The organism is Devosia ginsengisoli, from assembly GCF_024707105.1.
GTDB lineage: Bacteria > Pseudomonadota > Alphaproteobacteria > Rhizobiales > Devosiaceae > Devosia > Devosia ginsengisoli_A.
In genome coordinates this window covers 853,438-907,583 of record NZ_JANQAJ010000011.1, presented here as the reverse complement: position 1 = coordinate 907,583, position 54,146 = coordinate 853,438, and the positions used below count along the sequence as shown (strand labels likewise).

The window sequence follows — 54,146 nt, the reverse complement described above, 5'->3', positions numbered from 1 at the left end:
AAGGCGTGGGAAAGCGGAGAAATCGCCAAACTGGCCGGCCTCGAAATGGCCACGCCGGCCGAGCCCTCGGCGGCCGATCCTGCGCCCGCGCCAACCCCGCCGGCCATCCTCCTCACGCCGCCGAAGATCAGCCGCGAGCAGGCGCGGGGCGCCGGCTATACCGGCGATGTCTGCACGAATTGCCAGTCCTTGCAGGTCAAGCGCAACGGCTCGTGCCTCGTCTGCGAGAGCTGCGGCCAGACGACGGGGTGCTCGTGATGGCCGCTGTCAAGGATCGCGTCGATATTGACGCGCTGATCGGTGCCGATCCGATCAAGGGCGCCTGGCTGTCCGATAGCGGTGTCTATCGCTACGCCCTTTGGCGGATATGGGATCGGCATTTGCCGCGCCTTCCGGTCTGCATGCTCAATCCATCGACAGCAGACGGACATAGGGATGACGCCACCATTCGCCGGCTCATCGCCTTCGCCAAGCGGGAGGGCTATGGCGGGATCATCGTTGTCAATCTGTTCGCCTTTCGGGCGACGGAGCCCACGAGCCTGCGAGGTCGCCACTATGATCTCATTGTCGGGCCGCGGAACAATGCGGCCATTGAGGCGGCGATCCCCGAAGGATCGGTCGTCCTTTGCGGATGGGGCGCCTTTGATGGGATGCAGCGCAATGGCCGTGGGCAAACCCGGAGCGCTGATTTCATGGGCTATCTCGCCCATGTTGAGGCCCGTCCTCTCTGCTTGGGGCGGACGGCAGGTGGCTCGCCGCGGCATCCGCTCTATGTGCGCGCCGATCAGCCGATGGTGGCGTTCGAATGACGCTTCCCCCTGAAAGGATCGGTGACAAAGGGCAGCGGTTCGCCCTCTACGCGACAGGCTGGCCCAAGGATGGCGCCAATGAGATCGCGTATGGCGATGACAAGTGGAAGCTCGCCGATATGGGCTATGCCCTTCTCGCTCGTCCTGGCGTTGGGGAGGCTTGGCTCCTCGATCGCCGGACGAATGAGAAGATTGAGATCGAGCGATGAGCTCTATCCGCCTCTCCTGCGCTGTCCCCGGTTGTCGTCGCACGCGAGGCGACCGCAAGGGCGATCCGCTGGGGCCTGGCATGGAATGGGTGTGCGGCGACCATTGGCGCCTCGTCCCGCGCCCGATGCGGGCCATCTATGCGCGCATTAAGCGCAAGGCCAAGCGCTGGCCGGATCGCCCGATAGCCGTGCATCGCATCTGGCAGCGCTGCAAGCGCGAGGCGATCGAGCGCGGGATCGGATTGAAATGAGCGGGCCGATGGTTTGCCTCAAGCCCGGATGCGCCCGCGAATGGCCGCGCGATCCTGCCCTTGAGGTCGCATGCCCTGATTGCGGTGCCGACATTGGGGTAAAGTGCCGCCGTCCGTCTGGTCATAGCAATTGGCAGAACCATGTTCATGCCGCTCGCGATATCGCCGCTGATCGGGCTGGGCATTATGGTGTCTGCCCTTTTGGCATCTGCGGCCTTGATCGGCTGCATCGCGATGATGCGCGGCAAGGGGAACTGTTCGGGTGACGAGGATATCGGATCGATGAGCGCTTATGGTCGCGTGATGTGCCGTGTCTGCGGCAAGATCGTCAACGGGAGAGTGCCGGCAGGCGGAGACGGATCGGCGCTGTTTCCTTGGCGCCATAGAGCCAGCGGAAAGTTCGGGCCGGTCTGCGACGGGAGCTATACCGAGGCGGTCGGCGAGGGCATTTTCGATGAGCCAAGGCTTAAGTTCGGCTATGCCCACGCCGTCGAGATGCGAGCGATCGAGGCGACCCTCGACCCCGGCCTCGATCCCACCGCCAAGCGCTTCGCGGCCATCCACGCTTACGAGGAGCGCCACAAGGACGATCTCACGCTCAGGCAGGCCCAGGCCAAGCGGGCCGCCGAGCGCAAGGCGAGCCCACCATCGCGCTCTTGGCTTAATGCCGAGGAGATTGCCTACCTGATCGAGCGCCTGGCCGGCGTGAATGATCCGATGGGTCTGAGCGCGAGAAGCACGCTTAGGGCCATGCAAAAGTCGCTTCCGCCGTTATAGGCAATCCGGCGGGCATTAGGCATGCTCGGCGCCAGGCTATTGCTACCAGCGCGCGAGCGGGATTTAGTGGCGCCCGATATAGCCGACGATCCCCGGAGCGATCCCCATGCGCCTGCTGCCCGCCCTTGCCCTTGCCGCCATCATGGCCGCGCCCAGCGCCGCCCAGGAAGCCGCAAACATCCCCGCCAATGCCGCGGCCGGAGATATCATCGCCGCCCTGGCCGGCCTGATAGCCGGCGAGGAGCCCTGCGATCTGGCCTATGATCAGGATGCCGTCGCCGCCTATATCAAATTCGCCATCGCCCCCAACAGCTCGCTCTTTCCCAGCCGCTTCAATGGCGAGGTCAAGCGCGCCCGCGCGGACAGCGACGGCATGACGGAGAGCCAGCGAACGGCCTATTGCACGCAAATCGACCGCATGGCGCGCGAGCTGCAGTTCATTGAGTGAGCCGAAGTATTGGATTGCTGGGATAAACGTTGCTACTAAATCCAATACAGTCTAGTCGTGCGAATGACCACAAGGGCGGGGCTAGTCCCGCGAAATCGAGGGAAAGCAGACGCGCCCCACCAGCGGACGAACAGAGTAGCGACAAATGGGCCGAACATAGGGTAGGCCGATCTAGGATGATCTAGCGAAATCATTAGTTGGGATTGGTGGGAATTAAACGGCGGGCGCCGTAAAGGCCGGCAGAGAGGGCGGACGCGCAAGCGAGCCGAACACCGACGAAACCGGTAGCGCCGACGAGCTGCAAACAAATCGGCTGGCGATCGACGCCGCTCTTGTGGTCGCCCATGTGGAGACAGCTTTATGACCGAGGAAACCGTCACCGAAATGCTGCAAGAGCTTCCCATCGGCCTGACGCGCGCCGGCTTCTACGACCTCTGCCAGGATAAGGATCGCCCCAGCGTAGATGAGGCATGGCGCCGATATAGCAGCCAAGGGCTGGCCGCCCGCCGGCCATCCCCGGCCAGGCTGGTGCGGACGGTCAGGCCATGAAGAAATCGCGCAAGGACATCAATCTGCTGATCGCCGGGGCGGTCCAGCCCCGTCTTGATGACGGCGAGCTTATCGGCATGGACGATAACCATGTGTTCTTGATGGCCCGCGGCCAGGTCTTTCGCATCCGCGTCGAGGAGATCGAGAAGATCACCAACCACCCCGATGCGGTCGAGCAGGCGCTCAATTTCATGCGCACGCTGCCCTATGGGCCGGATTGAATAAGCAGCCGCCCAGGCTCGCGATCAGTATGCCTTCCGGCGCCGCCGGCCGCGCTCTCGACGATAGCCAGCTCTGACGGCCGCCGCCCGCAATCGGCGCAGGATAGCCGCTCGATCACCGCGCCCAGCGTTGTATCCCATCCCCGCTGCCCTGCCAGCAGACGGAACGGCAGCAGCGTCATGCGGCCATCATTGCCGACCAGATCGATCAGGCGGGCGTCCAGCGCCACGGCCGAGGGGAATTCCTGCCATGGCTCGGGCATGGGCGGGATGGGAAAAGGCGTCTTCGGCATGCGCTGCACGGCTTCTATCGCCCTCCGAATTCTGTGACATGCCGTTGTGACATTTCCCGGCCATTCCGTGACATCGCGTGACATTTGCCCCTTTTTGTGACTGTCACAGCGCCAAAGCCCCGGCCTTCCTTGTCAAGATCAGCGCCCCGTCAGACCGCCCATTCTGACCCCTAAAATGCACCCCCTGACCAACTTTTTTACAAGCCATTGATCCGCAATCGAAAAACATGTCGCTCCCCAATGCGCGCCCATAAGGACGGACAGTTTTTCTTGATTGACGCATGTGACAAATCACCCCTAACACTCAGGCGAAGACGGTCACAAATGCGCCTCGCGGTAACTCAGCACCGGATCAGCGCAAGCGGCAAGCGACGGGGCCGACAGGCCCCAGGGAGCGCAGACCGGTTGAGCGGGCGGTTCTATCCTCCCTATCATCAAGATCATCAGAATATCTCGATATAGGCGCGCGCAACACATGGCCCCATCCATCAGGATCACGGCCAATGATGCCAATCTCAAAATCTTCGGCAATCAGATCGCCGCTCTCGGCAGCGGGCAAGCGCATAAAGCGCTAGCCCGCGCGATCAACCGCACGACGACGACTGTCCATGGCCGGGTGATCCGAGCTATCCGCAAGCAATCGGATATCCCCACCGCCATCATTCGCCGCCAGATCAAGAAGCGCCTGGCCTCGACCAACATCGCTCATGGTGGTGTGCTCGAAGGCGTCATTTCCGCAACTGGCTCGCCCATCAGCCTCAAGCACTTCAGGGCAAGGCAATTCTCATTTGGCGTGAAAGCCAAATGGGGTGGCAGATGGCACGAGTATCAATCCGCCTTCATGGGGCCGAGGCCTGGCGTCATCGCGCCCAAGCTGGCAGGCAACGTCTTCGTCCGCGTCAGTTCATCCCGCTTCCCAATCGAAATGCTTTTCGGTCCATCCGTGCCCGAGGAGCTGGTCAAGGGCGAGAGCGAGCGCATCTTCCATGAGACCGTGGCAACCATGCTGCCCCAGCGCGTCCGTCATGAGCTTGGGCTGCTGTTGCCTGGATAGGCGACGACCATCAGGGAGCGCGCCCTGCGTGCGATTGCGCAGAGGGGAGGGGGGCCTCATAGGTACCCTTTCTGGCCCTTCGGCCATGCGGGGCGGAACCCCCCGATCTTTGCCTGTTTTTTTCGTTTCCGTTTTTGCAGTTCCATTCCGCCGAAATGGCCCACCAAAGGGGTGCGATTGGTGTCCGAAAAGCAGACAATCGCCGTCGAGGTCCGGCCCGTTGCCGATCTCGTGCCCTATGAGCGCAATGCCCGGAAGCATCCGGCCGACAAGGTGCGGAAGCTGGCCGATCTGATCGGCGAGTTCGGATGGACTGCGCCGATCCTCGCCGATGATGCTGGGATTGTGGCCGGCCATCGCCGCCGGCTCGCGGCCATGCTGATCTATGCCGAGGGCGGCGTCATTCGCCTGCCCGGCGGGCAGGAGCTTCCGGCGGGGATGGTCCCGGTCGTCGATTGCACTGGATGGTCGGACGAGCAGCGCCGGGCCTACATACTGGCCGACAACCAGACGACCCTTGAGGGCGAATGGGACGAGGACTTGCTCCGCTTGGAGCTGACCTTCCTCGACGGCGCCGGCTATGACCTGACGCTGACCGGCTTCGACGGCGCGGCCCTTGAGGCAGCGTTGGCCGGCCCCGAGCATGGTGGCAGCGACGAGCCCGATCCGCTCAAGGTCACGCTATCCGACCGCTTCGGCGTCGCGCCCTTCTCGGTCCTCAATGCCCGCGAGGGCTGGTGGCAGGATCGAAAGCGCGCCTGGCTGGCGCTGGGCATTCAGTCCGAGGTCGGGCGGGGAGAGAACCTGCTGAAATTCTCGGACACGATCAACGAGCCCGACCCGGCCAAGCGGGCGAGGAAGAAGGCCCAGGCCCATGGCTAAGAATTTCGCGCGCACCTTCGGGCAAGACCTGATGCGCGGTGAGCATGTTGTTGGGGGGGGGCATGGGTAAGCAAACCGCAAGCCTGAAAGGCTCCCTGACGCTTGGCACCACGGCGCACCCATACGATGGCCAGGATGGCGGCACCGCAAGCCAGACGGGCACATCGATCTTCGATCCCGTCCTTTGCGAGCTGGCCTATCGCTGGTTCAGCCCGCCGGGCGGCGTGATCCTCGATCCGTTTGCCGGCGGATCGGTGCGCGGCATCGTCGCCAGCAAGCTCGGCCGCTCATATGTCGGCATCGATCTTCGGTCCGAGCAGATCGAGGCCAACCGGGAGCAAGGGCTCGCGATCTGCGATGATCCGCACCCCGAATGGATCGAGGGCGATAGCCGGGACATCGCGACGCTGGCGGCCGATACCGAGGCGGATTTCCTGTTCTCGTGCCCGCCCTATGCCGACCTTGAGGTCTATTCCGACGATCCGGCCGACCTTTCGACGCTGGAATATTCCGAATTCCGCCAGGCGTATTTCGATATCGTCGCCGCCTCCGCCACGCTGCTCAAGCCCGATCGCTTCGCCTGCTTTGTCGTCGGCGAGGTTCGCGACAAGCGCGGGAATTACTATGGCTTCGTTCCTGACACGATCGAGGCCTTCCGCCGCGCCGGCCTCGGCTACTACAACGAAACCATCCTCGTGACGGCGGCCGGCTCCCTGCCGATCCGCGCCGGCAAGCAATTCGAGGCGTCGCGCAAGGTGGGCAAGACCCATCAGAACGTGCTCGTTTTCGTCAAAGGCGATGCGAAGAAGGCGACCGCCGCCATAGGCAAAGTCGAGTTCGCCGAGATCGAGGCCGATGAGCCCCGGATCGACAGCGGCGATGATCCTGATGCTGAATTCGGAGAGCGGCTTTGATGGAATTGCCGGCCCCGGTCATTCATGAGCATGACGGCATTTTCGTCGTGCGCGACGATCTGGCGCCAGGCGGCACCAAGGCCCGCTATCTGAGCGTGCTTTTCGAGCAATGCGACGAGCTGGTTTATGCCAGCCCGGCCGAGGGCGGCGCGCAAACGGCGCTCGCCTACTGCGCCCAGGCGATGGGGAAGCGGGCGACGATCTTCGTTGCGAAGCGCGCGCAGCCGCATCCTCGCGCCCTGATGGCAAAGGCGCTCGGCGCCAAGGTGCTGCAGGTCAGTCCCGGCTATCTTGCTGTCGTCCAGAAGCGGGCGGCCGACTATTGCGCGGCCAGGGGCGCCATGCTGGCGCCGTTCGGCGTTGATCTGCCCGAGGCCATCGACGCAATCGCGCAGGCGGCCGGCACGGCCCAGCTTGCCGACCATCCCGATCAGGCTTGGTCGATCGACGAGGTGTGGTGCGCCAGCGGCTCGGGCGTTCTGGCCCGCGGGCTGGCAAAAGCGTTCCCGAATGCCCGCCGGCATGTCGTGCAGGTCGGCCGCGAGCTGAGCCCGGATGATGTCGCGGGCGCGACCATCCACATCCATCCGCGAAAATATGCGCAGCACGCGCAGAGCAAGCCGCCATTCCCAAGCGATCCGCACTACGACGCGAAGGCATGGGAGATTTGCAAGGCCGAGCGCGGCCCCGGCCGCGTCCTGTTCTGGAATGTCACCGGCCCGGCCGACCATTGAGAGATACCCTGTGCGCGCTTGCCGATCTGCGCGTCATGGAAAAGACCGGAATGCTGCAGCGGCAAGGCGGCTCCCCCGGCATCAACGAAAGGACTTTGATGATGATGCGCCTCAGTCGCTACCTGCTGTTCGCCTTCTCTGCTGCCTTCGCCTTCCTGCTCGCGCCGATCTCCTTTGTGGCTGACGCGATCCGCGACGCCTGGCCGGTCTATCAGCCCAGCGCCTCGGAAAGCCTCGCTCTCGATCGCCTGGTCGAGCCCGTCGCCATCATCCCTGCGATGCGAAGTCGCTTCCGCGCTTTCGTTGAACGGCTTCTCGATCATGATCTGTTTCGCGCCGGTCACTTCGATCCTGGGCGCTGCGCGGCGTAGGACTAGACGGAAACGGAAAGCGCCACCCTGCGAGGGTGGCGCTGATCCGCCTTTTCCGGCTTGCTGATGGCAGGCTCGATAAGGCGAATACCTCCCGAGCGAGTAGCTTAGTGGGGCTGGCGCGCGTATTCGGCCAGCCCCGCAACGCTATGCCAACTCGGTAAAGCTATTGTCGGGGTTCCAGCGAAATCGGGTCTCGTGCTCCGGCCCCTTGCCATGAACGCAAACCCGAAAGGTGTCTCCTCTGCTGGTTAAGACGAACGCCCCCCCGTTGGGGTGGCCTGGGCGACCAAATCCGAGCCTCGCCAGATGCCTCCCGAGGTGCCAGGCCATAGCGGCCGGGCTCGTGTGTATATATGGGCAAAACAGGGCGGGGTTCATACCGGAGCTGGTAGGGTCGCGGGTATAGTCAAAGCCCTCGGCGGCCTCGAAGGTTACATCGACTGCCATCACGCCGCCTCCTTCCCACGCGCCTCAAGGGCAATCACCGCCAGATCGCGATACTTGGCGATGGCCTTCGGGCTGCTGCTGATCGGATTGATTTCGATGGCCTTGAGGCCAGCCAGATCGCCGGCTTCGGCCATGGCGACGACAGCGGCCAGCTTCGGGCGGAAGCGCTTGTGCGTCTCGGCCGTGAAATCCGGGGCGGCCGGCAGCTCGCCGCGCTGGGCAGCTTCGAGGGTCGCGGCGCGCTTGCCGGTCTTGATCGCCTTCTGCCCGGCATCATTCAGCCGGAAGCGGTTCGGCTCACCGCCGGGGACGGCTTCTGCCTTGATCTCGTCAGTCAGCGGCGGCGTGGCATTCGCCTGATCGATACCGGCCTTGATGGCCTCGACGATCCGGGTCGCTGCCTCGAAGCTCATCGCCAGCGTCTCGATCGCCGCGTCGTGGCCGAAAGCGCCGCTCTCCGCGGCGACATTTAGGAACCGCTTCGTCGCGGCTTCCTTGGAATTGGCACGCTTCATGCCGCCGCCGGTCAGAATGGCGCTGAGCTGGGCGATCTGCGTGCTGGACAGGGTGGTTTCGGTAGTCATGGCGGGCTCTCCTTTCGAGCTGGGCTGGTAGTGATCGGGGACGAGGGCGGAGCGGCCTTCGGCGGTGACGGCATAGACCATGCCGCGGCGGCCATTGTTGACCTCGGCCTTGAAGCGGATGGCGGCCTCGCGGGCAGCTTCAAGCGTTGGAAAATCCTCGGTCCTGAATTGGCCGCTTCCAACGAAGATCGAAGCGCTGAAATAGGCGGCGCGCTCGATCATGGCGGTGTCGATGTCGTTGTGCTTGGGCATTTCCGTCTCCCTTTGGACGAGACCACACCTAGGGGTGTGTCTTGGAAAGTCCACTCCTTTTTTGAAGTAAATCCAATATGGCCGAAAAAAGACACCGCCGGCCGATGACGCCGGCCTGATCTCGATCGACCAGGCGGCGCGGCTGCTGATGATCACGAGCCGCTGGATCAGGAAGTTGCAGGCGGACGGCTACATTCCGCGCCCGGCGCCCGGCAAGGTCGCGCTGGTGGCGGCCGTGCAGGGCTACATCAAGAGCCTCAAGGACGAGGACCGCCGATCGACGAAAACGGCCTCTGATAGCCGGGTGCGCGACGCCCGCGCGGCCGAGATCGAAATGCGCATCGCCGAGCGCAAGCGCGAGCTGATCCCGATCGAGGATGCCGCCGCTGCGATGGACCTCCTCGCCGGCAAAACTAAAGAAGAAATGACCGGCCTGGCCGCGCGGATCACGCGCGACATGGAGTTGCGTCGCAAGATCGAGGCCGAAGTGAATGGCGCGCAAAGCCGTATCGCGGACGCTCTCCGAGCATCTGCCGAATTTGCTCGAAAGGGCGGCGACCTTCCTTACTCCAGCAGCGCAGACGACGCCTGACGTTTGGGCGGCCGAGAACCGCCGCTATCCCGCATCGGCCGGCATTCCCGGCCCGCGCGACCCAAATCTGACGCGCTACATGGTGCCGTTCGCTCGCCGCGTCCATGCTGCGCGGCATCGTCGTGTGGTTGGCGTTACCGCCGCCCAATCTGGCAAGACCGACAATCTGCTCGATTGCATCGGCGCCAGGCTCGACCAGCGGCCCGCTCCGATCCTCTATGTCGGGCCGTCAAAGGAATTTGTGTCCGACCAGTTCGAGCCGCGCCTGATGTCGCTGCTCGATGAGGCCGCCACGCTCGCCGCCAAGGTCGTTCGCGGCCGGCGGATGAAAAAGACACTGAAATACGTCGCGGGCGTCCGCGTCCGCCTTGGCTCCGCCGGTTCATCGACCTCGCTGAAATCCGACCCCTTCGCCTTGGGTGTCGTGGATGAGTACGACGAAATGGTCGCCAACATCAAAGGGCAAGGCGACCCGCTCGGCCTCGTCGAGGCGCGCGGCGAAACCTACGCCGATTTCGTTACCGCCATCACGTCGACGCCCTCTCAGGGGCTTGTCGAGACGGAAATCGATCCGGTCAGCGGGCTTGAATTCTGGAAGCCGGGCGACGTTGCGCAGGTGGTAAGCCCCATCTGGCGCCTGTGGCAGGCCGGCACGCGCCATCACTTCGCCTGGAAGTGCCCGCATTGCAGAGAATACTTCGTCCCGCGCTTCAAGAACCTGCGCTGGGATAAGGGATCGACGCCGGCACAGGCCCGGAAAAACGCCTATCTGGTTTGCTCGAATTCCGAGTGCGGGGGCGTGATCGAGGATCACCACAAGGCGGAAATGATCGCCGGGGGCATCCAGATTGCGCCGGGGCAGACGATCGAGGACGCCATTGCCGAGCGCAATGAGCCGGAAAACAGCACATGGTCGTGCTGGACGAGCGGGCTTTGCTCTCCCTTCGTGACCTTCGGGGAGCGCGCCGAGCGCTATCTGACCGCCCTGCTGACGGGCGAGGAAGATAAAATCCAGACGGTCATGAACGCTGGCTTCGGCGAGCTGTATACGGCCGGCGCATCGGGCGAGCTGCCCGAATGGAAAGGCGTGCTGCTGCATCGCATCGGCTATCCGAAGCGCGTCGCGCCGGCTGGCGTTCTGCGTGTGGTGGCGGGCGTGGACGTGCAAAAGCGCTCGCTGGTCTATGTGATCCGCGGCTTCGGCGCTCGCGGCTCGTCCTGGCTTCTCGACCATGGCTATCTCTATGGCAATACGGCCGAGCCCGGGTTTGGGCTGATCTGACCACGCTGCTGACCAATCCGGTCGGCGGCCTGGTGATCGAGCGGGCGTTTGTCGATAGTGGGTTTCGGCCGGAAAAGGCCGACATGGGCGATGAGCACATGGTCTATCAGTGGTGCCATCGCCACGACTATTTCGCCTATCCGACCAAGGGCCGGGACACGCTGGGCGGACGGCCGTTTCAGGTCAGCAAGATCGAGGTGGATCGGGATGGGGCGGCGTCGAAATATTCGATCGACCTCGTTCACATCAACACCGACTTCTTCAAGGGCCTGATCCACTCGCGGCTCCGGACGCCTCTCGATGAGGCCGGGGCATTCTTCCTGCATAATGATGCAGACGAGGATTATGCCCGGCAGATCATTTCGGAAGTCCGGGTGATCGGCGAAAAGCTCAAGCCCGAGTGGATGAAGCGGCAGCGCGACAACCACTTCCTCGATTGCGAGGCCCTGGCCGCTGCGGCGGCCTACATGCTCAACGTCCAGCAAATCCCCGAAGGGGTGGAGCGGACATTTGCGCTACCGGACCTGCCCGGCAGCGCGAAGCCTGCAACGTCGGCCGCGGCCCAGCCCGAGGCGACGGTATTCGATCGCTTCCGCAAAATGGCCCAGCGCCACCAGAAAACAGGGCGTTAGCCAATGCGCGTTCCCAGCATCAACGCACGGCGCGGCCGGGCGGTGAATGTCGCTGCGCCTGTCCCGGCGCCTGCCGGCTCCGATATCGTGGCGCCCACGCCGCGCAGCGCGTATATGCGCGATGGGCGGGGTGTCACGTTCGGCGGCTGGCGGCCGTCGCTCCGGACGGCGCAGGACGACGTTGCGGCGGCATTCGAGGCCGCGACGGCCCGCACGATCGACCTGTCGCAGAATAATGGCTGGGTTTCCGGCATGATCGAGCAGGCCGCGGCGAATACCGTGGGCCTGGGCCTGCGCCTGCGCGCGCAGCCCGAGAACGATCTGATCGGCATGAGCGAGGCCGACGCCCAGGTCTGGCGGAAGCTGGTCGAGGCGCGCTGGCAGCTTTGGTCGAATACCCCGCTGGAATGCGATCTCGAAGGAACGCGCACCATCGGGCAGATGCAGGACGCGGCGTTCAAGCATTGGGTCGCGACAGGCGAAATCCTGGCCGAGCTGGTGTGGCGCCGCCGCCCGATAAGCGCTTCCCGCACCAAGGTGCGGCTGCTGTCGTCCACGCGCATTGTGAACCGCACGGACCAATTCTCGCGGCTTCATTCCGGCATCAGGGTCAACGCGGATGGCCTGCCCATCAGCATCGTATCCAAGCGGACGAGCCCGCATTTGGGCGAGCAGGAATTTGAGGTCCCGATGAGGGACCGCTTCGGCCGCCCCCTGGTGATCCACGTTTTCACCGGAGCGCCCGGCCAGCGTCGCGGCATTTCGCCGATAACGCCGGCCCTCAAGGTCGCCCGGCAATTCGACCAGCTCGCCGATGCGACGCTTGTCGCTTCGCTGATCCAGACGATCTTTGCGGCGTCGATCACGGCGGATATGCCGACCGAAGACACGCTTCGTGGGCTGCTTAGCCAGAGCGAGCAGGCCCGACTTTTGGCCGGTGGCGGTTCGCCGTTCGACGCCTGGTTTGAGGCGCAGGCCGGATGGTATGACGCCCATCCGATCGACGTGGGTTACAACGGGCGCATCGCGCATCTGTTCAACGATCAGAAGCTCGAATTCCATTCGCCCGAGCAGCCGACCAGCGCCTATAAGGACTTCTCGCTGCATCTGCTGCGCGAAATGGCCCGCTGCCTCGGCCTGACTTATGGCAGCGCGACGGGGGATCATAGCGGCGAGACCTATACGGGCGCTCGCATGGGCGTCGCGGATATCTACCCGATCACGCGGCAGCGCCGGAAAAACATTATCTCCCCCTTTGTCCAGCCGATCTATGAGGCCTGGCTTGAGGAGGAGATCGCAACGGGCATGATCCCGTTCCCCGGCGGCTATAGCAATTTCTTGCTCAATCGGGCGGCGGCCACCCGGGCCGCATGGACTGGCGAGCCGAAGCCGATCGCTGACGATCTCAAATCGGCCAAGGCCGCCGAGGTCTACCGGAACATGGGCGTGCTCTCGGATCAGGATATCGCCGACGATCTCGGACGCGACATCGAGGACGTATATGCGCAGCGCGCCCGCGAGGCCGCCTTGCGCGAAAAATACGGCTTGCCGGAAAACTGCTATCCGGCCGCGTTGAGCGCGACCGAGCAGATCGAGGAAGCGCCCGAGCCGGCGCCCGCAGGAGGTTGATTGATGGCGTCCATTCCCACGCTTGACGCCGATCCGTGCGGCCGGGCGGCGGCTCTGCGCGCTGTCATCGACAAGATCGCGACGGGCGGCTCTGCCACCGAAGTGGAATTCGAGGCGGGCAATGGGACGCGGCGCCGCGTCCGCTATACCCAGGCCAATCTTACGGTGCTCAATCGCCTGCTGATGCAGGCCGAGGCGGCATGCAGCGGGAACAGCGGCCGGGGCAAGCAATTCGCAATTGGGGGGCGCTTCTGATGAGCGGGAATTTTCTGCCGCTGATTGCGCAGCGCATCCTCAATCGGCCGCTGCTGATCCACCCTCAGATGGCCGACGCCATCTATGCGATCCTTGAGGGCCGCATCAATGCCGACGCCTTCATGGCGGCTGGGAAGGCGCCCGAAGCAAGCCGCTTCATCGGCTCGGGTGATCGTCCGGACGGCACGCGGCGGCGCTATACCCGCGCTTCTGGCCGGACGGCGATCATCACCATCGACGGCTCCCTCGTGAACCGCGGCGCATGGGTTGGGGCGGATTTCTGCACCGGCATGGTCAGCTATGAGGGCATCGGCGCGCAGATCGATGAGGTCGCCGCCGACGCCCGCGCCGGGCATCTGGATAATCTCGTCCTCGACGTAAATAGCTATGGCGGCGAGGCCACCGGTATGTCGGCGCTGGCCTCCAAGATAGGCGCGCTGCGCCGGATCATGCACGTCGTTGCTGTCGTCAATGATGTCGCCGCCTCGGCCGGCTTCGGCCTTGCCAGCAACGCGGATCGCATAGTCGTTTCCCCGACCTCGATCGTTGGCTCGATCGGCGTCGTGATGCTGCACCTCGATCGCTCGGGCGAGCTCAGCCAGAAGGGCATTCGCCCGACGCTGATCCATGCCGGCGCCAAAAAGGTGGACGGCAATCCTTTCGGGCCTCTGCCCGAGAATGTGCGCGCCGACATGACGCGCGACGTAATGGCCTTCTATGAGCAGTTCCTTGGGACTGTCGAGGCCGGGCGGGGCAAAGGGCGCTTGAGCGTCAAAAAGGCCCGCGAAACCGAAGCTGACACGTACATCGGCGCCGAAGCCGTTGCGCGCGGCCTGGCTGACGCGGTCGGCTCGCTCGACGAAGTGCTTGCCGACCTATCCCGCCCTGCTAGGGCGAATTCTAACCAGACACGAAAGGGCGCCACCATGGAGCGCACGGACCTGCCCAATGCGGGCGCAACTGATACTGCAATGCAGGCCGCTCGCCTTGAAGGCGAAGCCGCCGGCAAGATCGTCGGCAAAGCCGAAGGCATCGCCGAGGGCACCAAGGCTGGCGCCGATGGTGAGCGCACGCGCATCGCCGCGATCATGGCCCTGCCCGAAGCGGAAAAGCGCAACGGGACGGCCCTTAAGCTGGCCCTCGACCCGGCTGGCTTCTCGGCTGAAACGGTGAAGGGCGTTCTTGCCGGTCTGCCCGAGGATGGTGCGGCCCCGGCCAAGGCCGAAGCCCCCACTGCCCCTTCGCTTGAGGAGCGGATGCAGGGGCAGGCGGAAATCGGCGCTGACGATGGCGCGAGGCCCGATGCTGCTGGCAAGACCGCGAAGGTCTCGGCGGTGCTGAGCAAGGCGTTTTCCAGCCGCAACTAATCCACTGGCCGTTCTGCCGGCCTTCCCCTGCAATCCATCTGCGGCGCGATAGGCGCGCGCAAATATGGGATTTCAATCATGACCAAATTCACCGAAGGCCGGCACAACACCGAAGGCCTGATGAGCGAGGCGCCGTTCCATCGCTCGCGCGAAAACATTGTGATCGCTGCCGGCGCGGGCGTCGTTGAGCCTGGCACCATCCTCGGGCAGATCACTGCCGGCGCGAAAGCTGCTGTTGGCGCTGCCGGCGTTCCCGCTCCGGTAGCGGCGACGATCACCGCGGCTCCCGAAGCTGCCCCCGGCACGAAAGTTGGCGTGCACCTGTTTGTGTGCATCGTCGGCGGGGCCGCCGCCGCATCGAAGTGGCGCCACACCGATCCCGCTGGCGAAGTCGTCGGGATCGCCTCGGGCAATACCGAGTATTCGGGCGGCGGCCTGTCCGCCCTGACTATCACCGATGCCGGCACGGACCCCGAGGCCGGCGAAACTTTCACGGTGACCGTCAGCGCTAGCGGTGAGGCATCCCTCGAATGGGCGCCCTCGCCCGATACCGAGGAGGAGGGGATCGAGGGCGCCGAGGTCGCTCGCGCGATCGCGCTCTATGGCTGCGATGCCACCACCGAGAGCCAGAAGATTTCGGCCATCGCCCGCGATGCCGAATGGAACGGGCACACCCTGACCTATGAAGCCAGCGTCGATGATGCCGGCAAGCGCGCGACCAAGGCCGCGCAGCTCGCAGCCGTGGGCATCATCGCCCGCTTCTAAGCCGGGCCTGCGCGCCTAGCCCTCACCCCCACCCACCAGCGGCAAAGCCGCCAGCGCTTTCATCAGCGCGGGCGGCTTTTGCCTGTCTGCTTTCCCATGGAGACACCGAGCGATGCTCGACATTTTCAACGACGACGCATTCAGCGTCACCACGCTGTCGCTGGCTCTGCGCGATGCGAAGCCGCGCCCGTCGCGCCTGGGCGACATGGGGCTGTTCGCCGTCAAATCGGTCAACACCCTTTCCGTCGCCATCGAGCGCATCGGCGATATCTTGCAGCTCGTCGCCCCCACCCCGCGTGGCGGCCCTGGCGAAACGCGCGACATGCCGAAGCGCACGATCGAGAATATCTCGATCCCGCACTTTCAGCGCGACTGGTCGGTTATGGCTGATGAAGTCCAGGGCGTCCGCGCCTTCGGTAGCGAAACGGCCCTCGAAACCGTCGCGGGCAAGGTGGCCGAGAAAATCGGCGTCAATGTCGATGACCTCGACCTGACCGACGAATATTCTCGCCTGGGCGCCGTGCAGGGCATCATCACTTACAAGGGCGGCGAAACCCTCAACCTGTTCACCAAGTTCGGCGTGTCGGAGCCCTCCGAGACCGATTTCGACCTCGACAACGCGAACCCTACCGATGGCATCCTGCGCCGGAAGTGCGTGGCGGTGATCCGCCAGGTTCGCAAGGCGGTCGGCGGCCTGTCCTTCGGCTATGTCCATGCCTTCTGCGGCGACAACTTCTTCGACGATCTGTTGCAGCATCCCGAAGTGCGCGAAACCTACAAGGGTTGGCCCGAGGCCATGATCCTGCGCGACAGCTATGTCGGCAAGAACCGCGCCGAGAACCCGATCTTCGAGTTCGGCGGCATCGTTTGGGAAAACTACGGCGCGATCGAGGACAGCGGCGACGGCGCGCTGATGGGCATCGGCACCGACGCTGCCCGCTTCGTTCCGGTCGGCCTGAATGGCCTTTTCCAGACCTATCATGCGCCGGCCGACTACGAGGAAACCGTCAATACGATGGGCCTCAAGACCTATGCCAAGCAGTGGCCCATGCCGAACGGCAAGGGGCGCAATGGCGAAACCCAGCGCAACGTGCTGCACATCTGCACGCGGCCTGGCGCTCTGCTGCGCGCCAAGCGCTCCTAGGCGGGGGACAGCGATATGTCCTCGCCCTTCGATGATCTCGACGAGGGCCTTCAAGAGGTTATCGACGAGACGATGGGCGAGGACATCCACGTCCTGCCCATGGCCACGGGGCAGTACGGCGCTGCCGCTGACCCGACCCGTGTCCCGAAGCCCTGCCGGGCGGTGATATCGAGTGCGCCCCATATGGCGCGCAACGATTTCCCGAATGCCAGGCAGGCGACGCCGCTGGCGACGAGCCCGCGCGAAATCTGGATCACGCGCAGCAACTATGCGGCGCTCGGCTATGACGTCGGGCGTGACGACGAGATCGCCTTCTCTGATCGTGGCGATCCGGCGCCGAAGTCCAAGGTTGCGGCGATCCACGTCGGCGATCATGGCGACGTTCAGATAATCCTCGCGGGATAGCGCACCATGTCCATCGTATCGCTCGCGCTGCGCATATCGGCCGTGCGCGCTTTGCAGGCGGCCGGCACCATTGCCGGGGCGAGCCGCGTTTTCGACAGCGCGGTAATGCCGATCGATAAGCTGGTCAGCGCTAGCCCCGAGCCCTTCATTTCGATTTCGACCGAGGATGAGGTCGATACCCCCGCTGGCCGGGATATATTCGCGGGCTCGCGGAGCATCGACTTCGTAATCGAGACGGCGATTACCAAGACGGTCAAGCTGCCCGCTGGGCAGACGCCGGGCGATAGTCCCGAGGAGATATCGATCGCTGTCGTCGATACAGACGGCAATCTCGAAATGATGCTCGCCGTCCTCGGCCGGCAGATCACGGCATGCCTGTGGGGCCGCGGCGGGGGCGCATGGGGCGACGTTTTCCGCTCGCTGGCCGGTACCATACGAGAGCATCGGTCCCGCCGCGGCTTGCCCGCGTCTGACGGCCAGCGCTTTGCAGCGCGGCAGACGATCTTCTCGATCCAGCCTATCGCCGAGCCGGCGTTCGCAAGCGAGCTATGCGTAGGCACCCCATTGGCGGCGTTCCTCTCTGCCGTCGAGGCGGATACAGAATTGGCGCCGATGGCGCCGGCCATCCGCCATGCGATCGAGGGCAAGCCCGTCGATTGGCCGGCTTTCTTCACGCAATCCGCCGTGGCCGCCGGACTGACCGAGGCCCAGGCGCTGGCAGTCGGGATCTCGGATATCGGCGGCGGCGACAGCGATCCGCTGGCAGAAATCGCCATAGGCCTCGACGATCAGCCCGGCGCCGAATGGATTGTCGATGCCGCCGCCGCTGATGCTCAGTTCCCCGAGGAGCCGTCAGATGGCTAGCAATCCGCTTATGGCAATGCACATGCGGATTTCCGAGCTTGAGCGCCGCCTGTCCATGACAGTCCGGCATGGCCGCGTTGCCGAGGTCAATGAGGCCGAGGGATGGGCAAGGCTCGATCTCGGCGAGGGCGATGCTGGGCGGATGCTTTCGCCAAAGCTGCCCTATGGGCAGATGGCAGGAGCCCTCAAGGTGCATGCGCCCCCCAGCGTCGGCCAGACGATGACGATGATTGCGCCCGGCGGCGACTTCCGCCAGGCCATCGCGCTGCCGATGACGTGGAGCAATGCCAACGAGAGCCCCGGCGATACCGCCGATCCGGTTCTGACCTATGGCGATGTCAAGATCACACTGACCGAAGGCGGCGTCCGCATCGAGGTCGGCGGCTTCGAGTTGCTGGTTTCCGGCGCCGGCCTCGCTATGGCGGGCGGCGGCGTCGGGCACAACGGCCAGGATATCGGCTCGACCCATCGGCATCCCGATGTGCTGCCCGGCCCTGCCAATACCGGGACGCCGATTGCTGCCGGTCCTACCCCTTAATCTTCGCACCATCCGAAAGGACTGATGGATGAAAGACCTTGAAACGATGCTGCGCGAGCGGCTTTCGGATAGCCGCGCCTGCCTGGCGGCCCTCGATATCAATGCCGACCGCGTTCGCATCCAGTTCGGCGCTGTCGGCCCCCTCCCCAAGCTCATGCTTGCCGTGAAGGGCAACGAAATCTCCATCCGCCATCCGGTTGATCTGGCCGAGGCGTGGCAGCGAGAGGACGCCGCGAAGCGCTCGCGCCCGTCGCCGCTTGATCCGGCACCGGAGGCTCAGGCCGAAGACGCTGACGCGCCGATCGCGGCCGTGCTGGTCGATGGCCGGCTGTTTGCCGGCGAAGGCGGCCGTGAGATCGAGCTGCCCGAGGACTTCTTTGAGCTGGTCGCGAAGGCGCTGGCCGAGGGGAAGGCTCAGGCCGAAGACGCTGGGGGCGGCGATCAGCAGCAGATCGTTCCCACGGACCCCAATGCCCACACCAAAGAGGCTTTGATCGCACTCGCGACGGCGACGCCCGGTGCGGAATTCAAGCCGAGCGACACTAAGGCCGTGATCGCCGCCGCCATCGACAAGGCGCGCGGCGTTGCGAGCAAGCCGGAGTAGCTGAAAAATGGCCTCTGATCCCAGCATTGATATCGACGCTGCGACCGGGGCCAACATCGGCGGATGGCCTCACGTTCTGCAATGCCTTAACGAAATCTTCGTGACGCGCTTTGGCGAGCGCGTCATTCGGGAATGGTTTGGCTCGAATGTGCCTCGCCTGCTTGGCGAGCCCATGAATAGCCAGACCATCGTTCCGTTCTTCGCCGCAATCGCCAGCGCCATCGATCAGTGGGAACCGCGATGCCGCGTGATCCGGGTCGTTCCGGACAGCGTGGATCGGGGCGGGATGCTCCGCGTCCATGTCGAGGTTGAGTATCGGCCGCGCGCGCTCGTTGGCGATTTCACGGTGGATGGCGCTCGCCGCGTCACCTTCGAGACTGGCAGCAGCGGTGGCCTGATCAGCAACGCTGCGATCTAGGGGGCCAAGATGGCTGACAATTATCTCGATGGCCTGCCGGCTCCTGTGATCACGCAGGAAATCCCCACTGAAACCATCCTCGCCCGGAAAGAGGCCGAGCTTGTCTCTCGCTTTCCCGCCGTGGCCCCGACCTTGCTGCTTGAGAGCAGCCTGACGAAAAAGGTCTTGGAGGAAGGCGCCTACAGTGAATGGCTTCTTCGCCAGCGCGTAAACGAAGCCTTCCGGGCAAATCTCCTGCCTTATGCCTATGCCGGCGATCTCGATATTCTGGCCTCGTTCTATGACGTGATCCGCATATTCGGCGAGAGCGACGAGCGCCTCCGGCAGCGCGTCATTCTGGCCATTCGCGGGCGATCACCCGGCGGCACAGAGGCGCGCTATTCAGCCGTCGCCATGGGGGCGAGCCTCCGCGTGGCCAGCGTCGCGATCTACACGATCGGGCGAAATCCGACGATCTACGCGGCCGTCTTTTCGACCGACAATAACGGCGTCCCCGACGCGGGGTTGCTTGCCACGGTCGATGCTGCGTTGCAGGCGCCGGATGTGCGGATGGTCAACGACACGATCGTTGTCCAGGCCGCCGCTCGGACCATCGTGAACATTGCCGCCGACGTTTGGCTTTTGCCGCAGACGGCCAGCTCCATAATGCCGACGCTGGAAAGCGCGCTGCGCGCCGCCTGGGCGGCCGAGAGCGGCCTTGGCTTCGATCTCACGCGCGCGTGGATTTCCGCCCGCCTGATGCTGCCGGGCGTCCAGCGCGTGGCGGTAACCGCGCCGGCCGCCGATGCGGCTGTCCCCTTCAATCAGGCGGTCGCGCTGGGATCGATCAGCCTCACAAACAAGGGTAGGGACTTCTAGTGGGCGCTTCGCTTCTGCCGCAGCATTCGACGGCTTTCGAAAAGTCGCTGGCGGAAGCCCTTGATCCTTCCAGCCTCTTGATCCCGCCGATTGACCTCATTCGCGGCACCAAGATCGCGGCGCCGATCCCCTCGCTTCTGCCGTTTCTGGTTTACGAATATGGCCTGGGCGAGCTGACGCCCTATGTGCCGAACCTCTATGACCTGATCGACCAGGGCGTGCGCTGGCAGCGCATCCGAGGCACGGTGAGCGCCGTTGCCATCGGCCTGGCATGGATCGGCTATAGCGCCGAGATCGAGCCGGCATGGACCGGGCGGCGCTGGTGGAATTCCTTCCAGCTTCGCTTTCCCGACCTGCCGGTGGCGGACAGCCCGGACCTTGAGCGGATCGAGGGCATTACCGGCCTTTCGGTGCCGAAGCGCTCGCAGTTGCGGCGCGGCGTGCATCAGTATGATGTCGGCCCGCTTGAGGCCGATCATTCCCCGCTTGACGGGTCGATGCTCGATCATGAAAGCGGCATCGCCGTTACGCCGGCCGGCACGATCTGGTCATTCGGGCGAAGCCATGAATTCGCGCATGTCCTGGCCGAGGATGAAGGCCGGGCCATCGGCAACTGGATGTTGCAGCCTGGCGATACCGCCGCCTCGTGGGACTTCATTGCCGGCAGTGCGACTGTCGATGGCGAGGCCGTTGATCTGGCGACCGTGTTTTCGGTCGAGCGCGATAGCGTCGGCATGGCGCTGGACAGCGATGGCGTGTGGCAGGAATTTGCGGCCAATGAGCCGCGCATCACCGATCTCGGCCTGACGATCGAGCCGGCATCGACCAACTATATTCGCAACACGACCAATCAGGGGCAGGTCGGCACCGGCCTTCCGACCAATTGGTCGCTTTCGCCGGCTGGCGGCTTGAGTTCAGAGGTGCTGGCAACCGGCGTCAAAAACGGTCTGCCATATACGCGGATACGCTTTTTCGGGACGGCCAACATCAACCAGTGCCAGCTTGTTTTTGAACCGCCAGCGGCCATCCCGGCCGCTCCGGGGCAGCTTTGGGCGTTTAGTGCTTACGTCCAACTTATAGAGGCCGTATTCGCGCCGGCAAGTTTTCACCTGCGCTTCCGCGAGGTGGAGACAACCGCGGTACTCAAGAGCATCGTGTCGGCCATCGCTCCCGATGCAACATGGTCTCGGTACGATCTCGTGTGGGAAACCACCGAGCCCACCACCAATCGCTTGCGGCCCAGCTTTGGGCTGCAGTTGACGAATGGTGCGGCTGTCGATGTCACCGTCGATATCGCTGTGCAGCTTGAGCAAGGTGACGCCGTTACCTCGCCGATCCTGACATACGGGACGGCGGCCACACGCGAAGCCGATGAGGCGGTGCTTGCCCTTCCGGCCGGCACGCTGGATTTGGCCGTCACCTTTGACGACGATGTCGTCGAGGTCGTCGGCGAGCAGGGCGGCAGCTTTGTTGTCCCGACTGAACTTTATCGCCCCACCATCAAGGCCGTCTCGGCATTGGTCGTCGGAGGCGGGCTGGTTTGGGCCGAAATGGATGTGCTGTGGGTTGATCTGAACGTCCCGTGGGCTGACGATCCGGCCGATCAGCGCCGGTCGGTGCTGGCTGGCTGGTTCTCCGGCAAGCCGATCTATATCCGCCTGGCTAACGATGCTGGCGTGATCGGCTATCGCCGGTGCCGGGCGGTGCATCCCGTCGCCGCGCATATCGACGGCGCCTATGTCGTGGATGCCGAGCCCTATCAGCCCAAGCCGGGCGCCGGGGAGCTGTATCTTGAGGCTCTAACGCAATTCGACGACGCCGATGCAACGCTGTGCAGCTCGCTGGCCATCCTGGTCAATGCCGAGCTTGCCGAGGGGGTCGCGGCGGGCCGGCTGTGGCTGGCGCCCGATGAAGTGATTGGCGGCGAGGTCATCGCCGCCAAGGACGTTTCCATTCCGCTCCGCCGCACCGTGCGCGAGCAGATCAAAATCCTCATGAGGTTCTGATGTACGAGCATGAAAGCGGCCTGCCCGCTGCCTACGATCGCGCGCGCGGTGTGCAGGAACAGCAGGCGGTCGTTTTCTATGGCGAGCGCGCCCTGATCCAGGGCGCCGAACTGAACGATCTGCAGTCCATCATTCGCGGCCGTCATGACCGCCTCGGCCGGCTCATCGCCAAGGATGGCGATCGCACCGAGGGCGCCATGGCCGTCGTCGATGTGGACGCGGAAACCGTGACGCTGACCGCTGGCAAGATTTTCGTGGCCGGCGATGAATTCCCGGTTGCCGAGAAGGTCATTGCCGGTGTTGCTATGACCGGTGTCGTGTCGATCGGCGTGCGCCTGGTTCGCGAATGGATCACGGCAGACGACGATGCGTCATTGCGCGGGCTGGTTCCCGGTTCGCTGGCCGAAGGGGAAGATGGCGCGGCGCGCGAAGTGGCGCATATCGCCTGGGCGCTGGCCGATGACAGCGCGGAAGGTGAGTTCCATCAGGTCTACCTTCTGCAGGACGGCACGATCATCGATCAGACGCCGCCGCCGATGCTCAATGGCATCCAGCAGGCCATTGCCATCTATGATCGGCCCCATGGGCATTACATCGTCAGCGGCAATCGCGTGACGGCCCTCGGCCCCTCGGGTGGCAAGCAGCATTTCTCGATCGAGGAAGGCGAGGCCAATATCAGCGGCTTCAAGAATGTCCGCTTCGCCGCGCTGCGCATCGCCGAAACCGAAGATTGGGACGTGGCGGCCGTGCCGGGCGAGACCCACACCTATTCCGGTGGCGCGAGCCAGACGATAACGACCGACTTTGCCCCGATCGACGAAATCACCTCGATCCTGCTGACCAAGGAAAAGACGGTCTCGGTGACGCGCGGCGTGCTGTCCAATGGCATTGATGGCCTGCCCGATAGCTCGGTGATCGAGATTGTCGAGGTTACCCAGGGCGGCACCACCTATGTTGAAAGCACCGATTTTGTCCGCACGGGCAATGGCGTGGACTGGGCTCCGACAGGGGCCGAGCCGCTGAGCGGGTCGAGCTATCAGGTCAAGTATCGGTATCGCGCCAGCGTGACGGCCGACACTTTCGACGACGCCACCATCACGGTCTCGGGCGGGGCGACGGGCGGCGACATCATCCTCGCCTATACCTATAAGCTGCCCCGCATCGATATCATTGGCCTGCTGCCGAACGGCGCGCCGGCCTATATCTATGGCGTGTCGGCTATCACCAACCCGGTGATGCCGGTTCCCCCGGCCGATGTGCTGCCGCTTTGCGAGGTTCACAACAATTGGACCGGCCTGCCGGCCATTGTCGTGGATGGTGAGCGCACCGGCGTTCGCATGCCGACATGGGCGGAAGTCCGGCGCGTGTTCAATCTGGTCGAGGATCAGTCGCGACTTATCCAGTTGGAGCGGCTGCGCAGCGAGGTGGATCGGCGCGATCCCACGGCCAAGAAGAATATGTTCGTCGACCCTTTCGAGACGGATTATTACCGCGATCAGGGCGAGGCGCAGACGGCGGCCATCGGCAATCGGCTGATGCAGTTGGCGATCGAGCCGACCTTCTATGACACCGACCTGACCGGGCCTGTGACGCTCGATTGGGTGGAAGAGGTTCTGGTCGAGCAGGCGCTTAAAACAGGCTGCGAGAAGATCAACCCGTACCAGAACTTTATACCGATGCCGGGCAAGCTGACGCTGACGCCGGCAGCGGATTTCTGGTCGGAGCGCGATACGCAATGGACCTCGCCGGCCACGCTGGAATTCCAGCGCGGCATCAACTGGTCGGGCGCCCGCGTCACCGAGGAAACGACCGTCAGCAAGGTCGGGCAGCGCAATGATGAGCTGCCTTTCCTGCGCCAGCGGAGCGTGGCTTTCACCATTGCGGGCTTTGGCGTCGGGGAAATCCTCGACGCGCTGACCTTTGACGGCCTCGACGTGATGCCTGGCGGGCTCGATCCCGCCGACGTTGACGGCGAGATCAGCGGGACGTTCACCATTCCCGCCAATGTTCCGGCAGGTACCAAGAAGGTGCTCGCAACCGGGCAGGGCGGGACCGTGGCCGAAGCGCTGTTCACCGGGCAGGGCACGCTCACTGTCGATGTGATGCGCCGCACCACGACCATCAATCGCTGGTCGGAGCCGCCGCGGCAGTCGTCGTCGGAAGGCGGCGGGGGCGACAGCATGTTCTCATTCCAGACTTCGTCGGACCCGCAGGCGCAAATCTTCCTGCTGCCGGCAACGCGTCAACTGGTGGGGGTGGACTTCCACCTTTGCCACATCGGCGATGAGAGCAATCACATCCTGATCCATCAGGTCGCGGTCGATACCGGCCTGCCGACCACGCGGCTCGAAGCCGAGGCATTCGTGTCGATGATGGGCGCAGTCACCGGCTGGAAGTCGGGGCGCTATGATCTGCCGGTGACGACGGGCAATGATCGCGATCATGCCTTCGTCATCAAGACGGACGATGGGGATCACTCGATCTCGCTGGCCGCGCTGGGGGGCTTCGACGCCACCCTGCAAAAGCCGGTGACCTCGCACCCCTATCCCATTGGCCCGCGCCTTTCGTCGGTCAATGCCCGGACATGGACAGCGCATCAGAATGAAGCGCTTTCCTTCCGGCTGGTGGCGGCCCGCTATCCGGTCACCACCAAGACGGTGGAGTTGGGGTCATTCGACCTCGTTGATTGCAGCGATATGCAGGTGCGGGCGGCAGTCGAATTGCCAAGCGCGGCCTGCTCTGTCGTTTTCGAGATCGAGCGGCCAGGCGGGGCGATCTATCGGCTCTTGCCGTATCAGGTGTTGCAGCTCGGCGAGTATCTTACCGAGACCGTCGAGCTGCGCGCGATCCTGACCGGCACCGAGCATCTGTCGCCGATCCTCTATGCGCCCGTTGAATTCATCGCCGGGGAGATCGCAACCGAGGCGACCTATGTCAGCCGGGCGTTCGACTTTTCGACGGCCGACAGCATATCGGCCTATCTCAAGCTCTCGCTGCCTGGCGGCTCCACCGCTGCCGTGCAGTACGATCTTGCCGATGACGACTGGACGGAGCTGCCGCTGCACGCGACAGAGATTTCGCCCGATCCGGCCTGGGTCGAACGCAACTACCGGGAAGACAGCCTCTCGGCCAGCCTCATGCGTCTCAAGATCACCCTGACGGGCGGGCCTGGCGCCCGGCCGCTCGCGGCTGATCTCGGCGCGGCCATGAAATAAGGGAAGCGGGAATGGCACCGACTGAAAATCGCGGCTACCCGCTTCCAGATGAGGCGAAAACCGTCAAGGAAGAGTTCGAGACGCTTGCCAACTTCACGCTGCCGATGATCGACCTGGACATGCAGTCCTTGTTCACTGCCATCGGCGGCAAGGCGGCGTTCGATCATGAGCACGGGATCGGGGATATTGCGGGATTGTCCTCTGCTTTGCAGGGGTTCATGCCAAATTCCACGACATTCGCGCTCACCGACCTGACCGACGTAGATGGCGCGGCGGAAGCCCCGAACGGCTATGTGCTGATCAAGACGGCTGGCCGGTGGCTGGCCCAGGCGGCAGCAGCCGCGCTGGGCGCGCATGGGCACGCCATCGACCAGGTCTCGGGTCTGGTCGCCGCACTGAACAGCAAGGCCGACCTCGCCTCGGCGGTGCTGTTCGATCGCGCCCAGGAACTCAGCACGGCGCAGAAGAACCGGGCCAAGGCCAATATGGGGGTGACCGACCCCACGCCGGGCGACATAACCGCGGATGCGCTCGCCCCTGCTATCGTCGGCGCCACCAACAAGGCTACGCCGGTCAATGCGGATATGCTCGGCATCGTGGATAGCGCGGCGGACGGCCTGCTCAAGAAGCTCACCTGGGCCAATCTCAAGGCAACGCTGAAGGCCTATTTCGATGGGGTCTATTCCGCTGTCGGACACTCTCACGCCTTCGCCGATCTGTCAGGCAAGCCCAACACGCGGGCCGGATATGGCATCACCGATGCGGCGCCGATCCCTGCGAGCAGCAGTTATCCAGTTGGGTCGGTTGTTATGGCATTGCTCCCGACTGCGGGCGGGTCAACGATAAGCGTTGCAAATGGGGGCACAACCTCGGGGGCCAACCTTCGTGCACTCATGTTTGCCCAGATCATATCTGGTGAAGGGGTGGCTGGGCCTGCCGTCACTTCGAGAAGCTCCGCTGTCCTGCCGGGCACCTGGCGCAATATCTCTGGACAGACACTAAACACCGGTTCGGGTGATGGGACTAGCTGGTCTCCGGGCGGCATTTGGGTGAGGACAGCCTGATGAGCACGATCATAACGACTGTCCATTCGATCAAGGCGCTGGCCGAGGAAGGCACATTCGATATCGACCTCACCGTCGAAGGCATCGGGCGGATGAACTACACATATCTGCCCGATGACGATGCACCCATAACGGCGGCCCTGACAGCCTGGCTGGCGGCCAATCCCAGCTTTCCGGTCGAGCTGTACGAGCCGCCGCCCGAGCCGCCTGTAGCCTTGCCGATCCTCAAGCCCTATCAGTTCTGGGGAGCGGTGCGGGCTCAGGGCTATGAAGCCACCCTGCACGATTGGGTGGCCAGCATCGCCGACCCGGTGGAACAGGCCCTCGCTTCGTCCATGCTGGAATTCTCGCTGGAATTCCGGCGCAACCACCCCATGATCGAGGCGGCCCGCGTCTATCTCGAAATGTCGGAAACCGACCTCGACAATCTCTGGATATGGGCGGCCACGCTATGATCAGCGACGGATGCACCGGCTTCCAATGGCTGGAACAGTTCTTTCCCATCCACGCGTGCTGTGTGGTGCACGACATGGGCGGCACGGACGGCACCTTGCTTGATTGCCTCTTGCAGGCAACGCCAGGCTGGGCGTGGCCCATCGTCGGCCTGTGCGTCACGCTGATGCTGCTGTTCCGGCCCCTCTATCGCCTCCTCAAGGGCAGCGCCAGCGCCCGGCGCTGACCATCCACCCTTTGCTTGAACCCAAGGCCCGGCAATCCGCCGAGCCTTTTCTATTGCCCTCCCAACCAGAAGGAGAGACCCGATGACCGATCCGGTTTTCGGCATTTCAATCACGCGCGACGGCGCAGAGCCGCGTCCGGCCGTTGGCTACGACATGTCGGTGATCGGCCTCGTCGGCACCGCCCCCGCGGCCACTGCGGAGGTCTTTCCGCTCAACACGCCCGTCCTGCTCAACTCGGATGACGCCGCGCTGCTGCTGGCGCTCGGTGCAACGGGCACGCTGCCCCCGCAATTCGACCTGATCAATAGCCAGCTCGGCGAATTTCAGGTCTCGGCTCGCGTCGTCGTGGTTCGCGTCGAGGCCGGCGCGGATGACGACGAGACCATTGCCAATATCGTCGGCAGCGCGGCCCTCAAGACCGGCCTCTACGCGCTGAAAGAGGCGGGGCCTGCCCTCGGAGTTGTCCCCCGGCTGATCGGCGTCCCCGGCTATACCCATCAGCGGGAAACCGGCGTTGCGACGATCACGGTCGCTGCCGGCGGCGCCGATTATGAGGTTGGCGATGCCATCACGGGGACCGGCGGCAGCGGCAGCGGCTTTGCCGGTGAAGTCGCAACCGTCGATGGCGAGGGCGCGATCCTGACGGTAACGATCACGTCGGGCGGCAGCGGCTACACGGGGGCGCCTGCGCTTTCCGTCACCAGCGATGCCGGCGAAGGCGCCACGTTGACGGCCACGGTCGATGACCTGGCCAATGTAGTTTGTGCGGCCCTTCCGCCGATCTGCTCGGCGCTGATCGCCCATGCCGTCGTGACGGGGCCGCATTCCACCCGCGCCGCCTACTCTGAATGGCGCGAAACGCTGCAATCCGACCGCCTGATCCCCGTCGAGACGTGGGCCAAGGTGGGGAGCCCTGCCACGGATATCGACAGCGTTGGGCTCGCCCTCGGTATCGGCGTTCGCCGGGATCACGAGAAGGGCGGCCTGCCGTTCCATTCGTGGGCTAATCAGCCTTGCTATGGGATTGTCGGGCCGAACCGCAATATCGAATTCTCGCTCACCGATGGCTCGACGGAAGGGCAGGAAATCCTTGCCGAGAACGGCGGCATCATCGTCCGCGGCGAGGCCGGCGTCGCCGATGCCATTGCCTCGGGCGGTTTCGTGTTTATCGGCACTGACAACGCGGGTGAGGACGAGCTGTGGCGCTTCTATAGCGTCACGCGTGGGCGGGACTATATCCACCTGCTGATGCTGCGCACGCTGCGCTTCTATCTCGGCCGCTACAATCTCAACGGCCAGACGATCGAGGCTGTCGTCGAGACCATGAAATCGGCCTTGCGGGACTTGCAGGCGCAGGGGGCCATCCTCGGCTATAGGGTCGGCTTCGATGCCGGCGATAACAGCGCCGAGCAGCTTCGTCAGGGCAAGTTCAACCTGACGTTCAAGGCCGAGGAGGCGCCCGTTCTGCGGCGCCTGGGCCTGACTTCGGCGCGCTATCGCCCGGCGCTCGATACGCTGCTCTCCGACCTGCTTTCGCAGATGGACGCCGCGGCCTAGCCGTCGCGATTTCTCTCCTCGTTTCCACCCTCCCTTGCGGGGCACCGCTTACCGGCGCCCCGCTCAACGTCCAATTCATGGAGATCAGCCGATGAGCGGCACCGTTTATCTCATGGAGGCGGCCAACCTTTTCTGCGGCCTCCATGATCCCACCAAGAGCAAGCATCTGACGCTGGCCGAATTGAAGCTGCCGGATTTGCAGGCCATCTATGCTGACCACCATGCCGGCGGCGCGCTCGTCGCCACCGAATTCGAGGTCGGCATTCAGAAATTCGAGCCGACGTTCAAGCTCAATGGCTTTGATCCCGATCTGCTGACGCAATTCGGCCTGGGCAAGAAGTCGCGCGAGACCTTTACGGCCTATGGCGCGATCCGCGATCAGCGCAGCGGCAAGACGATCGAGGCCAAATCCATCATCGAAGCCCGCCTCGGCCGCGTCGCCCCCGACGCTTTCCAGCGCGGCGAAATGATGGGGCATGAGTACGCCATGAACAGCGTCATGCACTACGAGCTGTGGTTCGACGGCGCCGAAAAGATCGCCTGGGACTTCTTCACGTCCGTCTGGCGCGTCGATGGTGTCGACCAGAACGAGGACGTGAACCGCATCCTCCGCATCCCCGGCGTTCAATAGCGCCTCCTAGTCCCCCTTCATCCCCGCGAGGGCCGCCCAGCGACAGCGCTAGGCGGCCCTTTTCCGTTTTTTCCCGCCAGGAGCCGCCGCCATGACCGCCACCCCCGCCAGCACGCCCGTTTGGGCCGAGAAGCCTCACACCCTGAAATTCCCCGTTCCCGTCGACGGCGGCGATCCGATTACTGTCGTGATCATCTATGAGCCCGATAGCGAGGCTCTTGAGCGCATTGAGGCGCTGAATATGCAGCCCGGCGTCAATCCGACCGTCGCCCAAACGCGCGGCGTTGTGGAAGCAATGAGCCGCCTTCCCGATGGCGCGCTCAAGAAGGCTCATTTCAGCGACATCAAGGCGCTGGGCGGGATCGCCGGCCCTTTTCTCGAAGCGGCAGTGCAGGACTGACGCTGGCCGGCATTCTGGAATGGTGCAGGGCCAACGGCGGCCTCGACGCGATTACCGCGATCACATCGCACGCGCTCTGCACCCCTTTTCCCCAAGTCCGCAAAACGCCGATCACGCTGCTGATGCGCTTGCATCCGCTCGCTGCTCGGCTGTTACGCCGAGGCCCGCGATAGATGGCAACGCTCACTTCATCGCTGATCGTTCGCCTGCTGGATCAGGTGACGACGCCCGCCAAGAAGATCGGCGCCTCGCTCCTCGGGCTCAACAATGCGGTCGGCGCCAACTTCGGCCAGCGCCTCAATACGGCGATTGCCAGCAATAATGCTGCGCTGGCCCGCCAGCGCGGCGCCCTGTTCGATGCTGCGGCCGGCTTCTATGTGCTCAAAAACGCGCTGTCGGCCCCGATCCGCGACGCCATGGCCTTCGAGAGCGCCATGGCCGATGTCCGCAAGGTCGTGGATTTCGGCTCGGAAGGTGCCTTCAAGGACTTTCAGGCGGAGCTCATCGCGCTGTCCAAGCGCATCCCGATTTCGGTCAATGGCCTGGCGCAGATCGCCGCGGCGGCCGGTCAGGCTGGCATTGCCGGCGAGGACTTGATCCGCTTCACCGAGGCCGCCGCTAAGGTTGGCGTCGCCTTCGATATCTCGGCCGACGAGGCCGGCGAAGCAATGGCCAAGATGATGACCGGCCTGGGCATCACGATCGACGAGGCCGTGCTCCTCACCGACGCGATGAACCACCTGTCGAACGCGCAGGCTTCCTCGGCCGCCGAAGTGCTCGACGTGGTGCGTCGCGTGGGTGCGCAGGCGAAAATGTTCGGCTTTACGGCCGAGGAAGTCGCCGCGCTCGGCTCGGCCATGATCTCGGCCGGCGCCCAAAGCGAGGTCGCGGCCACGTCGTTCCGCAACATGGGCGCGGCCCTGACCAGCGGCGGCAGCGCTACTGCGCGGCAGCAGCGCGCATTCAAGAAGCTGGGCCTCGACGCCAAGGTCGTCGCGGCGGCCATGCAGGTCGATGCGACTGGCACGGTCGTCGATGTGCTTGAGCGCATTTCCGAGCTTCCGGCCGATATTCAGGCGGCGGTGTCGAAGGATTTGTTCGGCAGCGAGGCGCGGGCTCTCGGCCCGCTGCTGACGAACCTCAATCTGGTCAAGGACAGCCTTGCGCTTGTCAGCGACGAGAGCGCCTATGCCGGCTCGTCCTTCCGCGAATATGAGGTCCGGGCCAAGACCTTCGCCAACTCCGTCGAGCTGTTCAACAACAAGCTGACGGCGCTCAAGATCGTCATCGGCGCGGCTCTGATCCCGGCGATCAACGATCTGATGACGGCCATCGGGCCGACGATCGAGCAGATCGCCGATTTCGTCTCAGCCCATCCCGATCTGACGCGCAATGTCATCGCGGCGACGGCCGCCGTGATCGGCTTCAAGATTGCCATCGCCGGCCTCTCCTTCATTGGGCTTCTCGGCAAGGGCGGCGCGCTGTCTATGTTGGCGCTGGGCTATAATACGCTCGGCAAGGCCATCATCGGCGCCACGGCCGCGGCCAAGGGCTCGGTCGGCCTGCAAGCGACCCTCGCGGCGATGAGCGGGGCCAAGTTTGGCGGATTTGCCAAGTTCGGGGTCGCCCTTCGCGGCATCGTGCTTGCAATCCCCGGCATTGCCCCGCTGGGCGGCATCCTGTCCGCCATCGGAGCGGGCGTTGCGACCATATCTGCCCCGGTGTGGGGAGCCTTTGCCGTTGCGGCAGCGGCGGTCGGCGCGGCCGGCGTCCTGATCTGGAAATATTGGGATCGCCTGTCCTCGATCTTCGGCGGCGTTGCTGCCCGCATCGGCGAGGAGTTGGCGCCGGCCATCGAGCTTGCCCGCCCTGTGCTGGACTGGCTCGGGGGCGCCGGCCAGATCATCGCGGCCAATTTCACGGCCGCGATGGACAAGATCGGCGAATTCACGTCGTGGATCGGGTCGTTCTTCTCGCAAGAGGTTCTGACCGACGAGGAGAAGGCAGGCTTTCGCCAGGCTGGCTATGATGTCATCGACAGCATGCTCGCCGGCATGAAGGCAATGTTCGCCGTGGCCCTTGATTGGTTCCGGACGTGGCCCGAGAAAATCCTTGCGGCCATCGGGAACATCAACATCGCCTCGCTGTTCAATTGGGGCGGCGGGCCATCGGTGGGCGTGACTGTCGGCCCGAGCGAGCTGAATGGGGTCATAAATGGGCAGGTCGATACTGGCCTTCCCGTTCCCTCCGGCCACCGCGCCAAGGGCGGGAACGTCTGGCCTGGTGGTTCCTTCCTCGTCGGTGAGGATCAGCCGGAAATCTTCTCGCCCGACAAGAGCGGCACGATCACGCCGCTTAGCCAGGCTTCCGGGCCTTCCATTGGGCAGATCGGGCCTTTCCACATAAGCGGTGCCGATGATCCGGTTGCTGTTGCGCTGGAGGTCCGGCGCGAGGTCGAGGACGCATTGAGCAAGATGATGCGCGGGGCGCACGCGGACACCGGAGTGTATGGCTGATGCTGTATTTGATCGGCGTTCTGATGGTGCAAGTCGCGCCCTTCAACATCCATGAGGTCTCGGCGAGTGGGGCCACGGAATATGCGGTCAAGCCGATCGTCGGTGTAGAACCCCCGCTCGAATTTGTGGGCGAGGGGGCGAATGAGCTGTCCCTTTCGGGGCGGCTCTTTCCGCATAGCCTCGGCGGTATGAGCGAGCTGGAGTTGCTCGACCAGATGCGGGCAAGCGGCAAGCCGCAATATGTCATGCGCGGCGACGGCAAGCCGCTGGGCTATTTCGCGATCCTTAGCGCGAGCACCCGATCGAGCTTTCTGGATCGGAATGGCGTCGGCAAGCAGATCGACGTGAGTGTCAAGCTGCGCCGCGCGCAGGCGCCCGCGCCACAATCCTACTTCTCGCTCTTTGCAGGGTGGTTCTGATGGCCGGCGAAACTGTCGAGAGCGTCGTCATCCAGGGCGAGAGCATCACCGTGTCCCTGCTGATCTGGCGCCGCTTCCGGAGGGCGATGCCGGGCATGGTGGAACTGCTCTATGCCGTCAATCCCGGCCTGGTCCTGCATGGCCCGTTTCTGCCCATCGGGACGGTAGTTCGCATTCCCATTCCGCCGCCGGCCGAGGCCGTCAAATCGGTGACGCCGGTTCGCCTGTGGGGGTAGCGAGGCATGAAGAAAGCAGCCTTTCGGGTGATCGTCGATGGCGACGACATCACCGGCAATCTGACGCCTATTCTGACCAGCCTGACGGTGCAGGACAAGGCGGGGCAATCCAGCGATACAGCATCGCTCGAAATCGACGATACGGACGGCAAGATCATCATGCCGAGCCCTCGATCAAAGATATCGATCGAGCTTGGCTGGTCTGATACCGGCGTCGGCCAGGTCTTTTCGGGCGTGGTTGATGAGGTCGAGGCCAAGGGCGGTCGATCCGGGCGGTCGATCTCGATCAGCGCCAAAGGCCTGGACACGCGCGGCAAGGCCAAACAGGGCCAGCGGCGGCACTTCGACAACGCCACCGTTGAGGAGGCGCTTACCGCGGCTGGGAAAACTGCCGGCTTGGCCGTCAAGGTGGACAGCGCGTTTGCCTCGATCACCCGCGAATATATCGGCCTTGATAACGAGAGCTTCGTTTCGTTCGGGGAGCGCCTGGCCCGCGAAGTCGGAGGCACATTCAAGATCGTCGGGGATACGGCGATCCTGGCCGACCGCAATGGCGGGCGCGGGGTGGGCGGCCAGGCCCTTCCCACGATCCGGGCCGAATGGGGCGTCAATCTGCATTCCTATTCGATCATGCCGATCCTGGGGCGCCCTATAGAGAAGCGCGCAGCAGCTCGCAGCTTCGACAAAGAGGTTGCCGACTATGTGGCCTCCTTTGCCGACACCGGGACTGACGATGCCGAGACCGACAAAGAGGCGCCCTTCCTTGAGCCGGATGAGGACAGTGCATCGGCGCGGGCCTCTGCCGATGCCAAGCAAGCCGACCGAAAGGCCGGCGAGGGCACGGTCGTCATTGAGGGCAATATCGACGCCCAGCCGGAGGGCGTCTGTGAAGTTGTCGGATGCCGCCCCGGCATCGACGGCTCCTATCGCATCGATGCGGTGAGCCATTCGCATTCCCGCTCCGGCTTCATCACGACGCTGACGCTGGCGCAGCCCAAGGGCGGTGCCGGCAAGGATGGCCGTGGGGATGACGATGGGGGTCGAGGCGCCGACTTCGATGCGAAGGTCGCCGCCTACGTGGCTTCCTTCGGGGATGAATAGACCCATATGGCCCGCCAGCGCGGGCCTTTTTCTTTGGCCGAAAGGACCGCCAGAAAATGACCACCAACTTCAAGAAGGTGCTGCCGGGCGATCCTGCGCACCTGATCGCCGCGTTCGAGCTTCTCGGGCTTAAGGAAATCGTGGGCGGGAAGCATGAGGCCCAGGTCGTCGCGTTCTTCGCCGATGCAGGCCATGATTGGGTGAAGGATGACGAAACCGCATGGTGCGCTGCCTTTGCCCATTCGATGCTCGGCCGGGGCGGGATCAAGGGCACGGGCTCGCTCGCGGCCCGCTCCTACCTTGATTGGGGCTCATCGACCGACAGCCCGGTGCGCGGCGATATCGTCGTATTCAAGCGGGGCAATTCCGGCTGGCAAGGCCATGTGGCGTTCTTTCTCGCCGAGGTCGGCGACCGCGTGTGGGTGCTCGGCGGCAACCAGTCCAATGCCGTGTCGGTCGCCAGCTACGCCAAGAGCAGCCTCCTCGGCTATCGCCACCCGCCGCTTGCCAGCGTAGCGGTCCCTGTCAGCGCGCCCAAGCCCGCCAGCCGCGCCTTGATCGAGGCTGTCCAGAAGGCATTGATCGCCAAGGGCTACAATGAGGTCGGCAAGCCTGACGGCCTCTATGGCAGCAAGACGCGCGGCGCGATCCTGGCTTTCGAGGCCGATCACGCCCTGTCGCTGACCGGCCAGCCGAGCGGCGATCTTCTGGAAGCCATCATGGCGGCCGAGCCGCGGGAAGTTCCGCAGGATCGGGCCACGGGCAAGCCCGAGAACAACGCAGCCCTCAAAGCAACCAACGGCCAGCTCGGCTTCGGCGGCCTTCTCGGCGGTGGTGCGCTGCTGGGATTTGCTGAGCCCATCGTGAAGTCGATCGAGGGCGGCGCCGGCCTTGTCTATCGGTTGAAATCCTCGATCGAGCCGATTGTCGATCTCTGGCCGCTAGGGGCCGTTGTGGCCGCTGGCGCCGTGATCTACTTCGCGCTGCGCTCGCGCAAGGCTGTGGTCGAGGATTATCGCACCGGCAAGCTGGCCCGATAGATGATTACCGGCATCGTGGCGGCGTGGCGCTTTGCGACCTCGCCGCTGGGCAAGGGGATCGGCGTTATGCTGATCCTGCTGGCCTCCCATGCCTACGCCTACAACGCCGGGAGGGGCAGGGCGGAGGCGGCCTGCAATGCCGCCGCGCTGCAATCGCAGGTCGATGCCCTCAAGCGCGATCTCGCGGCAGCACAGGCCAGCGAGCGAATTGCCGCCGGCCTGGCCAATCAGGCCCGCGTTCGCGAGGAAACCCTCAAGGAAAGGCTCTCGAATTATGAGCAATCAATCGCGGGCGGCGAGCCTGATATTTGCCTGCTTGGTCCTGCCGATGTTGACAGCCTGCGCGGGCTTGTCCGCTAGGCAGGCTGTTGTCGTCAATCTGCCTGCTCGGCCGGCGCAGTTCTCGCCAGTGCTGCCCCCTGCGATCGCCCTCGGCCAGAGCCCCAAGGCCCTGGCCGGGCAATGCCTCGTCGCCCTCGACGGGGCCAACGGGCGGATCACCGATTTCGGGGCTTGGTATGAGGCCCTGAGGACCAACTACGGCACCATCGAGTAGGCCGACTATCCCAAGGGACTGCCCCACCGTGAACAAAGCAGCGAGCGACCCCATGAACATCCCCCCGCCGAAGAAAGAGTGGAATATCAACACCATCGTCTCGGTCGTTGGATTTGCCATCACGCTCGTCGGCCTGGCTGTGGCATACGGGCAGTTCATGGCGGAGGTCTCTCAGACCCGGACGGATTTCATCGCCTATCGGGATGCGACGAACCTGCGCATATCCGCCGTCGAAACCGCCGCCCGCCAGATCGACAACCTGACATACCGGCTCGGCGCGGCGGAAACGACCAACGCGGCGATATCGCGCGGGCTCTCCGACCTGCAATCGGCCGTCGCTCAGCAATCGGGCGATATCCGGGTGGTGCGGGAGATATTGCAGCGCATCGAGCGCCAGTCCAGCAGCCCCGCCGTATTCCCTTTGGCTCTATCCGAGCCCTAGCCCTTGCGATCCCCTGTGCTGCGCCGTCTTGGCGGATCGGCGCGATATGGGGTTGAGCGCAGCTCCCGGCCGCCTTCGGGCGCCGGGAGCATCCTTTCCCGACCAACTGGCCCCAGCGCTTCGGCGCTGGGGCCTTTTTTTGTGCCTTCTTTTTAGGGAAGGATCATCTGAGCGGCCTGAGAGATCGCCCATAGAACGAAGATGGCGGAGCCAATCGTCAGCATTGCAAACCACCATTTGCTGTTGAATGGGCCTAGTCCCCTCATGCTGCTTTCCTCTCTTTGCAACGCCGATCGAGCGTCAGGATTTGCGCCGGCCGCTTCGTGATGTACGACCGCCACGGCCAGTTTGCGTACTTATCTCCTGACTGTCGGATATGCGAGTAGCGCTGCAACGATGACCAGGATCGGTGCCCCGAGACGAGCGCCGCATCGGGGATTTTCCACCCCATTTCAAAGAGGCGGCTGACGCCTTCGTGGCGCATATCGTGAAAGCGTAGATCGACGACGCCGACCATGGGGCAAGCGCGGGTGAATGCCGCGCTGACGCTATCGCCGTTATGCGGGAAGATGCGCTCGTGGCCTCGCGGCATCATCTGGATGATCTCGACCGCTTCCGGCGGCAAAGTCACCCACACATCGTTGCCCTCCTTTTCGCCGGGGTTCTTCATGTCCCGAACGAGGACGCGGCTATTTTGGGGTTCGAAATCTTCCCATCGGATGCGGCATATTTCGTCGAGCCGGCGCGTGGAGAAGATGGCGAAAAGCACAATGATCGAGACGGGGACCGCGCCTCTGTAATTGCCCCGTGGGCGAGCGTTTAGATGCGTCAGGATTGCTGCCAGCTCGGCGAGCGTCGGGCGGCGGGTGCGTTTTTTCGATTTGCCGATCAACCCAAGGCGAGAAGCCACGATCCGGGCATCCACGACGGCTTGATAGTCGAGGGGCACATTCCAGGCGGGCTTAGCGATGCGGGCAATCGCCGCGAGGTGGCTGAGATAGCTGCCGACCGTGGACTTGTGCCTGCCCCCGGCGGCGAGCTCCTCAAGCCACTCGATGATCTGCGGGCTCCCTACGGCCCGGCATCGATGTTTGGCTATCGACATCCTTTGGATGGCGCTGAGAACCTGCGATTTGGTCTTTCCGAGCGCCTTCCTGCTGGTTGATACATAATACTCGATCACGTCGGCGAGCAGGGGATTGTCCTCATCCCGATCTGCGGCCGATTGCTCCGCTGCGAGCTCGGCGGCGCCGGGGCGCTTCAATTCGGCCTCGCGTTGGCGTATCCATGCCGCGGCGGCCGGCCGGCGTTCAAAGGTTAAGCTCTCGCGGTGGATCACTTTTCCCCCGCGCTTGATCATGATCTGCGCGAGGAAGCTGGGAGTGCCAGACGCGCGCTGTCTTTCGGTAATGGAGCCCATGGCGGTACAACTCGTTTTTTCGGTTCAACATTTGCGGTACAACATGCCGACCCATATCGAGCAACCCGTTGGAAATCGTTGGAAATGTGTTGGATTGGTTAACGCGATCCAAGACGCGCCGGGGCGATGACGCGGGCGGAAATGGGGGCTAATGAATTGAGAAAGCTAGATATTTGATCGATCTTGGAAGAAGTCGGAAATTCAGCGTGGCGCCGATGATCGACTGGACGGATCGGCATTGCCGCTATCTGCATCGCCTCCTCACGCGAGAAGCCCTGCTGTTCACCGAAATGATCACGGCCGCGGCCATCGTGCATGGTGATGCGCACCGCCACCTGCGCCTCAATGCGGAGGAAGCGCCCGTCGCCCTGCAATTGGGCGGCTCCGATCCGGCTGAGCTGGCCCAGGCCATCCGCCTCGCCGAAGACTATGACTATGCCGAGATCAACCTCAATGTCGGCTGCCCCTCCGATCGGGTCCAGTCCGGCCGCTTCGGCGCCTGCCTCATGGCCGAGCCCGACCTTGTAGCCGATTGCGTCCGCGCCATGCGCGAAGCGACTTCTCGCCCGGTCACCGTCAAGTGCCGCATCGGCATCGACGACCAGGATACCGAGCAAAGCCTCGACCGCTTCGCCGATGCCATGGTGGCCGCAGGCGTCGATGCCCTCTATGTCCATGCCCGCAAGGCCTGGCTCAAGGGCCTTTCCCCCAAGGAAAATCGCACCATTCCCCCGCTGGACTACGATCGTGTCCATCGCCTCCGCGCACGCCTCGCGCCTTTGCCTGTCATGATCAATGGCGGGCTCGAAACCCTCGAAGCCGCCGAAGCCGAAATGGCGCATATGGATGGCGTCATGCTCGGCCGCGCCGCCTATCACACCCCCATGCTGCTGGCCGAAGTCGACCGCCGGTTCTTCGGCAGCGCAGCCGAGCCGGTGACCCTCGAAGCCGTCATGCAGGCCATGGCCACCTATGCCCACCGCGAAGCTGAAGAGGGCACGCGCATCAACGCCATCACCCGCCACATGCTCGGCCTCGCCAACGGTCTGCCCGGCGCCCGCCAGTTCCGTCAGATCCTCAGCGTTGACGCCTGCAAGCCGGGCGCCGATTCTACGGTCATCTTCCGCGCCCTCGAAGCCGTCACCCGCCCGCGCCTCGCCGAAGCGAGTTAGCCGCGCCCGCGCGTCAATGCTAACAGTCCGTTAGCATTAGCGAGGGGTTGCTAACGCTAATCCTGCAGCTCCAGCGAATTCTGCGTCACGCTGTACCGGCTCAGCGTTTCCAGGAACGTCATGCCCAACAGGCTCGTCTCCAGCGCCCCGCTTTCGGTGACGAACGCCACCACCCGCTCGCGCACGATGCCGCCCACCTCGATCCGGTCCAGCCGCACCCGCGCCGCCCGCCCAGTGCCGTTGGCGGTCGAAACCGGAATGGTGAAGGCCAGCCCCTCCGTGTCGATCCCCGCCGCCTCGGCATCGGCAATGGTCAGCACCACCGCGCTGGCACCAGTATCGAAAATCATCGGCGTCGTATGGCCGTTGACCGTCGCATTGATCTCGAAATGCCCGCCCATGCCGCGCCGGAACGTCGCCAGCCCCTGTTCGGCATTCACCACGGCAACCTCCGGCCGGAACTCCCCGGCCACTCGCGCCGCGACATTGGTCAGCTCGTCCCGATAGGCATAGGTCACCGCCGCGACACCGAAAATGCCGACCCACAGCAGCACGCTGCCCACCAGCTCCGACGCCTTGCGCCGCCGCGTGAACAGCCCGCCGGCAATGACGATCAGGATCACCAGCAGCGGGATCAGTTGCGCCGTCTGCGCCTGCGTCAGCCCCACCAGGCTCCCCGCATCGGTGCTGATGAGCAACGCCAGCCCGACCGCGACAACCAGCGCAATGCCGATAAAGATCATGCCTGCGCCTCCGGGTTTGCAAGTCTCATCAATACGATAAAGGCAATAGCTGCGGCAATTTCAAGTCGTCAGCAGACCTCATGGTGAGCTTGTCGAACCACGAGGTCGTGGCACTACTGCTCAGGCAAATGGAACCAACCCTGCCAGCACCGCGATCTCCACCAGTGCCCCCAGCGCCCCGATCAGGTCCCCGGTCTGCCCGCCCACCAGCCGCCGGCACAAAGCCGTCCATCCGGCAATGATAGCCAGCGCCAGCAGCAGCGCTACCCCGAGCCCCACCAGGCTCGTCGCTGGTCCGCCCAGCAGGAACAGCAGCACCACGGCAAACACCGCGCCGACTGCAAAACTCCGCCCCGGCAATCGTCCCGCCGTCGCCGAGGCCCCATCCGCCCGCGCCGGCGGCAAAGCCACCGCCACCCACAGCGCGCCCGAGCGGGCGACGATGCTCGCCGCCAGCCACATCGCCCCCGCCGCCAGCGGATTGATAGCGGCAACGGCTCCCAGCGCTGTCACCCGCAGCAGCAGGAACAGGCACATGGCCGCCACGCCATAGGTCCCGTGCCGGCTGTCCTTCATGATGTCCAGCCGCCGCTCGATCGTCTGCCCGCCAAAGAGGCCATCGGCGGCATCGGCCAGCGCATCCTCCGCCATCGCTCCGCTGGCTATCACCATGGCGCCCACGGCCAAAGCCGCGGCAAAATAGCTCGGCAAGCCGACCAGCACCCCGCCGACCAGCACCAGCGCCGGCCCGCTGCCGATGGCCGCGCTGGCCAGTGGCAGCGCCATGGCGATCCGCCCCAGATCGGGCGTCTGATGCAGCGAATCCCCCGTCGGCAGCCGCGAAAAGAACCGCAGCGCCATGATGAAATCGGCGCGCAGGCCAAGCCCGCCGGCCGGCGCGCGCGGGCTGCTGGGGTCTTCCGGTTTCACTTCAGGCTCTTCGGCGTTCAATTGCTTTTCGTCCCGCGATCGGCAACAAGTCCGCACCTTCCTACCCAAAACCAGACCGACTCGCCATGCCCCCGCTCAGCCCCGCCTATGCCGATGTCATCGAACTCCTGACCCTGCCGCCCGATGGCGACGAAGCCGCCGTGGCCGCCGTCCGCGCCCGCGATGCGCAACTCACCAAGCCATCAGGTTCGCTCGGCGCGCTGGAAGGTCTGGTGGAATTCCTGGCGCGCTGGCAGGGCAGGGCGCAGCCCCGGCTCGACAATCCCATGGTCACCATCTTCGCCGCCAATCACGGCGTGACCGATCAGGGTGTCTCCGCCTTCCCGCGCGAAGTCACGGCCCAGATGGTCGCCAATTTCACCAATGGCGGCGCCGCCATCTCGCAGATTTGTGCCCTGCACGAGATCAACCTGCGCGTCTTCGAACTCGCGCTCGAAATGCCCACCGGCGACATCACCAGGGAACCCGCGCTCGACGACAAGATGTGCGCCGCCACCATCGCCTATGGCATGGAAGCCATTGCCGGTAAGCCGGACCTGATCTGCCTGGGCGAAATGGGCATCGGCAACACCACCGTCGCCGCAGCCATCTATGCCGCCCTCTATGGCGGCAGCGGCGCCGATTGGGTCGGCCGCGGCACCGGCGTCGATGATGCCGGCCTCACCAGAAAGGCCGACGCGGTCGATCGCGCCCTGGCCCACCATGCCGGCGAGCTGGACCACCCGCTGGCCATCCTCGCCCGCCTCGGCGGCCGCGAAATTGCTGCCATGCTCGGCGCCCTCATCGCCGCCCGCCACCAGAAGGTCCCGGTCATCGTCGACGGCTTCGTCGCCACCTCGGCCGCCGCGATCGCCCACGCCGTCAATCCGGCTGCCATCGACCACTGCCTCTTCGCCCACACCTCGGCCGAAAGCGGCCACGCCCGTGCTTTGGAAGCCATGGGCCAGAAGGGCCTGCTCGATCTCGGCATGCGCCTCGGCGAAGGCAGCGGCGCCGCGCTGGCCGCGGTCCTCGCCAAAACGGCCCTGCACCTCCACAACAATATGGCGACCTTCGAAAGCGCCGCAGTGAGCGGAAAGGAAGATTAGCCTGCCTGGTTTGCCAGCATGATCCGGCCAAATTCGCGAACCAGGCTGGCTTCGAGTTTGCCCGAACCCGCCATGTCTTCCAGAACCGTCATGGCCTGCGCCGGGCTTCGCGGTTCCTTGTAGCTGCGTCGTTCGATCAGCGCCGCATAGATATCGCAGATGGTGAGAATTCTCGTCAGGTCGCCAATCTGTTCGGCGCGCAGTCCGTCGGGATATCCGCTGCCGTCCAGCAATTCATGGTGGCTGCGCACGCTGCTCAGAATGTCCGCGCTCAGGTCGCTGCGCTTGGTCAGATACGCATTGCCGATAACGGTATGCGTGCGCATGATCGTCATTTCCTCGTCGCTCAAGGCCGCCGGCTTGTCGAGAATTTCGATGGGAATGGCGGCCTTGCCGATATCGTGCAGCATGCCGGCAATCGTCAGCTTGATGACGTCCTGGCGTGCCATGCCCGTCCCATTGCCGAATGCCGAGGCGATCCCGGTAACCAGCATGCAATGCTGATACGTTCCCACATGATAGCCTTTGACGGTCGTCAGCCATTCCTGGACGCCGACATCCTTGATGGCATCGGCGATCTGCCCGCTGGCGGCATCCACGCCGGCCACGCTGAATGCCAGGTCGTCTGCCAGCGCGTTGAAGCTGCCATTCATCGCATCCACGCCGGAATCTATGGATTGGCGCACCGCGACATCGGCAACGCCATTTGTGGGGCGGATGCCGAAATGCGCGCGCATCGCGGCGTGAACGTCATCGGCACTTGCCGACGCAGGCAGCACCGCATCGGCACCCAATACCCGCGCATGAACGGCCGCCACGCGTGAATGCGGGTCGATCAGGAATATGCGACATCCCCCACCATGGCGCGGCAGGGCGTGCTTGAGCTTTCGTACGGTCTCGATCGATCGCAGGTCCAGGTCGAATACCAGGCTGGGATCAACGTCGAGATAGGCCGGCGCAAGGCTGTCAACGGCAATGGTTTCGGCCCCAATGCTGCGGCCAAAGGTTATTTGTTCAGTCCTGGGGTTGTTGGCGACGATATAAAGCAACGCATCGCGCACAGCAAAATCGCGCAAGTTGAATACTCCAACTGCGCCAATATATAATATGAAACTGCTGCTATACTAAGCGAAAAATTTCAGCCGGCTTCGGAGAAGATCTCGAGCCGGTTGCGCTTCTCCACCACTGGCGCCAGCGCATCCATCACGCGGGCGCGCGGAAAGGTGGCGATCACCTCGGTGCCGAAGCGCAGCTTGCTGAACAGGTCGAACCGCCCCTGATGCAGCTCCATGATCTTCTGCACGATGGGCAGGCCCAGGCCGGCGCCCTGTTCGGCCGTCTTCTGCGCCAGCGAGCCTTGCCCGAATGAGCTCAGCACGGTCTCGATTTCATCCTCGGGAATGCCCGGTCCATTGTCCTTGACAGAGATGAACTGCCCGCCGTCGCCGCTCCGCGTCACCACCAGCACCACCTTGCCATGCTGCGGGGTGAATTTGATGGCGTTGCTCAGCAGGTTGAGCACCACCTGGCGGATGGCGCGCTCGTCGCCCCACAGCTTGGGCAGGTTGTCGCCGATGCTGTAGACCAGTTCGATACCCTTGGATTTGGCGCGCAGTTCCATCATGCGGCGGCAATCCTCGGCGATATCGACCAGCGACACCACTTCCTCGTTCAGCTCATACTTGCCCGCCTCGATACGGCTGAGGTCCAGCAACTCGTTGATCAGGTTCAGCAAATGCTGCCCGCTGCCATGGATATCCCCGGCATATTCCTTGTATTGCGGCACCTGGTGCGGCCCCAGCAGTTCCGATTTCAGCACTTCGGAAAAGCCGATAATGGCGTTGAGCGGCGTGCGCAGCTCATGGCTCATCGTGGCGAGAAACTGCGACTTGGCGATATTGGCCTGCTCGGCGTGCCGCCGTGCCTCGTCCGACATGTGGCGGGCCTCTTCCAGCTCGCCGATCAGCGCATCCTTTTCCGCCTGGTGCGAAATGGTTTCGAGCTCCGTGCCATGCAACTGGCGGGCGAGATAGACGAAGAAGATTTCGCCGCAGATGGCCACCGCGGCCAGCGTGTAGTTGAGCGTGCCGCCCAGCGCGATGAGATTGGCCGATACCGTCAGCGTCACCGGCAGCGTACTCATCAGCGTGGCCGGGGGCAAGGTGTGCGTCGCCACGGCATTGGCCGCCACGCTCACCAGCACCATGGCAAACATCACGGGCGTCAGCGTCGCCGGCTCCGCCACCAGCGTGAACAGCGCCAGCAATGACCAGGCCAGGCCATAGACGATCTCGCCCGCCACGAAAGTCGTGGTCCACCGGCTGGCATTAAACTTGGCGGGATCGCTGGTCCTGAACCGCCGCGCCATCAGCACGACGATCAACAGGCTCAGGATCACCAGCCCCGCCCAGAGCGAGGTGAAGACGACAGGCACCCACAGGCTGGCCACGACGGAAAGAATGACCACAATGGCCGCCATGGGCAGCGCCGCGCTGACGCGGGACTGCGCATAATCGTGCATCAGTTCGAAATCGAAATCGGCGCGCGTGCCCGAGCTCGAGGTCAGGCGCTGGCGCGCATCCAGCACGGTCTTCTGCGCCGTGCGCTTGCTGTCCCGTCCCATCTGGGAACGGACGTCATCGATGACAGCCGGCTGCGACGCCATGGGAACTCGTACTCGTTACTAAATGATGCGAACAGAACACGTATTCGCTACGCTCGGGACAACACTAGCGAGCGCGTAGTTAACGGGTGGTGAAATCCTGCAGCGACGAAGCCGGCGCAATGCCATCTTTCGCGGCCCGCTTGGGGCGGTCCTCGCCATAGCGGTTCTGGCCGTCATCGCTGTCGTGGCCGCGGCGCTGGATCTGCCCCCGCCACCGGTCGCCGGCCTGGCCCGTGTCGGCGATGGCGACAGTTTCCACCTGGGCGAGGATCGCATTCGCCTGCTCGGCCTCGACGCCCCCGAACTGGCGCAGAGCTGCACCACCGCCGATGGCCGGACCTGGCCCTGTGGTCGCACCGCTCGCGACCGCATGGCCCAATTGCTTGCCGCCGGCCCCGCCGATTGCCGCCCCGAAGATATCGACCAATATGATCGTCTCCTCGCCATTTGCAGCGTCGACGGAATCGACCTCGGCGCCACCATGGTCGCCGAGGGCCTCGCCATCTCGGCAGGCCGCTACTGGACCGAGGAAGCCGCCGCCCGCAACGACCGCCGCGGCATCTGGGACGGCGACTTCGACGCCCCTCGCACCTGGCGCGACGATCACCCGCGTCCACAGGGTTTCAGGGGGTGGTTATCCGCCCTGGACCTTTGACCTCCCTGCAACCCCCGCGCCACTTGATCTGCGCAAGTTTATTGCTAATCTTGCCCGGACGTGGCAGGTATTGCGCCAATTTCGGATTAAATTGCACCGGAATTGGAAATCAGATTTCGCGGGGGCATTATGGCACTGGACAAGATCGACCGGAAAATTCTCACGCTCCTGCAGAAGGATGCCACCATGCCGGTGGCCGAAATCGGCCGCAAGGTGGGCCTCTCCACCACCCCATGCTGGCGCCGCATCCAGAAGATGGAAGAAGATGGCGTCATCCAGCGCCGCGTCGCCGTGCTCGATCCCGCCAAGGTCAATGTCGGCGTCACCGTTTTCGTCTCGGTCAAGACCAACGAGCACAATGACACCTGGATGCGCAAATTCTCCGGCGTCATCGACGAATTCCCCGAAGTGGTCGAGTTCTACCGCATGAGCGGCGATGTCGATTACCTGATGCGCGTCGTCGTGCCCGATATCGGCGCCTATGACGCCTTCTATAAAAAGCTCATCAGCAAGATCAACCTGACCGATGTCAGCTCGGCCTTCGCCATGGGCCAGATCAAATACACCACCGCCCTCCCGCTCGATTTCGCCATCGTTGTCGACGACGACAAATGACGGGCCTGGTCGGTTTCGAACATGTCGGCATGACGTCAGGCAATCTGGACCGGACCATCGCCTTCTATTGCGACCTGCTGGGCCTCACCCTGGCCCAGCGCAGGCAGAACGACCGCGGCGAGATGGCCTTCCTCGATACCGGCAGCGGCATGCTCGAAATCGCCTGTCCCACCGCCCAGATTTCCCGCTCCCGCGACGTGCCGCCCCACGAAGCCGGCATGCGCCACCTGACCTTCGCTTTTGAGAATGTCGATGCGATCTTCGCCAGGCTCGAAGCGGCAGGCGTCGAAGTGCTCGAACGCCCCCGCGCCGCCGTCAACACAGCTCTGATCAAGCGCCTCGCCTTTGTCCGCGACCCCGACGGCATCATCATAGAACTGGTCGAACGCGCCGAGGGCAGGGGCTAGGCTGGACCCAGCCCCGCAATCGCCTCCTCCAGCACGGCGAGCATATCCCGCCGCCCGCCATCCGGCAGCACCAGTCGCTGCCGCTGCACGCTGTGGTCGTTGTAGAGGCTGACCATGAAGTCCTCGACGCCAAGCGCGCCATAATCGGCAATCGGCACCGTGACCGCCTCGGTCACCAGGCCTATCCCGTCGCGCGCCGCGCAGAGCGCCATGATGAGGCCGAGCGCCGGCTGCGCCGTCGCCAGTTCCGCCCGATAGGCGAGGATGTCGTCCGCGGCCCCCGCGGCAAACATCCGGTCCACGAAGGCATCGATCAACGCGGCCACCAGCATCGCCTTGCGCCGCGACAAGGGGGCTGCCTGCAGGCTGCCCCATTCCGCCTCCAGATAGGCCCGATGCTGGCTCAGCCTATCCAAGATGCTTGCGGAAGAAATCGAGCGTGCGCGCCGAGGCCTTGGCGCAGGCCGCCTCGTTGAAATTGCCCGGTCTGTCGCTGTTACAGAAGCCGTGGCCGGCCGGATAGGTATAGATATCCGCCTCGGCATGCCGCGCCTTCAGCGCCTCGATCTGCTCCAGCGGAATGCCCGTATCCCGGTCGCCGAAATGCATCTCGATGGGAATGCGGGGCGCCAGTTCGATATAGCTGGGCACGCCGCCGCCATAATAGCCCGAAGCTGCGCTCAGCCCGATCCCCTCATGCGCCGCCGCCCGCCAGCTCACCGCGCCGCCGAAGCAATAGCCGGTAATGCCCACCTTGCCGCCGGCCTTGGCCGCGCCGATAGCCGCCGTCACGTCGAGCATGGCCGTCTTGTGGTCGAACTTCTTCATCAGCTCGCCGATAATGGCAAACTGCTCCGGCGTGTAATTGTCGCTTTCATAGCCGAACTCGACGCGGTCGAACATGGCCGGCGCCACTGCCAGAAAGCCATGCCGGGCAAAGCGGTCCACCACGCCGCGCACGAAATTGTTGAGCCCCCAGACCTCCTGGATGACCACGACTCCGCCGCGCGGCGTCCCCTCCGGCTCGGCGCGATATGCGTTGAGGGTAAAACCGTCGCTGGCCGTCAATGTAATCCGCTCGCCCATTCTAGCCTCCCGTAACGCTCATATGCCGTCCCAGCGCCGGTTCCGGCCGGCTGCGGTCGATGACGAAATCATGCCCCTTGGGCTTGATCAGCATGGCATGGTCCAGCGCCGCATCCAGCGCCGCCGGCCCGCCGTCGCGCAGCGCATCGCGCAGATTCACCTGGTCGTCCTGCCCCAGGCACAGATAGAGCTGCCCGGTCGCCGTCAGTCGCACCCGGTTGCAGCTTTCGCAGAAATTGTGGCTCATCGGCGTGATGAAGCCCAGCACGCCATTGGTCTCGGCTACATGCACATAGCGCGCCGGCCCGCCGGTGCGCTTGTCGAGCTTGCTCAGCGTATAGCGCCGCGCCAGAAGGTCATGCAATTCGCGCAGCGGCAGGTAGCTGTCCACCCGGTCGATGCCCACTTCGCCCAGCGGCATGCCCTCGATCAGCGTCAGTCCCATGCCGCGCCCATGTGCCCAAGCCATCATGGGCTCGATTTCGTCGTCATTGACGCCGCGCATCGCCACCATGTTGATCTTGATGGCCAGCCCCGCCGCCTGCGCGGCGTCGATTCCATCAAGCACATCCGCGATCCGCCCGCGCCGCGTGATGGCGCGGAACCGTTCCGCGTCCAGCGTATCGAGCGAAACATTGAGCCGCTTTACCCCCGCATCGGCCAGCCCCTGGGCATGCTTGCGCAACTGGCTGCCATTGGTGGTCAGCGTCAGCTCATCGAGCCCACGCCCGATCCGTCCGCCCAGCGTCGTCACCAGGTCCATGATATCGCGCCGCACCAGCGGCTCGCCCCCGGTCAGCCGGATCTTGGTCACGCCCCGCGCAATGAACGCGCCGGCTATGGCCTCGATTTCCTCGAAGCTCAGCACGTCCTTCTTGGGCAGGAAGGTCATGTCTTCGGCCATGCAATAGACGCAGCGGAAATCGCAGCGATCCGTCACCGAAATACGCAGATAGGAAATATGCCGCCCGAACGTATCGACAAGCGGTCGGGCAGGGGGGACATGAACGTTCATGCGCTGAACCTATCGCCAGTCGAGCCGCTTTCAAAGCCGCCACAAACAAAAAGGGCCGCCGAAACGGCAGCCCTTGGAATTTACGCCGGAGACGCTTGTGTTAGTGATTCACCACGATGAGGGCGCCAACCTTCACGCGTTCGTAAAGGTCGGTCACGTCGTCATTGGTCAGCCGGATGCAGCCCGAGGATACGGCCTGGCCTATGGACCAGGGTTCGGACGTGCCATGCACGCGATAGAGGGTCGAGCCGATATAGAGCGCGCGGGCGCCCAGCGGATTGTTCGGGCCGCCTTCCATATAGGCCGGCAGGTCCGGTACGCGCTTGCGCATGGCCGGCGGCGGAGTCCAGCCCGGCCATTCCGCCTTGCGGGTGATGCGGTGCGTGCCCGACCAGGTAAATCCGTCACGGCCCACGCCGATGCCGTATTTCATCGCCTTGCCATCTTCGAGCACGAGATAGAGCCGCCGCTCGCCGGTCTCGATGACGATGGTGCCTGGCTTGTGGTTGGTTTCGTAGTTGACGATTTCCTTGCGGACAGGGCTGCCCCCGCGCGAACTCTGTACGATCGTCGATTCATCCACCCATTCGGCGCTGTTGCGGTCGTAAACCAACGCAGCCGTTGCGGGCAGGACGCTGCTCGCCGACAAGATAATCGACAGCCCAATTGCTATCGCTGACTTGATATTGAACATGTGACGACTTGGCCTCTGGAATAGAACGGGATTCGCCCGCTCCCATAATTGCGGGTGCTTACGCTCTTTGGGAAATAGCGAAAAGAGGCAACCGCCCCGGAATCGCCACACTCACGCCACCTTCGCAAAATTGTGTTGCCAGCAAGTTACAGTTCTCGTTCACCAATCTGTGATTCACGTCTTTTGGCGGCATTGACAGGCGAACCAACCCTTGCGATGGCCCACCTGAATTTACCGCGCGAGGGCGACTATGAGTGAAGATCTGAAGCGGCAGGCAGCCGCGATGGCGCTGGCCGATATACGGCCCGGCATGCGGCTCGGCCTCGGCACCGGCTCCACGGCCCGCCACTTTGTCGATCTGCTGGGCGAAAAGGTCGCCGCCGGTTTCGACTGCATCTGCGTGCCCACCTCCGAAGCCACCGCCCGCCAGGCCGAATCCCTCAACATTCCCCTCTCCGATCTCGAAACCCTCGACCGGCTCGATATCACCATCGATGGCGCCGACGAGATCGATCCCCATCTCAATCTCATCAAGGGTGCTGGCGGAGCCTTGCTGCGCGAAAAGATCGTCGCAGCCGCGTCCGACGCCATGATTGTCATCGCCGACGCGTCCAAGCTCGTGCAGACGCTTGGCGGCCGCTTTCCACTACCGGTGGAGGTCAACCGCTTCGGCTTGGGCGCCACGCGCCGTGCCGTGGCCGAACTCATCGAGCATCATGGCACTGGCGGCAACCTGCGCCTGCGCGAGACGTCGCCCGGCACGCCCTTTGTGACCGATGGCGGGCACCTCATTCTCGATGCTTTTTTTGGCCGCATTTCGCAGCCAGAAGCGCTGTCGCGCGACTTGCTCGACATCGCCGGGGTGGTCCAGCACGGGCTTTTCCTTAAAATGTGCAAGACGGCTTATGTGGCGACGCCGGATGGCGTAAAAGCGCTGACGAGCGGCACGAACTGATGGACCGAGACAAGATGGGTATTTCGATGATGACCGGTGTTATGACGCGCACGCGGGCGCTGTTGGCTGTGGCGCTGAGCGCCGCCATGCTCGTGGTTGCGGTTCCCGCAATGGCGCAGGAGGTGCCGCCGGAACAACTGGCGCTCGCCCGCAAATATATCGACCTGACCGACCGCGCTGCCGTCTACGAGATCACCCTTGTCGAGATCGGCATCGGCACCATGCGCCAGATCGTGCAGCAGAATCCCGAAATCATGGACGAAACCGATGCTGCCGTCGGCAAGGTTCTGGAGGAATACCGGGAGCGCAAGGGCGAACTGCTCGACCAGTTCGCGCGCGTCTATGCGGTGCGCTTCAGTGTCGAAGAGCTGCAGGAAATCGTCGCCTTCTACGAAACGCCCACCGGCCAGAAGCTGGCCCAGGCCAATACCGAGGTGAATTCCGACCTCCAGGCCGTGCTCCAGGTCTTCACCAACAATACGCGCTCCGAATTCTTCGCCAAGGTCCGCGCCGAACTGCGCGCCCAGGGCTTCGAAGTCTAAAGCATGTCTCCCGATCGCGGCACGCTTTAGGCATTCCTGCATAGCAGACATCCGGCCCCGCCTTGTGCGGGGCCTTTCTTTATGCAAAGTGCCATCCAATATATCGCCATATGCCGATGATTGCTCCAGGAGCCGCCCATGACCGATAGTTATGATCTTGTCGTTATCGGTGCCGGCTCCGGCGGCGTCCGCGCGGCCCGCATGGCCGCCACCTATGGCGCCAGGGTCGCCATCATCGAGGAGTTCCGCGTTGGCGGCACCTGCGTTATCCGCGGCTGCGTTCCCAAGAAGCTCTATGTCTATGCCGCCCGCTTCCACGACATGTTCGACGTGGCCTCCAGCTTCGGTTGGCAGGTCGATGCCTCCTTCGATTGGCCGACCCTGGTCGCCAACAAGGAAAAGGAGATCACCCGCCTCGAAGCCGCCTATGTGGCCAATCTCGAAAAGCCCGGCGTCGAGATCATTCGCGATCGCGGCCTGGTCACCGGTCCCAATGGCGTTCATCTCGTGGGGCAGAACCGTGACCTGACGGCGAAATACATTCTCGTCGCCACTGGCGCGCATCCCTACATTCCCCCCATTCCCGGCGCCGAACTGGCCATCACCTCCAACGAGGCCTTCGACCTGCCGGCTTTGCCGCATTCCATCCTCATCGAAGGGGGCGGCTATATCGCCGTGGAATTCGCCACCATCTTCGCCGGCCTCGGCGTCGACACCACGATCATCTATCGCGGCGACTGCATCCTGCGCGGCTTCGACGACGACATGCGCCGCGGCCTCGAAGCCGGGCTGACCGATCGCGGCATCAAGCTGATCTACCAGACCACGATCAAGTCGCTTGCCAGGCATGGCAGTGACATCGCCGCCACCTTCAGCGACGGCGTCACCGCCCCCTATGGCGCCGTGATGTTCGCCACCGGCCGCAAGCCCAATGTGCATGGCCTCGGCCTCGACAAGGCCGGCGTCAAGCTGACCCCCATGGGCGCCATCGCGGTCGATGCATATTCCCAATCCTCCGTCCCCTCGATCTACGCCGTGGGCGACGTCACCGGCCGCGCCGCGCTGACCCCCGTCGCCATTCGCGAGGGTTGGTACTTCGCCGAGACCGTCTTCAACGACAACAGGCAAGCGGTCGATCACTCCCAGATCCCCACCGCGGTCTTTTCCGACCCCGAAATCGGCGTCATCGGCCTCACCGAGACCGAAGCCGCCACCCATGGCGATATCGACGTCTACGTCGCCCGCTTCCGCCCGATGATGAACACGCTCTCCACCCGCACCGAGCGCATGATCCTGAAGCTCATCACCGAAAAGGACGGCGGCAAGGTCCTGGGCTGCCACATCCTCGGCGCCGGCGCCGCCGAAATGATCCAGCTCGTCGCCATCCCCATGGGCATGGGCGCCACCAAAGCCGATTTCGACCGCGCCATCGCCCTCCATCCCAGTGCCGCCGAGGAACTGGTCACCTTCAAGGCCCCGACCTACACCTATCGCGACGGCGAGAAGGTGGGGGGCTAGTGTGGCACGCGTCAGTGGTTCGAGGGTCGCTGCGCTCCCGCCTCACCATGAGGGCTACTGTTAGCTCAATGTTGCAGTAACCCTCATGGTGAGGTGCGCTTCTTCAGCGCCTCGAACCACGAGGGCGTGCCACCCCTCCAACCAATTGCCACCCCGAATATCCTTGTCCCCCACCGCCAGCCTTGATATTCCGCCCTGCAACAGCAGTAACCCCGCGTGAGCGAGACCGAAAAATGACCACCTGGACCCCTGATAGCTGGCGCGCCAAGCCGATTTCCCAGGTGCCGGCCTATCCCGATCCCGTCGCTCTGGCCGAGGCCGAGCGCCAGCTCGCCACCTTCCCGCCGCTGGTCTTTGCCGGCGAGGCGCGCGACCTCAAGACCCGGCTCGCCGCTGTCGCCAATGGCGAGGCCTTCCTGCTGCAGGGCGGCGACTGCGCCGAGAGCTTTGCCGAACACGGCGCCGACCACATCCGCGACTTCTTCCGCGTCTTCCTGCAGATGGCCGTCGTGCTGACCCATGGCGCCAGTAAGCCCGTGGTCAAGGTCGGCCGCGTCGCCGGCCAGTTCGCCAAGCCCCGTTCCGCCGATACCGAAACCATCGATGGCGTCGAGCTGCCCTCCTATCGCGGCGACATCATCAACGACATTTCCTTCACCGAAGCCTCGCGCGTCCCCGATCCCGATCGCATGCTGCAGGCCTACCGCCAGTCGGCCGCCACGCTCAACCTGCTGCGCGCCTTCTCCATGGGCGGCTATGCCGAACTGACCCGCATCCACGAATGGACCGTGGGTTTCATGAAGGGCTCCAACTGGTATCCGCGCTACGAGGAAGTCGCCCGCAAGATCGACGACGCCATCACCTTCATGGGTGCGCTCGGCCTCAATCCCGACAATACGCCGGCGCTCCGTCAGACCAGCTTCTTCACCAGCCACGAAGCCCTGCTGCTCGGCTACGAGGAAGCGCTGACCCGCCGCGACTCCATCACCAATGACTGGTACGCCACGTCGGGCCACATGCTGTGGATCGGCGATCGCACCCGCCAGCCCGATGCCGCCCATGTCGAATATTTCGCCGGCATCCACAATCCCATCGGCATCAAATGCGGCCCCTCGCTGAGCAATGACGACCTGCTGCGCCTGCTCGACCGGCTGAACCCCACCGACGAAGCCGGCCGCATCACCCTGATCAGCCGCTTCGGCTCCGACAAGATCCAGGCCAACCTGCCGCGCCTCATCGAAACCGTGCAGAAGGCCGGCCGCACTGTCGTGTGGTGCTCCGATCCCATGCATGGCAATACGATCAAGGCCTCCACCGGCTACAAGACCCGCCCCTTCGACCGAGTCCTGTCAGAGGTGAAGTCCTTCTTCGAAATCCACCGCGACATGGGCACCTATGCCGGCGGCGTGCATATCGAAATGACCGGCGACGACGTCACCGAATGCGTCGGCGGCGTTTCGGCTGTCACCGAAGCCTCCCTGTCGGATCGCTACAACACCTATTGCGACCCTCGCCTCAATGCCAGCCAGGCGCTTGAGCTGGCCTTCCTCGTCGCCGAGGAAGTCCATGCCCAGAAGCCGCCGCATCAGCATCTGGCCGCCGGCGAATAATTCGGCTGCGGGTCGAAACCGTATCCGGGGCCCTGCGTTACCTGTCGGCGCGGGGCCTTAATATGCTAGGGCTTTCGTGCCTCCACCAGGTCGTCATGAAAGCTGCTTATGCCCAGGTCCCTGTTTCCCAGCGCCAGCCCCGAGACGCGGCAACGCCTTGAGCAGGATTCTACGCTAAAGCTGCTCAATGACTTCGATTGGGCGGCCAATCCCCTTGGCCTCATTCCGGCCTGGCCGGAGAGCCTCAAGGGCGCCGTTCGCGTCATGATGGCGGCCTCCACCCCCATGGTCATGCTGATCGGGCCCGACGGCATTCTGGTTTACAATCAGGCCTATGCCGAATTTGCCGGCAACCGTCACCCCGCCATTTTCGGCCTGCCGGTTGCCGAAGCCTGGCCCGAGATCGCCGAGTTCAACCGCCACAAGGTGGCGATGGGCCTGCGCGGCGAATCCCTGACCCTGCGCGATCAGGAACTGGTGCTCGATCGGCACGGACGGCTCGAATCCGGCTGGATGGATCTCCATTACAGCCCGGTTCTCAACGAGGCCGGCATGCCGATGGGGACGCTCTGCATGGTGCATGAAACCACCAACCGCTTCCTTTTGGCCGAGGAGCGTGAACTGGTCTCACAGGAGCTCAGCCACCGCATCAAGAACATCTTCGCGGTGCTGACCGGCATCGTCAGTCTCTCTGCCCGCAGCCGGCCCGAGGTCAAGAGCTTCGCCGAGGAACTGCGCCAGCGTATCTATGCCCTGGGTGAGGCGCATGATTTCGTCCGGCCGCACAGCCATGGCTCCCACCCGCCCGATAACCAGGACTCGCTCCGCTCACTGATCGAACGCCTGATGCTGCCCTACCGGCATGACGGGGAGGATCGCATCCTTTTCCATGGCGAGGATGCGACCATTGACGATGGCGCCGCCACGCCACTGGCGCTGCTGTTCCACGAATTGAGCACCAACGCCGCCAAATACGGCGCCTTGTCCACATCAGAG

64 protein-coding genes (2 of these 64 only partly in view) are annotated in these 54,146 nt (G+C 64.0%); 53 read left to right on the top strand and 11 right to left on the bottom strand.

Annotation, left to right across the window (positions count from 1 at the left end; all coding sequences use genetic code 11):
* The 8 genes from NVV79_RS18465 to NVV79_RS18430 form a co-directional block, all read left to right on the top strand.
* Positions 1-258: the 3' portion of a hypothetical protein gene (locus NVV79_RS18465; protein ID WP_303992347.1), read on the top strand. It extends 132 nt beyond the left edge of the window; only the last 258 of its 390 coding nucleotides appear in the window; its start codon lies off the left edge, out of view; its stop codon occupies positions 256-258.
* Entirely contained in the window at positions 258-809 is a 552-nt protein-coding gene (locus tag NVV79_RS18460) for a DUF1643 domain-containing protein (protein WP_303992344.1), read from the top strand. Before NVV79_RS18465 ends, NVV79_RS18460 begins: the two co-directional genes overlap by 1 nt.
* A complete protein-coding gene (locus NVV79_RS18455) occupies positions 806-1,018 on the top strand; it encodes a hypothetical protein (RefSeq protein WP_303992342.1) in 213 nt (70 codons plus the stop codon). The genes NVV79_RS18460 and NVV79_RS18455 overlap by 4 nt, the downstream gene beginning before the upstream one ends.
* Positions 1,015-1,269: a hypothetical protein gene (locus NVV79_RS18450; RefSeq protein ID WP_303992339.1), complete on the top strand. Its 255-nt coding sequence runs from the start codon at positions 1,015-1,017 to the stop codon at positions 1,267-1,269. Before NVV79_RS18455 ends, NVV79_RS18450 begins: the two co-directional genes overlap by 4 nt.
* Positions 1,270-1,410: 141 nt before the next feature.
* A complete protein-coding gene (locus NVV79_RS18445; protein ID WP_303992336.1) occupies positions 1,411-2,046 on the top strand; it encodes a hypothetical protein in 636 nt (211 codons plus the stop codon).
* 106 nt (positions 2,047-2,152) lie between these two features.
* A complete protein-coding gene (locus tag NVV79_RS18440; RefSeq protein WP_303992334.1) occupies positions 2,153-2,494 on the top strand; it encodes a hypothetical protein in 342 nt (113 codons plus the stop codon).
* Positions 2,495-2,854: 360 nt separating this feature from the next.
* Positions 2,855-3,043, top strand: a complete 189-nt coding sequence (locus NVV79_RS18435) for a hypothetical protein (protein WP_303992332.1) — start codon at positions 2,855-2,857, stop codon at positions 3,041-3,043.
* Positions 3,040-3,264: a hypothetical protein gene (locus tag NVV79_RS18430; RefSeq protein WP_303992329.1), complete on the top strand. Its 225-nt coding sequence runs from the start codon at positions 3,040-3,042 to the stop codon at positions 3,262-3,264. The genes NVV79_RS18435 and NVV79_RS18430 overlap by 4 nt, the downstream gene beginning before the upstream one ends.
* Here NVV79_RS18430 and NVV79_RS18425 read toward each other — a convergent pair.
* On the bottom strand, positions 3,249-3,557 hold the full coding sequence (locus NVV79_RS18425) for a hypothetical protein (RefSeq protein WP_303992327.1): 309 nt from the start codon (positions 3,555-3,557) through the stop codon (positions 3,249-3,251). The two genes, NVV79_RS18430 and NVV79_RS18425, sit on opposite strands and share 16 nt — an antisense overlap.
* Before the next feature lie 475 nt (positions 3,558-4,032).
* Here NVV79_RS18425 and NVV79_RS18420 point away from each other — a divergent pair, with 475 nt between their 5' ends.
* The 5 genes from NVV79_RS18420 to NVV79_RS18400 all read left to right on the top strand — a co-directional run bounded on the left by NVV79_RS18420 (position 4,033) and on the right by NVV79_RS18400 (position 7,512).
* Positions 4,033-4,611: a hypothetical protein gene (locus tag NVV79_RS18420; protein ID WP_303992324.1), complete on the top strand. Its 579-nt coding sequence runs from the start codon at positions 4,033-4,035 to the stop codon at positions 4,609-4,611.
* Positions 4,612-4,791: 180 nt separating this feature from the next.
* Entirely contained in the window at positions 4,792-5,493 is a 702-nt protein-coding gene (locus NVV79_RS18415) for a ParB/Srx family N-terminal domain-containing protein (protein WP_303992322.1), read from the top strand.
* Between the two features lie 62 nt (positions 5,494-5,555).
* Positions 5,556-6,407: a DNA methyltransferase gene (locus NVV79_RS18410; protein ID WP_303992319.1), complete on the top strand. Its 852-nt coding sequence runs from the start codon at positions 5,556-5,558 to the stop codon at positions 6,405-6,407.
* On the top strand, positions 6,407-7,141 hold the full coding sequence (locus NVV79_RS18405) for a pyridoxal-phosphate dependent enzyme (RefSeq protein WP_303992317.1): 735 nt from the start codon (positions 6,407-6,409) through the stop codon (positions 7,139-7,141). Before NVV79_RS18410 ends, NVV79_RS18405 begins: the two co-directional genes overlap by 1 nt.
* A gap of 35 nt (positions 7,142-7,176) precedes the next feature.
* Positions 7,177-7,512 (top strand): hypothetical protein, encoded by a 336-nt coding sequence (locus NVV79_RS18400; RefSeq protein ID WP_303992314.1) that lies wholly within the window; start codon positions 7,177-7,179, stop codon positions 7,510-7,512.
* A 449-nt stretch (positions 7,513-7,961) separates the two neighbouring features.
* Here NVV79_RS18400 and NVV79_RS18395 read toward each other — a convergent pair whose 3' ends face one another.
* Entirely contained in the window at positions 7,962-8,798 is an 837-nt protein-coding gene (locus NVV79_RS18395) for a hypothetical protein (RefSeq protein WP_303992311.1), read from the bottom strand.
* Between the two features lie 148 nt (positions 8,799-8,946).
* Between NVV79_RS18395 and NVV79_RS18390 the strand changes: the two genes are divergently transcribed.
* The 30 genes from NVV79_RS18390 to NVV79_RS18245 all read left to right on the top strand — a co-directional run bounded on the left by NVV79_RS18390 (position 8,947) and on the right by NVV79_RS18245 (position 36,014).
* On the top strand, positions 8,947-9,390 hold the full coding sequence (locus NVV79_RS18390; protein ID WP_303992307.1) for a hypothetical protein: 444 nt from the start codon (positions 8,947-8,949) through the stop codon (positions 9,388-9,390).
* Positions 9,290-10,672: a terminase gpA endonuclease subunit gene (locus tag NVV79_RS18385; protein ID WP_303992304.1), complete on the top strand. Its 1,383-nt coding sequence runs from the start codon at positions 9,290-9,292 to the stop codon at positions 10,670-10,672. The genes NVV79_RS18390 and NVV79_RS18385 overlap by 101 nt, the downstream gene beginning before the upstream one ends.
* A gap of 32 nt (positions 10,673-10,704) precedes the next feature.
* Complete coding sequence (locus NVV79_RS18380; RefSeq protein WP_303992301.1) at positions 10,705-11,304, top strand: terminase gpA endonuclease subunit; 600 nt, start codon at positions 10,705-10,707, stop codon at positions 11,302-11,304.
* 3 nt (positions 11,305-11,307) lie between these two features.
* Positions 11,308-12,933: a phage portal protein gene (locus NVV79_RS18375; protein WP_303992298.1), complete on the top strand. Its 1,626-nt coding sequence runs from the start codon at positions 11,308-11,310 to the stop codon at positions 12,931-12,933.
* A gap of 3 nt (positions 12,934-12,936) precedes the next feature.
* Positions 12,937-13,188, top strand: coding sequence for a hypothetical protein (locus tag NVV79_RS18370; RefSeq protein ID WP_303992295.1), 252 nt, complete (start codon positions 12,937-12,939; stop codon positions 13,186-13,188).
* On the top strand, positions 13,188-14,555 hold the full coding sequence (locus tag NVV79_RS18365; RefSeq protein WP_303992292.1) for a S49 family peptidase: 1,368 nt from the start codon (positions 13,188-13,190) through the stop codon (positions 14,553-14,555). Before NVV79_RS18370 ends, NVV79_RS18365 begins: the two co-directional genes overlap by 1 nt.
* A 78-nt stretch (positions 14,556-14,633) precedes the next feature.
* Positions 14,634-15,320 carry a head decoration protein gene (locus tag NVV79_RS18360; protein ID WP_303992289.1) on the top strand — a complete coding sequence of 229 codons (687 nt, stop codon included), beginning with the start codon at positions 14,634-14,636 and terminating at the stop codon, positions 15,318-15,320.
* 112 nt (positions 15,321-15,432) lie between these two features.
* On the top strand, positions 15,433-16,464 hold the full coding sequence (locus NVV79_RS18355) for a major capsid protein (protein WP_303992286.1): 1,032 nt from the start codon (positions 15,433-15,435) through the stop codon (positions 16,462-16,464).
* A gap of 15 nt (positions 16,465-16,479) precedes the next feature.
* On the top strand, positions 16,480-16,869 hold the full coding sequence (locus NVV79_RS18350; RefSeq protein WP_303992283.1) for a hypothetical protein: 390 nt from the start codon (positions 16,480-16,482) through the stop codon (positions 16,867-16,869).
* A gap of 6 nt (positions 16,870-16,875) precedes the next feature.
* Positions 16,876-17,733: a hypothetical protein gene (locus tag NVV79_RS18345; protein ID WP_303992280.1), complete on the top strand. Its 858-nt coding sequence runs from the start codon at positions 16,876-16,878 to the stop codon at positions 17,731-17,733.
* The gene (locus NVV79_RS18340; RefSeq protein ID WP_303992276.1) at positions 17,726-18,271 is read left to right on the top strand and encodes a hypothetical protein; all 546 of its coding nucleotides are present in this window, start codon (positions 17,726-17,728) and stop codon (positions 18,269-18,271) included. Before NVV79_RS18345 ends, NVV79_RS18340 begins: the two co-directional genes overlap by 8 nt.
* 28 nt (positions 18,272-18,299) lie before the next feature.
* Positions 18,300-18,875: a hypothetical protein gene (locus tag NVV79_RS18335; RefSeq protein ID WP_303992273.1), complete on the top strand. Its 576-nt coding sequence runs from the start codon at positions 18,300-18,302 to the stop codon at positions 18,873-18,875.
* A gap of 7 nt (positions 18,876-18,882) precedes the next feature.
* Positions 18,883-19,293: a GPW/gp25 family protein gene (locus NVV79_RS18330; protein ID WP_303992271.1), complete on the top strand. Its 411-nt coding sequence runs from the start codon at positions 18,883-18,885 to the stop codon at positions 19,291-19,293.
* 9 nt (positions 19,294-19,302) lie between these two features.
* On the top strand, positions 19,303-20,151 hold the full coding sequence (locus tag NVV79_RS18325) for a baseplate J/gp47 family protein (RefSeq protein ID WP_303992269.1): 849 nt from the start codon (positions 19,303-19,305) through the stop codon (positions 20,149-20,151).
* On the top strand, positions 20,151-22,157 hold the full coding sequence (locus NVV79_RS18320) for a phage tail protein (protein ID WP_303992266.1): 2,007 nt from the start codon (positions 20,151-20,153) through the stop codon (positions 22,155-22,157). The genes NVV79_RS18325 and NVV79_RS18320 overlap by 1 nt, the downstream gene beginning before the upstream one ends.
* Positions 22,157-25,372: a DUF4815 domain-containing protein gene (locus tag NVV79_RS18315; protein WP_303992263.1), complete on the top strand. Its 3,216-nt coding sequence runs from the start codon at positions 22,157-22,159 to the stop codon at positions 25,370-25,372. The genes NVV79_RS18320 and NVV79_RS18315 overlap by 1 nt, the downstream gene beginning before the upstream one ends.
* Positions 25,373-25,383: 11 nt before the next feature.
* Positions 25,384-26,436 (top strand): hypothetical protein, encoded by a 1,053-nt coding sequence (locus NVV79_RS18310; protein ID WP_303992261.1) that lies wholly within the window; start codon positions 25,384-25,386, stop codon positions 26,434-26,436.
* The gene (locus tag NVV79_RS18305) at positions 26,436-26,891 is read left to right on the top strand and encodes a hypothetical protein (protein ID WP_303992258.1); all 456 of its coding nucleotides are present in this window, start codon (positions 26,436-26,438) and stop codon (positions 26,889-26,891) included. Before NVV79_RS18310 ends, NVV79_RS18305 begins: the two co-directional genes overlap by 1 nt.
* Complete coding sequence (locus NVV79_RS18300; protein WP_303992255.1) at positions 26,888-27,115, top strand: hypothetical protein; 228 nt, start codon at positions 26,888-26,890, stop codon at positions 27,113-27,115. The genes NVV79_RS18305 and NVV79_RS18300 overlap by 4 nt, the downstream gene beginning before the upstream one ends.
* A gap of 82 nt (positions 27,116-27,197) precedes the next feature.
* Positions 27,198-28,673, top strand: coding sequence for a phage tail sheath C-terminal domain-containing protein (locus tag NVV79_RS18295; RefSeq protein ID WP_303992252.1), 1,476 nt, complete (start codon positions 27,198-27,200; stop codon positions 28,671-28,673).
* 91 nt (positions 28,674-28,764) lie between these two features.
* Positions 28,765-29,304, top strand: coding sequence for a phage major tail tube protein (locus tag NVV79_RS18290; protein ID WP_303992249.1), 540 nt, complete (start codon positions 28,765-28,767; stop codon positions 29,302-29,304).
* 91 nt (positions 29,305-29,395) lie between these two features.
* Entirely contained in the window at positions 29,396-29,704 is a 309-nt protein-coding gene (locus tag NVV79_RS18285; protein WP_303992246.1) for a hypothetical protein, read from the top strand.
* 173 nt (positions 29,705-29,877) lie between these two features.
* Positions 29,878-32,220, top strand: coding sequence for a phage tail tape measure protein (locus NVV79_RS18280; protein WP_303992243.1), 2,343 nt, complete (start codon positions 29,878-29,880; stop codon positions 32,218-32,220).
* The gene (locus NVV79_RS18275; RefSeq protein WP_303992240.1) at positions 32,220-32,639 is read left to right on the top strand and encodes a phage tail protein; all 420 of its coding nucleotides are present in this window, start codon (positions 32,220-32,222) and stop codon (positions 32,637-32,639) included. Before NVV79_RS18280 ends, NVV79_RS18275 begins: the two co-directional genes overlap by 1 nt.
* The gene (locus tag NVV79_RS18270; protein ID WP_303992237.1) at positions 32,639-32,875 is read left to right on the top strand and encodes a tail protein X; all 237 of its coding nucleotides are present in this window, start codon (positions 32,639-32,641) and stop codon (positions 32,873-32,875) included. Before NVV79_RS18275 ends, NVV79_RS18270 begins: the two co-directional genes overlap by 1 nt.
* 6 nt (positions 32,876-32,881) lie before the next feature.
* The gene (locus tag NVV79_RS18265; protein ID WP_303992234.1) at positions 32,882-33,976 is read left to right on the top strand and encodes a phage late control D family protein; all 1,095 of its coding nucleotides are present in this window, start codon (positions 32,882-32,884) and stop codon (positions 33,974-33,976) included.
* Positions 33,977-34,032: 56 nt separating this feature from the next.
* Positions 34,033-35,016, top strand: a complete 984-nt coding sequence (locus tag NVV79_RS18260) for a TIGR02594 family protein (RefSeq protein WP_303992231.1) — start codon at positions 34,033-34,035, stop codon at positions 35,014-35,016.
* Between the two features lie 66 nt (positions 35,017-35,082).
* Complete coding sequence (locus NVV79_RS18255) at positions 35,083-35,376, top strand: hypothetical protein (protein ID WP_303992229.1); 294 nt, start codon at positions 35,083-35,085, stop codon at positions 35,374-35,376.
* Between the two features lie 49 nt (positions 35,377-35,425).
* Positions 35,426-35,572 carry a hypothetical protein gene (locus NVV79_RS18250; RefSeq protein WP_303992227.1) on the top strand — a complete coding sequence of 49 codons (147 nt, stop codon included), beginning with the start codon at positions 35,426-35,428 and terminating at the stop codon, positions 35,570-35,572.
* A 52-nt stretch (positions 35,573-35,624) separates the two neighbouring features.
* Entirely contained in the window at positions 35,625-36,014 is a 390-nt protein-coding gene (locus NVV79_RS18245; RefSeq protein WP_303992224.1) for a hypothetical protein, read from the top strand.
* A 262-nt stretch (positions 36,015-36,276) separates the two neighbouring features.
* On the opposite strand, the gene NVV79_RS18240 is transcribed toward NVV79_RS18245, so the two are convergent.
* Complete coding sequence (locus NVV79_RS18240) at positions 36,277-37,434, bottom strand: site-specific integrase (RefSeq protein WP_303992221.1); 1,158 nt, start codon at positions 37,432-37,434, stop codon at positions 36,277-36,279.
* Positions 37,435-37,589: 155 nt separating this feature from the next.
* On the opposite strand from NVV79_RS18240, the gene dusA reads away from it, so the two are divergent.
* Positions 37,590-38,606, top strand: a complete 1,017-nt coding sequence (dusA, locus tag NVV79_RS18235; RefSeq protein ID WP_303992779.1) for a tRNA dihydrouridine(20/20a) synthase DusA — start codon at positions 37,590-37,592, stop codon at positions 38,604-38,606.
* 56 nt (positions 38,607-38,662) lie between these two features.
* On the opposite strand, the gene NVV79_RS18230 is transcribed toward dusA, so the two are convergent.
* Positions 38,663-39,349 (bottom strand): TIGR02281 family clan AA aspartic protease, encoded by a 687-nt coding sequence (locus NVV79_RS18230; protein ID WP_303992218.1) that lies wholly within the window; start codon positions 39,347-39,349, stop codon positions 38,663-38,665.
* Positions 39,350-39,469: 120 nt separating this feature from the next.
* A complete protein-coding gene (locus NVV79_RS18225; protein ID WP_303992215.1) occupies positions 39,470-40,279 on the bottom strand; it encodes an adenosylcobinamide-GDP ribazoletransferase in 810 nt (269 codons plus the stop codon).
* Between the two features lie 86 nt (positions 40,280-40,365).
* Between NVV79_RS18225 and cobT the strand changes: the two genes are divergently transcribed.
* Entirely contained in the window at positions 40,366-41,388 is a 1,023-nt protein-coding gene (gene cobT / locus NVV79_RS18220; protein WP_303992212.1) for a nicotinate-nucleotide--dimethylbenzimidazole phosphoribosyltransferase, read from the top strand.
* On the opposite strand, the gene NVV79_RS18215 is transcribed toward cobT, so the two are convergent.
* Entirely contained in the window at positions 41,385-42,464 is a 1,080-nt protein-coding gene (locus NVV79_RS18215) for an HD-GYP domain-containing protein (RefSeq protein ID WP_303992209.1), read from the bottom strand. The genes cobT and NVV79_RS18215 overlap by 4 nt on opposite strands.
* 62 nt (positions 42,465-42,526) lie before the next feature.
* A complete protein-coding gene (locus NVV79_RS18210; protein WP_303992207.1) occupies positions 42,527-44,053 on the bottom strand; it encodes a HAMP domain-containing sensor histidine kinase in 1,527 nt (508 codons plus the stop codon).
* Positions 44,054-44,237: 184 nt separating this feature from the next.
* Between NVV79_RS18210 and NVV79_RS18205 the strand changes: the two genes are divergently transcribed.
* The 3 genes from NVV79_RS18205 (at position 44,238) to NVV79_RS18195 (ending at position 45,730) form a co-directional block, all read left to right on the top strand.
* Positions 44,238-44,708: a thermonuclease family protein gene (locus NVV79_RS18205; protein ID WP_303992204.1), complete on the top strand. Its 471-nt coding sequence runs from the start codon at positions 44,238-44,240 to the stop codon at positions 44,706-44,708.
* Positions 44,709-44,843: 135 nt separating this feature from the next.
* Positions 44,844-45,323, top strand: a complete 480-nt coding sequence (locus tag NVV79_RS18200; protein ID WP_303992776.1) for an Lrp/AsnC family transcriptional regulator — start codon at positions 44,844-44,846, stop codon at positions 45,321-45,323.
* A complete protein-coding gene (locus NVV79_RS18195) occupies positions 45,320-45,730 on the top strand; it encodes a VOC family protein (protein ID WP_303992201.1) in 411 nt (136 codons plus the stop codon). The genes NVV79_RS18200 and NVV79_RS18195 overlap by 4 nt, the downstream gene beginning before the upstream one ends.
* On the opposite strand, the gene NVV79_RS18190 is transcribed toward NVV79_RS18195, so the two are convergent.
* From NVV79_RS18190 to NVV79_RS18175, 4 genes are all read right to left on the bottom strand, one after another.
* Complete coding sequence (locus tag NVV79_RS18190) at positions 45,727-46,146, bottom strand: hypothetical protein (protein ID WP_303992198.1); 420 nt, start codon at positions 46,144-46,146, stop codon at positions 45,727-45,729. The two genes, NVV79_RS18195 and NVV79_RS18190, sit on opposite strands and share 4 nt — an antisense overlap.
* Positions 46,139-46,816 carry a dienelactone hydrolase family protein gene (locus tag NVV79_RS18185; RefSeq protein ID WP_303992195.1) on the bottom strand — a complete coding sequence of 226 codons (678 nt, stop codon included), beginning with the start codon at positions 46,814-46,816 and terminating at the stop codon, positions 46,139-46,141. The genes NVV79_RS18190 and NVV79_RS18185 overlap by 8 nt, the downstream gene beginning before the upstream one ends.
* A 1-nt stretch (position 46,817) precedes the next feature.
* On the bottom strand, positions 46,818-47,831 hold the full coding sequence (gene moaA / locus NVV79_RS18180; RefSeq protein WP_303992193.1) for a GTP 3',8-cyclase MoaA: 1,014 nt from the start codon (positions 47,829-47,831) through the stop codon (positions 46,818-46,820).
* A 100-nt stretch (positions 47,832-47,931) separates the two neighbouring features.
* Positions 47,932-48,525 (bottom strand): L,D-transpeptidase, encoded by a 594-nt coding sequence (locus NVV79_RS18175; protein ID WP_303992190.1) that lies wholly within the window; start codon positions 48,523-48,525, stop codon positions 47,932-47,934.
* A gap of 250 nt (positions 48,526-48,775) precedes the next feature.
* Here NVV79_RS18175 and rpiA point away from each other — a divergent pair, with 250 nt between their 5' ends.
* The 5 genes from rpiA to NVV79_RS18150 form a co-directional block, all read left to right on the top strand.
* Complete coding sequence (gene rpiA / locus NVV79_RS18170; protein ID WP_303992187.1) at positions 48,776-49,480, top strand: ribose-5-phosphate isomerase RpiA; 705 nt, start codon at positions 48,776-48,778, stop codon at positions 49,478-49,480.
* Between the two features lie 26 nt (positions 49,481-49,506).
* Positions 49,507-50,022 carry a DUF2059 domain-containing protein gene (locus NVV79_RS18165; protein ID WP_303992184.1) on the top strand — a complete coding sequence of 172 codons (516 nt, stop codon included), beginning with the start codon at positions 49,507-49,509 and terminating at the stop codon, positions 50,020-50,022.
* A gap of 138 nt (positions 50,023-50,160) precedes the next feature.
* On the top strand, positions 50,161-51,540 hold the full coding sequence (gene gorA, locus NVV79_RS18160) for a glutathione-disulfide reductase (protein ID WP_303992181.1): 1,380 nt from the start codon (positions 50,161-50,163) through the stop codon (positions 51,538-51,540).
* Between the two features lie 233 nt (positions 51,541-51,773).
* The gene (locus NVV79_RS18155) at positions 51,774-53,150 is read left to right on the top strand and encodes a class II 3-deoxy-7-phosphoheptulonate synthase (RefSeq protein WP_303992178.1); all 1,377 of its coding nucleotides are present in this window, start codon (positions 51,774-51,776) and stop codon (positions 53,148-53,150) included.
* 108 nt (positions 53,151-53,258) lie between these two features.
* Positions 53,259-54,146, top strand: partial view of an HWE histidine kinase domain-containing protein gene (locus tag NVV79_RS18150; protein WP_303992176.1) — the 5' portion only. Its footprint extends 243 nt past the window's final position; only the first 888 of its 1,131 coding nucleotides appear in the window; its start codon is at positions 53,259-53,261; the stop codon falls past the right edge of the window.

Excerpts from the sequence above, each read along its gene's own strand:
- NVV79_RS18460 (WP_303992344.1), top strand. The coding sequence starts at position 258 with ATGGCCGCTGTCAAGGATCGCGTCGATATTGACGCGCTGATCGGTGCC.
- NVV79_RS18455 (WP_303992342.1), top strand. The coding sequence starts at position 806 with ATGACGCTTCCCCCTGAAAGGATCGGTGACAAAGGGCAGCGGTTCGCC.
- NVV79_RS18450 (WP_303992339.1), top strand. The coding sequence starts at position 1,015 with ATGAGCTCTATCCGCCTCTCCTGCGCTGTCCCCGGTTGTCGTCGCACG.
- NVV79_RS18445 (WP_303992336.1), top strand. The coding sequence starts at position 1,411 with ATGTTCATGCCGCTCGCGATATCGCCGCTGATCGGGCTGGGCATTATG.
- NVV79_RS18440 (WP_303992334.1), top strand. The coding sequence starts at position 2,153 with ATGCGCCTGCTGCCCGCCCTTGCCCTTGCCGCCATCATGGCCGCGCCC.
- NVV79_RS18435 (WP_303992332.1), top strand. The coding sequence starts at position 2,855 with ATGACCGAGGAAACCGTCACCGAAATGCTGCAAGAGCTTCCCATCGGC.
- NVV79_RS18430 (WP_303992329.1), top strand. The coding sequence starts at position 3,040 with ATGAAGAAATCGCGCAAGGACATCAATCTGCTGATCGCCGGGGCGGTC.
- NVV79_RS18425 (WP_303992327.1), bottom strand. The coding sequence starts at position 3,557 with ATGCCGAAGACGCCTTTTCCCATCCCGCCCATGCCCGAGCCATGGCAG.
- NVV79_RS18420 (WP_303992324.1), top strand. The coding sequence starts at position 4,033 with ATGGCCCCATCCATCAGGATCACGGCCAATGATGCCAATCTCAAAATC.
- NVV79_RS18410 (WP_303992319.1), top strand. The coding sequence starts at position 5,556 with ATGGGTAAGCAAACCGCAAGCCTGAAAGGCTCCCTGACGCTTGGCACC.
- NVV79_RS18405 (WP_303992317.1), top strand. The coding sequence starts at position 6,407 with ATGGAATTGCCGGCCCCGGTCATTCATGAGCATGACGGCATTTTCGTC.
- NVV79_RS18400 (WP_303992314.1), top strand. The coding sequence starts at position 7,177 with ATGGAAAAGACCGGAATGCTGCAGCGGCAAGGCGGCTCCCCCGGCATC.
- NVV79_RS18395 (WP_303992311.1), bottom strand. The coding sequence starts at position 8,798 with ATGCCCAAGCACAACGACATCGACACCGCCATGATCGAGCGCGCCGCC.
- NVV79_RS18390 (WP_303992307.1), top strand. The coding sequence starts at position 8,947 with ATGATCACGAGCCGCTGGATCAGGAAGTTGCAGGCGGACGGCTACATT.
- NVV79_RS18385 (WP_303992304.1), top strand. The coding sequence starts at position 9,290 with ATGGCGCGCAAAGCCGTATCGCGGACGCTCTCCGAGCATCTGCCGAAT.
- NVV79_RS18375 (WP_303992298.1), top strand. The coding sequence starts at position 11,308 with ATGCGCGTTCCCAGCATCAACGCACGGCGCGGCCGGGCGGTGAATGTC.
- NVV79_RS18370 (WP_303992295.1), top strand. The coding sequence starts at position 12,937 with ATGGCGTCCATTCCCACGCTTGACGCCGATCCGTGCGGCCGGGCGGCG.
- NVV79_RS18365 (WP_303992292.1), top strand. The coding sequence starts at position 13,188 with ATGAGCGGGAATTTTCTGCCGCTGATTGCGCAGCGCATCCTCAATCGG.
- NVV79_RS18360 (WP_303992289.1), top strand. The coding sequence starts at position 14,634 with ATGACCAAATTCACCGAAGGCCGGCACAACACCGAAGGCCTGATGAGC.
- NVV79_RS18355 (WP_303992286.1), top strand. The coding sequence starts at position 15,433 with ATGCTCGACATTTTCAACGACGACGCATTCAGCGTCACCACGCTGTCG.
- NVV79_RS18350 (WP_303992283.1), top strand. The coding sequence starts at position 16,480 with ATGTCCTCGCCCTTCGATGATCTCGACGAGGGCCTTCAAGAGGTTATC.
- NVV79_RS18345 (WP_303992280.1), top strand. The coding sequence starts at position 16,876 with ATGTCCATCGTATCGCTCGCGCTGCGCATATCGGCCGTGCGCGCTTTG.
- NVV79_RS18340 (WP_303992276.1), top strand. The coding sequence starts at position 17,726 with ATGGCTAGCAATCCGCTTATGGCAATGCACATGCGGATTTCCGAGCTT.
- NVV79_RS18335 (WP_303992273.1), top strand. The coding sequence starts at position 18,300 with ATGAAAGACCTTGAAACGATGCTGCGCGAGCGGCTTTCGGATAGCCGC.
- NVV79_RS18330 (WP_303992271.1), top strand. The coding sequence starts at position 18,883 with ATGGCCTCTGATCCCAGCATTGATATCGACGCTGCGACCGGGGCCAAC.
- NVV79_RS18325 (WP_303992269.1), top strand. The coding sequence starts at position 19,303 with ATGGCTGACAATTATCTCGATGGCCTGCCGGCTCCTGTGATCACGCAG.
- NVV79_RS18315 (WP_303992263.1), top strand. The coding sequence starts at position 22,157 with ATGTACGAGCATGAAAGCGGCCTGCCCGCTGCCTACGATCGCGCGCGC.
- NVV79_RS18310 (WP_303992261.1), top strand. The coding sequence starts at position 25,384 with ATGGCACCGACTGAAAATCGCGGCTACCCGCTTCCAGATGAGGCGAAA.
- NVV79_RS18305 (WP_303992258.1), top strand. The coding sequence starts at position 26,436 with ATGAGCACGATCATAACGACTGTCCATTCGATCAAGGCGCTGGCCGAG.
- NVV79_RS18300 (WP_303992255.1), top strand. The coding sequence starts at position 26,888 with ATGATCAGCGACGGATGCACCGGCTTCCAATGGCTGGAACAGTTCTTT.
- NVV79_RS18295 (WP_303992252.1), top strand. The coding sequence starts at position 27,198 with ATGACCGATCCGGTTTTCGGCATTTCAATCACGCGCGACGGCGCAGAG.
- NVV79_RS18290 (WP_303992249.1), top strand. The coding sequence starts at position 28,765 with ATGAGCGGCACCGTTTATCTCATGGAGGCGGCCAACCTTTTCTGCGGC.
- NVV79_RS18285 (WP_303992246.1), top strand. The coding sequence starts at position 29,396 with ATGACCGCCACCCCCGCCAGCACGCCCGTTTGGGCCGAGAAGCCTCAC.
- NVV79_RS18280 (WP_303992243.1), top strand. The coding sequence starts at position 29,878 with ATGGCAACGCTCACTTCATCGCTGATCGTTCGCCTGCTGGATCAGGTG.
- NVV79_RS18275 (WP_303992240.1), top strand. The coding sequence starts at position 32,220 with ATGCTGTATTTGATCGGCGTTCTGATGGTGCAAGTCGCGCCCTTCAAC.
- NVV79_RS18270 (WP_303992237.1), top strand. The coding sequence starts at position 32,639 with ATGGCCGGCGAAACTGTCGAGAGCGTCGTCATCCAGGGCGAGAGCATC.
- NVV79_RS18265 (WP_303992234.1), top strand. The coding sequence starts at position 32,882 with ATGAAGAAAGCAGCCTTTCGGGTGATCGTCGATGGCGACGACATCACC.
- NVV79_RS18260 (WP_303992231.1), top strand. The coding sequence starts at position 34,033 with ATGACCACCAACTTCAAGAAGGTGCTGCCGGGCGATCCTGCGCACCTG.
- NVV79_RS18255 (WP_303992229.1), top strand. The coding sequence starts at position 35,083 with ATGCTGATCCTGCTGGCCTCCCATGCCTACGCCTACAACGCCGGGAGG.
- NVV79_RS18245 (WP_303992224.1), top strand. The coding sequence starts at position 35,625 with ATGAACATCCCCCCGCCGAAGAAAGAGTGGAATATCAACACCATCGTC.
- NVV79_RS18240 (WP_303992221.1), bottom strand. The coding sequence starts at position 37,434 with ATGGGCTCCATTACCGAAAGACAGCGCGCGTCTGGCACTCCCAGCTTC.
- NVV79_RS18230 (WP_303992218.1), bottom strand. The coding sequence starts at position 39,349 with ATGATCTTTATCGGCATTGCGCTGGTTGTCGCGGTCGGGCTGGCGTTG.
- cobT (WP_303992212.1), top strand. The coding sequence starts at position 40,366 with ATGCCCCCGCTCAGCCCCGCCTATGCCGATGTCATCGAACTCCTGACC.
- NVV79_RS18210 (WP_303992207.1), bottom strand. The coding sequence starts at position 44,053 with ATGGCGTCGCAGCCGGCTGTCATCGATGACGTCCGTTCCCAGATGGGA.
- NVV79_RS18195 (WP_303992201.1), top strand. The coding sequence starts at position 45,320 with ATGACGGGCCTGGTCGGTTTCGAACATGTCGGCATGACGTCAGGCAAT.
- NVV79_RS18185 (WP_303992195.1), bottom strand. The coding sequence starts at position 46,816 with ATGGGCGAGCGGATTACATTGACGGCCAGCGACGGTTTTACCCTCAAC.
- moaA (WP_303992193.1), bottom strand. The coding sequence starts at position 47,831 with ATGAACGTTCATGTCCCCCCTGCCCGACCGCTTGTCGATACGTTCGGG.
- NVV79_RS18175 (WP_303992190.1), bottom strand. The coding sequence starts at position 48,525 with ATGTTCAATATCAAGTCAGCGATAGCAATTGGGCTGTCGATTATCTTG.
- rpiA (WP_303992187.1), top strand. The coding sequence starts at position 48,776 with ATGAGTGAAGATCTGAAGCGGCAGGCAGCCGCGATGGCGCTGGCCGAT.
- NVV79_RS18165 (WP_303992184.1), top strand. The coding sequence starts at position 49,507 with ATGATGACCGGTGTTATGACGCGCACGCGGGCGCTGTTGGCTGTGGCG.
- gorA (WP_303992181.1), top strand. The coding sequence starts at position 50,161 with ATGACCGATAGTTATGATCTTGTCGTTATCGGTGCCGGCTCCGGCGGC.
- NVV79_RS18155 (WP_303992178.1), top strand. The coding sequence starts at position 51,774 with ATGACCACCTGGACCCCTGATAGCTGGCGCGCCAAGCCGATTTCCCAG.